The organism is Phocaeicola vulgatus ATCC 8482, from assembly GCF_000012825.1.
Classification (GTDB): Bacteria; Bacteroidota; Bacteroidia; order Bacteroidales; family Bacteroidaceae; genus Phocaeicola; species Phocaeicola vulgatus.
Genome location: NC_009614.1, coordinates 1,441,782 through 1,499,452 on the forward strand (window position 1 = coordinate 1,441,782; position 57,671 = coordinate 1,499,452).

Annotated in this window: 40 protein-coding genes and 1 pseudogene (2 of these 41 cut by a window edge); 17 read left to right on the top strand and 24 right to left on the bottom strand. The window is 43.3% G+C overall.

All coding sequences use genetic code 11. The features are described from left to right. On the top strand, positions 1–1,375 hold the 3' portion of the coding sequence (locus BVU_RS05480; protein ID WP_011965032.1) for a RagB/SusD family nutrient uptake outer membrane protein. Its footprint begins 176 nt before the window's first position; the window shows 1,375 of its 1,551 coding nt (coding positions 177–1,551); its start codon lies off the left edge, out of view; the stop codon is at positions 1,373–1,375. 288 nt (positions 1,376–1,663) lie between these two features. On the opposite strand, the gene BVU_RS05485 is transcribed toward BVU_RS05480, so the two are convergent. Then, positions 1,664–2,926, bottom strand: coding sequence for a peptidase U32 family protein (locus BVU_RS05485; RefSeq protein WP_005844184.1), 1,263 nt, complete (start codon positions 2,924–2,926; stop codon positions 1,664–1,666). A 150-nt stretch (positions 2,927–3,076) separates the two neighbouring features. Between BVU_RS05485 and dusB the strand changes: the two genes are divergently transcribed. Continuing rightward, positions 3,077–4,066 (top strand): tRNA dihydrouridine synthase DusB, encoded by a 990-nt coding sequence (gene dusB / locus BVU_RS05490; RefSeq protein ID WP_011965033.1) that lies wholly within the window; start codon positions 3,077–3,079, stop codon positions 4,064–4,066. A gap of 95 nt (positions 4,067–4,161) precedes the next feature. Here the strand turns inward: dusB and BVU_RS05495 are convergent, their stop codons facing one another. The 4 genes and pseudogenes from BVU_RS05495 to BVU_RS05510 all read right to left on the bottom strand — a co-directional run bounded on the left by BVU_RS05495 (position 4,162) and on the right by BVU_RS05510 (position 8,155). Further along, entirely contained in the window at positions 4,162–5,013 is an 852-nt protein-coding gene (locus BVU_RS05495) for a head GIN domain-containing protein (protein ID WP_011965034.1), read from the bottom strand. 176 nt (positions 5,014–5,189) lie between these two features. Beyond that, positions 5,190–6,166, bottom strand: a pseudogene (locus BVU_RS05500) (phosphatase PAP2 family protein). Beyond that, positions 6,157–7,203 carry an NAD-dependent epimerase/dehydratase family protein gene (locus tag BVU_RS05505; RefSeq protein WP_011965037.1) on the bottom strand — a complete coding sequence of 349 codons (1,047 nt, stop codon included), beginning with the start codon at positions 7,201–7,203 and terminating at the stop codon, positions 6,157–6,159. Before BVU_RS05505 ends, BVU_RS05500 begins: the two are co-directional and overlap by 10 nt. 10 nt (positions 7,204–7,213) lie before the next feature. Then, positions 7,214–8,155 (bottom strand): cation diffusion facilitator family transporter, encoded by a 942-nt coding sequence (locus BVU_RS05510; protein ID WP_005850066.1) that lies wholly within the window; start codon positions 8,153–8,155, stop codon positions 7,214–7,216. 91 nt (positions 8,156–8,246) lie between these two features. Between BVU_RS05510 and rnr the strand changes: the two genes are divergently transcribed. Further along, positions 8,247–10,394, top strand: a complete 2,148-nt coding sequence (gene rnr, locus BVU_RS05515) for a ribonuclease R (protein WP_005844173.1) — start codon at positions 8,247–8,249, stop codon at positions 10,392–10,394. Between the two features lie 62 nt (positions 10,395–10,456). Here the strand turns inward: rnr and BVU_RS22675 are convergent, their stop codons facing one another. Then, positions 10,457–10,585 carry a hypothetical protein gene (locus BVU_RS22675; protein WP_005844171.1) on the bottom strand — a complete coding sequence of 43 codons (129 nt, stop codon included), beginning with the start codon at positions 10,583–10,585 and terminating at the stop codon, positions 10,457–10,459. Between the two features lie 109 nt (positions 10,586–10,694). Here BVU_RS22675 and BVU_RS05520 point away from each other — a divergent pair, with 109 nt between their 5' ends. Continuing rightward, complete coding sequence (locus tag BVU_RS05520; RefSeq protein ID WP_005844169.1) at positions 10,695–11,603, top strand: serine O-acetyltransferase; 909 nt, start codon at positions 10,695–10,697, stop codon at positions 11,601–11,603. A gap of 150 nt (positions 11,604–11,753) precedes the next feature. Next, positions 11,754–11,945: a hypothetical protein gene (locus BVU_RS05525; RefSeq protein WP_005850060.1), complete on the top strand. Its 192-nt coding sequence runs from the start codon at positions 11,754–11,756 to the stop codon at positions 11,943–11,945. 79 nt (positions 11,946–12,024) lie between these two features. Here BVU_RS05525 and BVU_RS22680 read toward each other — a convergent pair whose 3' ends face one another. Beyond that, positions 12,025–12,147 carry a hypothetical protein gene (locus BVU_RS22680; RefSeq protein WP_005850059.1) on the bottom strand — a complete coding sequence of 41 codons (123 nt, stop codon included), beginning with the start codon at positions 12,145–12,147 and terminating at the stop codon, positions 12,025–12,027. Between the two features lie 309 nt (positions 12,148–12,456). On the opposite strand from BVU_RS22680, the gene BVU_RS05530 reads away from it, so the two are divergent. The 6 genes from BVU_RS05530 to mnmD are packed head-to-tail and all read left to right on the top strand — an operon-like array spanning position 12,457 to position 19,494. Beyond that, a complete protein-coding gene (locus BVU_RS05530) occupies positions 12,457–13,905 on the top strand; it encodes a THUMP domain-containing protein (RefSeq protein WP_005844163.1) in 1,449 nt (482 codons plus the stop codon). Between the two features lie 6 nt (positions 13,906–13,911). After that, complete coding sequence (locus tag BVU_RS05535) at positions 13,912–16,125, top strand: S9 family peptidase (RefSeq protein ID WP_011965039.1); 2,214 nt, start codon at positions 13,912–13,914, stop codon at positions 16,123–16,125. 15 nt (positions 16,126–16,140) lie between these two features. Continuing rightward, positions 16,141–17,409 (top strand): phosphoribosylamine--glycine ligase, encoded by a 1,269-nt coding sequence (gene purD / locus BVU_RS05540; RefSeq protein WP_005850053.1) that lies wholly within the window; start codon positions 16,141–16,143, stop codon positions 17,407–17,409. An 18-nt stretch (positions 17,410–17,427) separates the two neighbouring features. Then, complete coding sequence (locus BVU_RS05545; RefSeq protein ID WP_041174416.1) at positions 17,428–18,363, top strand: hypothetical protein; 936 nt, start codon at positions 17,428–17,430, stop codon at positions 18,361–18,363. Next, positions 18,339–18,806, top strand: coding sequence for a YqaA family protein (locus tag BVU_RS05550; protein ID WP_005844155.1), 468 nt, complete (start codon positions 18,339–18,341; stop codon positions 18,804–18,806). The genes BVU_RS05545 and BVU_RS05550 overlap by 25 nt, the downstream gene beginning before the upstream one ends. 4 nt (positions 18,807–18,810) lie before the next feature. Beyond that, complete coding sequence (gene mnmD, locus BVU_RS05555; protein WP_011965041.1) at positions 18,811–19,494, top strand: tRNA (5-methylaminomethyl-2-thiouridine)(34)-methyltransferase MnmD; 684 nt, start codon at positions 18,811–18,813, stop codon at positions 19,492–19,494. A gap of 352 nt (positions 19,495–19,846) precedes the next feature. Here mnmD and BVU_RS05560 read toward each other — a convergent pair whose 3' ends face one another. Beyond that, entirely contained in the window at positions 19,847–22,855 is a 3,009-nt protein-coding gene (locus BVU_RS05560; RefSeq protein ID WP_008666559.1) for a PL29 family lyase N-terminal domain-containing protein, read from the bottom strand. Between the two features lie 57 nt (positions 22,856–22,912). Continuing rightward, complete coding sequence (locus BVU_RS05565; protein ID WP_005844149.1) at positions 22,913–23,410, bottom strand: helix-turn-helix domain-containing protein; 498 nt, start codon at positions 23,408–23,410, stop codon at positions 22,913–22,915. 674 nt (positions 23,411–24,084) lie between these two features. Here BVU_RS05565 and BVU_RS05570 point away from each other — a divergent pair. From BVU_RS05570 to BVU_RS05585, 4 genes are all read left to right on the top strand, one after another. Further along, positions 24,085–24,990, top strand: a complete 906-nt coding sequence (locus tag BVU_RS05570; protein ID WP_005850042.1) for a metal ABC transporter solute-binding protein, Zn/Mn family — start codon at positions 24,085–24,087, stop codon at positions 24,988–24,990. 9 nt (positions 24,991–24,999) lie between these two features. After that, positions 25,000–25,767 (top strand): metal ABC transporter ATP-binding protein, encoded by a 768-nt coding sequence (locus BVU_RS05575; protein WP_005844145.1) that lies wholly within the window; start codon positions 25,000–25,002, stop codon positions 25,765–25,767. 460 nt (positions 25,768–26,227) lie between these two features. Beyond that, positions 26,228–29,632, top strand: coding sequence for a glycosyltransferase family 117 protein (locus BVU_RS05580; protein ID WP_005844143.1), 3,405 nt, complete (start codon positions 26,228–26,230; stop codon positions 29,630–29,632). 70 nt (positions 29,633–29,702) lie between these two features. Beyond that, complete coding sequence (locus BVU_RS05585) at positions 29,703–30,314, top strand: polysaccharide deacetylase family protein (RefSeq protein ID WP_005844141.1); 612 nt, start codon at positions 29,703–29,705, stop codon at positions 30,312–30,314. A gap of 57 nt (positions 30,315–30,371) precedes the next feature. Here BVU_RS05585 and BVU_RS05590 read toward each other — a convergent pair whose 3' ends face one another. The 8 genes from BVU_RS05590 to BVU_RS05625 all read right to left on the bottom strand — a co-directional run bounded on the left by BVU_RS05590 (position 30,372) and on the right by BVU_RS05625 (position 37,713). Beyond that, on the bottom strand, positions 30,372–31,544 hold the full coding sequence (locus BVU_RS05590; RefSeq protein ID WP_011965042.1) for a DUF4861 domain-containing protein: 1,173 nt from the start codon (positions 31,542–31,544) through the stop codon (positions 30,372–30,374). Between the two features lie 96 nt (positions 31,545–31,640). After that, positions 31,641–32,444 carry a gluconate 5-dehydrogenase gene (locus BVU_RS05595; RefSeq protein WP_011965043.1) on the bottom strand — a complete coding sequence of 268 codons (804 nt, stop codon included), beginning with the start codon at positions 32,442–32,444 and terminating at the stop codon, positions 31,641–31,643. Between the two features lie 36 nt (positions 32,445–32,480). Then, a complete protein-coding gene (kduI, locus tag BVU_RS05600) occupies positions 32,481–33,323 on the bottom strand; it encodes a 5-dehydro-4-deoxy-D-glucuronate isomerase (protein WP_008666551.1) in 843 nt (280 codons plus the stop codon). A gap of 170 nt (positions 33,324–33,493) precedes the next feature. Then, a complete protein-coding gene (dacB, locus tag BVU_RS05605; RefSeq protein WP_011965044.1) occupies positions 33,494–34,894 on the bottom strand; it encodes a D-alanyl-D-alanine carboxypeptidase/D-alanyl-D-alanine endopeptidase in 1,401 nt (466 codons plus the stop codon). Continuing rightward, entirely contained in the window at positions 34,894–36,234 is a 1,341-nt protein-coding gene (gene lpdA, locus BVU_RS05610; RefSeq protein ID WP_005844130.1) for a dihydrolipoyl dehydrogenase, read from the bottom strand. The genes dacB and lpdA overlap by 1 nt, the downstream gene beginning before the upstream one ends. Positions 36,235–36,249: 15 nt before the next feature. Then, a complete protein-coding gene (locus BVU_RS05615; protein ID WP_008666544.1) occupies positions 36,250–36,663 on the bottom strand; it encodes a PH domain-containing protein in 414 nt (137 codons plus the stop codon). 3 nt (positions 36,664–36,666) lie between these two features. Next, positions 36,667–37,077 carry a PH domain-containing protein gene (locus tag BVU_RS05620; RefSeq protein WP_005844126.1) on the bottom strand — a complete coding sequence of 137 codons (411 nt, stop codon included), beginning with the start codon at positions 37,075–37,077 and terminating at the stop codon, positions 36,667–36,669. Between the two features lie 75 nt (positions 37,078–37,152). Continuing rightward, positions 37,153–37,713, bottom strand: a complete 561-nt coding sequence (locus BVU_RS05625; protein WP_005844124.1) for an ORF6N domain-containing protein — start codon at positions 37,711–37,713, stop codon at positions 37,153–37,155. 155 nt (positions 37,714–37,868) lie between these two features. Here BVU_RS05625 and nadB point away from each other — a divergent pair, with 155 nt between their 5' ends. Both nadB and BVU_RS05635 read left to right on the top strand, forming a co-directional pair. Beyond that, the gene (nadB, locus tag BVU_RS05630) at positions 37,869–39,449 is read left to right on the top strand and encodes an L-aspartate oxidase (RefSeq protein ID WP_005844122.1); all 1,581 of its coding nucleotides are present in this window, start codon (positions 37,869–37,871) and stop codon (positions 39,447–39,449) included. 249 nt (positions 39,450–39,698) lie between these two features. Further along, positions 39,699–41,426: an ATP-binding protein gene (locus tag BVU_RS05635; protein ID WP_085938703.1), complete on the top strand. Its 1,728-nt coding sequence runs from the start codon at positions 39,699–39,701 to the stop codon at positions 41,424–41,426. 48 nt (positions 41,427–41,474) lie between these two features. Here the strand turns inward: BVU_RS05635 and BVU_RS05640 are convergent, their stop codons facing one another. From BVU_RS05640 to BVU_RS05670, 7 genes are all read right to left on the bottom strand, one after another. After that, the gene (locus BVU_RS05640) at positions 41,475–42,830 is read right to left on the bottom strand and encodes a DUF1593 domain-containing protein (RefSeq protein WP_011965047.1); all 1,356 of its coding nucleotides are present in this window, start codon (positions 42,828–42,830) and stop codon (positions 41,475–41,477) included. 16 nt (positions 42,831–42,846) lie between these two features. Next, positions 42,847–44,988, bottom strand: a complete 2,142-nt coding sequence (gene pelA, locus BVU_RS05645; RefSeq protein WP_011965048.1) for a pectate lyase — start codon at positions 44,986–44,988, stop codon at positions 42,847–42,849. A gap of 268 nt (positions 44,989–45,256) precedes the next feature. Then, the gene (locus BVU_RS05650) at positions 45,257–47,569 is read right to left on the bottom strand and encodes a hypothetical protein (RefSeq protein WP_011965049.1); all 2,313 of its coding nucleotides are present in this window, start codon (positions 47,567–47,569) and stop codon (positions 45,257–45,259) included. Between the two features lie 19 nt (positions 47,570–47,588). Next, positions 47,589–49,628: a RagB/SusD family nutrient uptake outer membrane protein gene (locus BVU_RS05655; protein WP_005850019.1), complete on the bottom strand. Its 2,040-nt coding sequence runs from the start codon at positions 49,626–49,628 to the stop codon at positions 47,589–47,591. A 12-nt stretch (positions 49,629–49,640) separates the two neighbouring features. Further along, the gene (locus BVU_RS05660) at positions 49,641–52,976 is read right to left on the bottom strand and encodes a SusC/RagA family TonB-linked outer membrane protein (protein ID WP_005844109.1); all 3,336 of its coding nucleotides are present in this window, start codon (positions 52,974–52,976) and stop codon (positions 49,641–49,643) included. A gap of 529 nt (positions 52,977–53,505) precedes the next feature. Beyond that, positions 53,506–55,749, bottom strand: coding sequence for a S9 family peptidase (locus BVU_RS05665; protein ID WP_011965050.1), 2,244 nt, complete (start codon positions 55,747–55,749; stop codon positions 53,506–53,508). An 11-nt stretch (positions 55,750–55,760) separates the two neighbouring features. Beyond that, positions 55,761–57,671, bottom strand: partial view of a glycoside hydrolase family 127 protein gene (locus tag BVU_RS05670; RefSeq protein WP_011965051.1) — the 3' portion only. Its footprint extends 495 nt past the window's final position; only the last 1,911 of its 2,406 coding nucleotides appear in the window; its start codon lies beyond the right edge, outside the window; its stop codon occupies positions 55,761–55,763.

Genomic DNA, 57,671 nt, shown 5'->3' on the forward strand with positions numbered 1-57,671 from the left:
TTCTTACGCCAACCCCGGCTATGGAGCAATGCTACGTGCAAATGACGCAATGGGTTCTGATGTAGTGTTAAATAGCAAATATGGCTTTAGGACACATAATGAGTTTTCTGCAATTTATGGAAAAGGAGGCACAAACACCTTGAGCTGGCTTTTAGCATACCGTGTAATCAACGACTGCAATGGCGTATTAGACAATATTGATGCTGCCGAAGGCACGCAAGCCGACAGAAACCGAATTAAAGGACAAGCATTGGCTTTACGCGGTTTCTTATACCTGCACCTGGCCTCTTGTTATTCCTTTGCTATTGATAAAGACCCGGACGCTGTATGTGCACCTATCTATACACAATCAACAGATGAAACAATTGCAGCTGAAGGAAAACCTGCATCAAGTGTCAGTGAAGTATATGCGCAATCTATCAATGACTTGGAAGAAGCATTAGAACTTATTCCCGAAACTTATGTACGTGACGCCAAACACAAAATTGATAATGAAGTTGTCCTAGGTATTCTCTCACGTGCCTGTCTTTACGCTCGTCAATGGGAAAAAGCTAAAACTTACTCAGATAAATTGTTAGCTAAAGACAATTATCTAATGACTGAGAGTGAATATAAAGCCGGATTCAATTCTGTAGACAATAAAGAATGGATTTGGGGACATGCTCAAACCAACGATCAAAGTAATGCCAGTTATCAGTTTCATTATTTAGATACTACAACTAAAGGTTCATACTATTATAGCTTCAATGTAGACCCTTACTTCCGTGATTTATTCGAAGATGGTGATTATCGTAAAGAAATGCTGTTTTGGGCTACAGATCCGGGAGCTGACGTTGAATCAGCAGCTTATGTATGGATGCGCAACTCTAAATTCAGATTCCGCGATATCGAAAACCAACTTGGTGATATCGTATTGATGCGCGTTGCCGAAATTTATTTGATAAATGCAGAAGCAAAAGCACATCTGAATGATCCAGATGCAATTAACAAATTAAATGATTTAAAAACAGCCAGAGGGGCAAAAACCATTCATACAAATCTTTCACAACAGGATCTATTGGAAACTATTTGGCTAGAACGCCGCAAAGAATTATGGGGGGAAGGATTCAGTTTGATAGACATTATCCGTAACCAACAGACCGTAGTCCGCAACGCATATCCCGAAGGGCCCATTGACTATATTTACACTGATGAAAACGGACAAACTCACACCCTGAAGAAAAAGACTCAAGGACATCGTTTCTTCAATTTCCCCGATAAAAGTGCATTCTGTCCAAACAGTAAATATTATTTATACCGAATTACGGATTCGGAAGAGCTGGCGAACAAAAACCTTTACAAGGATCATCCTAAACTCTCAATTTATACCAAATAACAGCAAACTCTAACAAAGTAAAAACCCGTAGCAAAATGAACTGTTACGGGTTTTTTATTGTTCTCAAACAAATCAAAAGAGAGTATTCATTAATAAATTTATAGTTCCAAAGGATAACTCAAAATAGATTAATGAAACAGCTTTATAATAAATCTGTATCATCATGATATCCTACCCTTTCTTACTTTATTCATTGCTACATAAAATAAGAAAAGGGAGCTTCTCTTCGGATTTTAATCATAAGAGATTTAAATTTCAATATCTCTTTAGAAACACATTCTTTCTGTTTTATTTCTTCTTCAAATCCTCAGGAGAAACCAACTTATAAAGCTTGTCACTAGGACGTACCTTATCGGGTACTTTAAAGGATACATGTTGACCTTTTCTTACCACATCCACCGGTTTCAAATCCACACGCGCCTCATCCAACGTCAGAAATACCGCTCCTGTAGTAGGTCCTGTGATCAGAAGCTTATCCCCTACTTTCATCTCAGCAGCTTCCACCAGAAACTCTGCAACGCCAATATTAGAAAAGTACTTGATTCCCTTACCCACATACACTTTACGCTCAGTAGCCTCCGAACCATAGTTCTTACTCCATTCACCCAAACGCTGTCCTAAATAATACCCATTCCAGAATCCCCGATTGAATACGGTCTTCAGCCGTTCATCCCAAGCCTGCTTCTTCTCCTCGGTAAAAGTGCCCTCCAGATAAGAACAAATAGCTTCTTTGTAACATTCCACCACGGTACGTACATACTCAGGTCCTCGGGCACGCCCTTCGATCTTGAAGACACGCACGCCAGCCTCTATCATCTCATCCATAAAATGAATAGTTTTCAAATCTTTAGGAGACATGATGTATTTATTGTCCACCTCCAGTTCAATATCACTCTCTTTATCCTTCACATCGTATGCACGGCGACATATCTGCATACAAGCCCCCCGGTTAGCAGAAGCATTCATCTCATGCAAACTGAGATAACACTTGCCCGACACTGCCATACAGAGTGCCCCGTGGCAGAACATCTCAATACGGACCAATTCTCCATTCGGACCTTTAATTTGTTCCTTCTGGATAGTATCATAAATCACCCGCACCTGCTTCAAATTCAATTCACGTGCCAATACCACTACATCGGCAAAGCGAGCATAAAATTTCAACGCTCCGGCATTACTGATATTTAATTGGGTGGAAAGGTGTACTTCCTGCCCCACCTCGCAACAATAAGCCATTACCGCCACATCCGCAGCAATCACGGCACTGATGCCTGCCTCCTTAGCCGCATCCACAATGGTACGCATCAAAGCAATATCTTCATCATAAATAATGGTATTGATCGTAAGATAGCTCTTGATGCCATGTTTATCACAGATCTGTGCTATCTCGCGTAAATCATTGACAGTAAATGTACTGGCAGAACGTGCACGCATATTCAGACTCTCAATTCCGAAGTAAATAGAATCCGCACCTGCCTGTATGGCTGCCGCCAGCGACTCACGTGAACCTACAGGAGCCATTATTTCAAAGTCTTTTATAGAAGCTTTCATTATTCTTTTGATTAATATATGTGCAAAGGTAGGCTTTTTTCCGTATTTTTGCAGCCTGATTTCACCACAGATTACACAGATTCACACAGATTATAAATTAATACTCAAATGAATCTGACTTTTCTGTAACCCAAAGATAAACATACAACAATGAAGATTAGAAATATAGACCTGGGCAGATACCCTATTTTCCTGGCTCCGATGGAAGATGTAACAGACCCCGCTTTTCGCCTGATGTGCAAGAAGTTCGGTGCTGATATGGTATATACCGAATTTGTATCGGCAGATGCATTGATACGCTCGGTAGGTAAAACGATGCAGAAGCTGAATATCAACGATGAGGAACGCCCCGTAGCCATCCAGATTTACGGCAGAGACACGGAAACAATGGTAGCAGCGGCGAAAATAGTGGAAGAGGCGCATCCTGACATCCTGGATATTAATTTTGGCTGTCCTGTAAAACGCGTTGCCGGTAAAGGAGCCGGTGCAGGTATGCTGCAAAATATCCCGCTGATGTTGGAAATTACCCGTGCTGTTGTGGACACTGTAAAAATTCCCGTTACTGTAAAAACACGTCTAGGCTGGGACAATGAGCATAAAATTATAGTAGATTTGGCAGAACAATTACAAGATTGCGGCATTGAAGCACTGACCATTCATGGACGCACCCGTGCACAAATGTACACTGGTGAAGCGGACTGGAGTTTAATAGGTGAAGTAAAAAAGAATCCCCGTATGCATATACCTATCATTGGAAACGGGGATATAACTACGCCACAACGTGCCAAAGAGTGTTTTGACCAGTATGGAGTGGACGCTATTATGATTGGCCGAGCCAGCTTTGGACGCCCGTGGATATTCAAGGAAGTAAAACATTATATAGAAACCGGTAAGGAACTCCCGGCCCTTTCTTTTGAGTGGCGGCTGAATGTACTCCGTCAGGAAGTGTTGGACAGTGTGAATCTGCTTGACGAACGCCGCGGTATTCTTCATGTACGCCGCCATCTGGCTGCTTCTCCCTTATTTAAAGGCATCCCCAACTTTAAAGAGACACGTATCGCCATGCTCCGTGCCGAAACCGTGAAAGAACTTTTCAGTATCTTGGATTATATCAGGGGGAATTACGGAATGAATTCTTAATGCTACAATGTGCTAATATGCTAATGTGCCAATTGCCATGCGGAATACAGCACAGCCAATTGGCACATTAATATATTGTAGCATTAACACATTATCTATTCCATTTTACGCAAACCTCTTTTGGGAGAGAAATCAATATCTTTAGGATTGCCTTTATAAGCCACCTCACCACTACTGGATGCTTTCGCAGTCAGCGAACCGGTCACATAACATTCCACATCACCAGAGGAACTGGCACTGGCAGTTACATTGACCGCCTTCATACCTTTTGCCTTTACATCCCCACTACTACTGGCTCTGTAAGAAGCGTTCTCACAAATACCTGCCAAAATCACATCTCCGGAAGAGCTGGCATCAGCAGATACATCAGCAGCGTTCAGATTCTTGACAGATACATCACCCGAGCTACTGGCATCAGCAGAGAAATTCGTACAAGATACCTTTTCCAGAATCACATCACCCGAACTATTAGCGGTAGCCGCAAAATCATCACAAGAAATAGTGCTTCCTGTTACATCACCGCTACTGCTAGCCTTAACAGTAACTTTCCCACTCGTTTTCAGTCCATTCTTTATAATAATATCACCGGAACTGGAAGCTTTCAAGCTGTTCACAGCCGGAGCAGAAACTCTTACTTCCTTTTTATGTTTTCCATTTATTGAAAAATTGTTTCTTGGTGATTTAAAACCAACCTCAAGTACTCCACCCTCTACACGGACATCAATATAGTCCACCAAATTGTCCGGAGCATATATTTCCACATTCTGCCCACCGGAACTTTGAGTATAGATTACATCCACCGAAGAACTGGTAGAGATAGCATTAAAACTACCCACATTCACTTTTTTGGTAACATAGTTCTTACTAGGAGTTATTCTCTCTGCACATACTGTGGCAGACACTAACATAAGGGTCACCGCCATTAAAGTTGATACTAATTTTCTCATACTATTTTTGTTTTATTCATTAGACGTTATTTCTATGCCAAACGTTGCAACGTTTAGCCATTATTTTTAAAGCAATATTCATGCCAGCAACATTTATCACTGAAAATCAACAAGGTATAAACAAAACAGGGTGTCCGAAAATGGACACCCTGTACGCTTTTATATACTTTTTAAAACTATTTCAGCACAAGTTGGAAGACTACAGAAGCAAACCAACGCTTATACATATAAGTAGCCACAATATAAATACATACCGCCGAAATCCAGCCGGCAATAACATCCACCAAATAATGCGCCTGAATATAGACCGTAGCACAGCATAGAAGTACGTAGAACGGTGCCAAGAAATAACATAGTTTCTTATTAACGCGATAGGCCATAATCATCACAATGGTAGATATACCGACATGCGAACTAGGAAAAGCAGCAGTAGGGCGTTCCCCCACTTCCTGTGAGGCCTCTACCAAATTAAAGAAGAAACCATGATCAAAACCGGGACCGGGCAGCAGAATATCATTATTATTGAAATAATCACCGATAGCAGGGAAATGCTGCGCCATCACATTGTCCATTCCGATAGCAGGGAAATAGAATTGCGGACCGGCAACCGGAACCAATATATAAATAAGATAATAGATAAAAAACGAAGTGACCAGCACAAAAGAAACCTTTTCAAACCACTCAAAACGAAACAAGAAATAATAAATAGTCACAACCCAATCATTGGATAATAAGCGAAATACCCCATATTAAATGGTTCACTGAACCACATGGAAGGAAAATGTTCACTAAATTCTACCGAAGGCTGGCAACGGAACAAAAACTGCTCCGCCGAAGCGAAGAAGTTATCCAAATTGGGAAAAAGACGATTAAATTCAAAGGTATCGGGATACCAATACGCTAAAAATGCCATCTGCACAGCCATTCGTATAAATGCCGTAAGTTTACACGGATACTTGCGATACAAATATATTAATGCAAACGTAATGGCCACAATGCCTGCACGCTCCAAAAGCATAATTACAGGGTGGTCCATACGAGGAAATAATATTAAAACCATTATGGTCGTGAGGGCATTATATATCAGACTAATGCTCTCAACGGCAAACAATCCTTTCACACTGTCTACCCGTTTGAATAAATTTAAAGCCATCCTTCTTTCTTATACCATGCAATGATTTCCTTTACTCCCTTGTCTAAAGGGTACTCAGGACGATATCCCAGTTCTTCCACCAAGGGTGAAATATCGCATTGCCAATTACGTTGTTTCATTATTTTATATTTGTCAGCATTCAGCGTACTTACCTTTCCCAGGCAACGCGCTGAAAATTCAGCGAGCAAAGATACAACTTTTAAAATAAATAATGGGCATTTAATGTGTATAACCCACGGATTACCAAGTTCTTTTTGTATCAAATCAGAAAAAGTACGACTGGAATAGACATTTCCGTCACTAACAAAATAGGCGCGCTGCCGCACTCCATGTTCTATTGCCAAATAAACAGCTTGTACCAAATCCCTCACATAAATAAAAGTAAGATCCTGTCTTTTAAAACCAGGAGCAAAGTCTATATGCTGCTTGATAGACTTCGCCATCAGAAAATAATCGCGTTCACGAGGACCATAAACTCCAGTAGGACGGAAAATCACTGTCGGAAAATCATTCAATGATTGCAGGTAATGTTCCGACTTTAGCTTACTGACCCCATATGCAGTATTGGGCATTGCCGTATCACGCTCACTGATGGGTACATAATTATCTTCATGAATAGGACCGAAAATACTAAGTGAACTGATATAGACAAATTGCCGGGGAACCATGTCCAAGGTTCTCAAAGCTTCTACAAAATTACGAGTATAGACATAATTGCCTTTGTCAAATTCGTCCTTATGGCGGCATTTAGTTACACCGGCACAATGAATGATATAATCCCATCCCCCATGCAATTGTTTATGAACAGCCAATTGCTCCGTCAATCTTCCGGGATGAGCAAAATCCAATTCGGCAAATTGAATGCGAGGATCTTTCAAATAGGTACGACTACTGCTTTTACGTACACCAGCCCATACCTGCATCTCTCTCTCCAATCCTCCTTCCACCAGGAAACTGCCAATAAATCCGCTTGCTCCGGTTACCAATACTTTCTTTAAGCAGCAAGTGTTCTTTTGTGCAAATTCTTCGTTATTCATTCTTCGTATGTTATTTCACCGGTTCCACATGAATACCCACATGAGTATCCTCTCCAAACTTTTCTTTCAATCTATGTTCAATACCAGTTGCCGTCTCGTGCGCTTTATGCAGAGAAATGTTCCCATCCATGCGTATATGAATCTCTATAGCATAATTGTTTCCGATGCGCCGCGTGCGTAAATGATGCGGTTCGCTGACTCCATCAAAAGATAACACAATTCCTTCTATCTCACGTTCCACACTATCCGGCAAAGACTTTTCCAGCAATTCATCCAGGCAAGGAACCAGCAGCCTGATGGAAACCCGCATAATAAAGAAACTGACTGTCACAGCGGCAATAGGATCGAGTACCGCCCAATGAGGACCAAGTAAAATCGCTCCGCCAATACCGGCAGCCGTACCAATGGATGATAATGCATCACTCCTATGATGCCACGCATTCGCCACAACAGCCTGTGAGTGGCATCTTTTCCCCACTCTGACTGTATATTGATAAAGTATTTCCTTCAACAGAATAGAAATAATGGCAGCAACCAATGCCAACATTCCCGGTTGACGAAGTTCCCCACCTCGTAGGAAAACCAATATATCTGTTGCTCCATTCCACAATATTCCAAATCCTACCCCCAATAATGCCATACCAATGAAAGCAGTAGCCAATGTTTCATATTTCCCATGACCATAATCATGGCTCTTGTCCACTGGTTTATTGGATATACGTACAAAAAGAATCACTACTACGTCCGTAATGAAGTCAGATAGAGAATGAACTGCATCTGCCAACATAGCAGCACTATGCCCTGCAATTCCGGCAAGGAATTTAAAAATAACCAGCAAGAAATTAACGAAACTCCCCACTAATGTAACTCTATAAATTTCTTTTTCCCTGATTTTCTTATCAAGTTCAGTCATAACAATTGTTTTAGAACGGACAAAGATAGCACGTTTCATTTAGATTCAACCAAATTTAATGTATCTATTGAACCGCTATTCCAATTATTTTGTTTACTTTGTAGCACATAATACATAAATATATCCCCTTATGGCTAAAAAGAAAGAAAAAAAAGCAGGGAAACGCATGAAAAAAAGCGAAATGTCTGAACGACTGATAAGCTTATTCCACACAAAACCGAACGAAACATTCAGTCTGAAACAATTATCAAGCAGTCTGAACCTTACTACACATCCTCTTAAAATGCTTTGTGCCGACATCATTACTGAAATGATTGAGGATGATTTTCTGCAAGAAGTAGAAAAAGGACACTACAAACTGAACGACCACGGTCTGATTATGACTGGCGTCTTTCAGCGTAAAAGCAACGGCAAGAACTCCTTCATCCCCGATGATGGTGGAGAAACTATTTTCATAGCCGAACGTAATTCGGCACATGCCATGAATAATGACAAAGTAAAAATAGCCCTCTTTGCCAAACGTAAGAACCGGAACCCGGAAGGTGAAGTGATAGAGATTCTGGAACGTGCCAACGATACTTTTGTCGGCACACTGAAAGTAGAGAAATTCTACGCCTTTCTGCTGACCGAGAACCGCACTCTGGCAAATGATATTTTTATCCCGAAAGATAAGCTGAAAGGTGGAAAGAATGGGGACAAAGCAGTCGTGAAAATTGTAGAATGGCCCGAAGAGGCAAAAAACCCGATAGGACAAGTCATTGATATTTTGGGAAAAGCAGGAGAAAACACAACTGAAATGCATGCCATTCTGGCCGAATTCGGCTTACCTTACGTATATCCCAAGAATGTAGAAACCGCTGCCGAAAAGATTCCGGCAGAGATTTCCGAGGCGGACTATGCAGAACGTGAAGATTTCCGCAATGTAACAACTTTCACCATTGACCCTAAAGATGCAAAGGACTTTGATGACGCGCTCTCCATCCGTCTCATCAAACCGGGACTATGGGAAGTAGGCGTACACATTGCCGATGTTACTCATTATGTAAAAGAAGGAGGCGTTATCGACAAAGAAGCTGAAAAACGCGCTACTTCCGTTTATCTGGTAGACCGTACCATCCCCATGTTGCCCGAACGGCTGTGTAACTTCATCTGTTCCCTCCGCCCCGACGAAGAGAAACTGGCATTCTCCGTCATTTTCAATATGAATGAAAAGGGAGAGGTGAAAGACTCGCGCATCGTGCACACCATTATAAAGAGCGACCGCCGTTTCACCTATGAGGAGGCGCAAAAAGTGATTGAAACGGGTGAAGGCGACTACAAAGAAGAAATTCTGGAACTGAACAAACTGGCACAAATCCTGCGTAAACAAAGATTGGCTGCCGGTGCTATTGACTTTGACCGCGTAGAAGTGAAATTTGAGATAGACGAAACCGGCAAACCGCTCAGTGTCTACTTCAAAGAATCCAAAGAGGCCAATAAGTTGATAGAGGAATTTATGTTGTTGGCCAACCGCACGGTTGCCGAAAAAATCGGTAAAGTACCTAAAAACAAGAAAGCCAAAGTATTCCCTTATCGTATCCACGACCTTCCGGACCCCGATAAACTGGAGAACTTGAATTGGTTTATCAATCGCTTCGGATATAAGATACGTACATCGGGTAGCAAAACTGAGATATCCAAATCCATCAATCGTTTACTGGACGACATAAAGAACAAGAAAGAACAAAATCTGGTGGAAACCGTATCCTTGCGTGCCATGCAAAAGGCCCGTTATTCCACACATAATATTGGCCACTATGGTCTGGCATTTGACTATTATACTCACTTTACCTCACCTATCCGCCGTTTTCCGGATATGATGGTTCATCGTCTGCTCACCCGCTATCTGGCAGGAGGACGTACGGTACAGGAAGCGAAATACGAAGAATTGTGTGACCATAGCTCTGAAATGGAACAAATCGCCGCCAATGCGGAACGTGCCTCTGTAAAATACAAACAAGTAGAGTTTATGGGTGAACGTTTGGGCATGGAGTTCGATGGAGTCATTTCCGGAGTTACCGAATGGGGACTTTATGTGGAACTGAACGAAAACAAGTGCGAAGGTATGATTCCCATGCGTGACCTTGGTGATGACTATTATGATTTCGATGAAAAGAACTATTGTCTGACGGGACGCCGGCATCACAAAAAATTCAGTTTGGGAGATCCGGTTACCATTAAAGTGGCCCGCGCCAATCTGGAGAAAAAGCAACTTGATTTCGCTTTGGTCGAGAAATAAAGATTAACATCCTGTTGTAGGGGCAGACTGGTTCTTCCCCTACAACAAGACAATAGTTTCATTTACTTCACTCTTCTATTCAACTGATTATTCGCTTTATCCGGCTTCGATTTGCCGATCCGTTTACCACCGGACTTCTTTTTAGTTTCCTGTTTTGCCTTAAAAGCAAATGGATTTTTCTTATTTACCATAAATATTCCCTTTTTTCTGCAAAAATAAAGGATTAACATCAATATTCATTCTATTTATTGGCAATAATATAGAATTTACTTACTTTTGTCCTTCTAAAGCATTCAGTTCATGACTACATTCAATTACACGAACATATTAACGCAGGCAGTAGATGAATTATCTGAAAGCCAGTCCTATAAAGGATTATTCCACCAACACAAAGATGGAGATCCTTTACCATCTGCCAAATCCCTATACAAGATAGTAGAATTGGCACGCGCCATTATCTTCCCCGGCTACTTTGGTAATTCCACCGTTAACAGCCATACCATCAACTACCATATCGGTGTAAATGTAGAAACCCTGTTCGGTCTGCTGACTGAACAAATTCTGGCAGGACTTTGCTTCGGACAGGAAAACAGTAAAAATGCAACCGATGACAATGAACCGTGCAGAGAAACAGCCTCTTTGCTGGCAGCTCGTTTCATCAGTAAACTGCCCGAACTCCGCCGCATTCTGGCTACCGATGTAGAAGCCGCATATTATGGTGATCCCGCCGCCACATGCTTTGGTGAAATCATCAGTTGCTATCCGGCTATCCGCGCTATCAGCAATTACCGCATCGCACATGAGCTGTTAATACTGGGTGTACCTTTAATCCCCCGCTTCATTACAGAAATGGCACATTCGGAAACCGGTATCGATATTCATCCGGGGGCACAAATAGGACACCATTTCACTATCGACCACGGTACAGGTGTAGTAATCGGAGCGACCAGCATCATCGGAAATAATGTGAAACTCTATCAAGGGGTAACATTAGGAGCTAAAAGCTTTCCGCTAGACAATAATGGAAATCCCATTAAAGGCATTCCACGCCATCCTATTTTAGAAGACGATGTCATTGTATATTCCAATGCAACCATTTTAGGGCGTGTTACTATTGGCAAGGGTGCTACCGTAGGAGGTAATATTTGGGTAACAGAAAATGTACCTGCCGGATCACGTATCGTACAGCGAAAAAACAAAGACGAATAAAACCCCTTTGCCATCATAGAAATGCTGACATCACAAAATGGTCTAAAAAGTAGTATGGCAGCAAACTTTTTAATAAAACAGTAACTTCCTGTACACCTTCTTGTAACAGATAAACAAGATATTTGCAGTACGATAAAAAAGGAGGTATATATGGAACTTAAAAGCAATGAATATCAGATAGAATGTACACCCTACGGGGAATATTACGCCTTTTTAACAGACTACCACCAATGCTGCACTTACGGCGAAACTGCCGAAGAAGCATTGGAAACCCTGTCAGATATCGCCGATGAGTTTTTCTGCGAAATAAACGAAGTCTATCTGGCAGAAGAATTCGCATAAAAGTCACTCAACCTATTAATCATAGAATTTCTCTTACAGAAACCATACCTGTGTGATACAGATATGGTTTCATTTTGTCCTAAGCATGCCCCATACGGTAGAGACTGTACCCCAAATAAACCAAATACAAACAAGAGACCAGTATCATTAAAGCACAAACCACATATCCCTTACGTTTCTCATCCGTCAATTCCATTTTCATTCTGATTTCTATTTAAGTTTCTTGATTCAGCAAAAATGGCAAATTCCTGTGTAGAATTTATTTCTATAGGATAACAATTACATTGCCGGATACATATTTTGTCAATTTATTCCACAGATATACCCAATTCCGTTTTTAAATAATTTTTATAATCAAAGGTAAATAAAGACCCCGGCAAGGAGCGTGGACGCCCCGATTTCATCCTCTTTTTTGCTTCATCAAACAGATTAATTCTCTAAATAATTGATTAGCAAACAGAAAATCATTAAATTTGTCCCATCAATTGAAATTACGTAATTATCATTTAAGATGAAGGAAGAATTCGAGCTAATCGCCAAGACTTTCCAGGGACTGGAAGAAGTACTGGCAAAAGAACTCACCGAGCTGGGAGCCAGCAATATAGAAGTAGGAAGACGCATGGTAGCCTTTACGGGCGATAAAGAAATGATGTATAGGGCAAACTTCTGCCTGCGTACTGCCATCCGCATCCTGAAACCCATCAAACATTTTGAGGCGAAGAATGCCGATGAAGTTTACGAAGCTATCAAGGCCATTGCGTGGGAAGACTTCTTGGATAAAGATAAAAGTTTTGCCGTAGACGCTGTGGTTTTCTCGAACGAGTTCCGTCACTCCAAGTTCGTAGCCTACAAAGTAAAAGACGCCATTGTGGACTATTTCCGTGAAAAGACAGGAGAGCGCCCCTCGGTACGCATCAACCATCCCGATGTGGCACTGAACATCCATATAGCCGAAAATAAATGCACTCTGTCACTGGATAGTTCGGGCGAGTCACTCCACCGCCGGGGTTATCGCCAGGAAGCCGTAGAAGCTCCTTTGAATGAGGTACTGGCAGCCGGTATGATCCTGATGACCGGATGGAAAGGCGAATGTGATTTGATAGACCCGATGTGCGGTTCAGGAACAATACCTATCGAAGCCGCCCTGATAGCACGTAACATCGCTCCCGGCGTATTCCGCAAGGAGTTCGCTTTTGAAAAGTGGAACGATTTTGATCAGGAACTATTTGACCGCATCTACAATGACGACTCACAGGAACGTGAGTTCACACATAAGATTTTTGGATATGACAATAATCCGAAAGCAAATGAAATTGCCACTCACAATGTGAAAGCAGCCGGACTGAGCAAGGAGATTATCTTAAAAATCCAACCGTTCCAGCAATTTGAGCAACCCAAAGAAAAAAGCATCATCATCACCAACCCTCCTTATGGAGAACGTATCTCAACCAATGATTTGCTGGGCCTGTATCAAATGATAGGCGAACGTCTGAAACACTCTTTCACCGGCAATGATGCATGGGTACTAAGTTACCGTGAAGAATGTTTCGACCAGATTGGTTTAAAGCCTTCTATAAAAATCCCCCTGTTCAACGGTTCGTTGGAATGTGAATTCCGCAAATACCAATTATTCAACGGCAAATTCAAAGAATTCCGTAGTGAGAACGCCGATCAGGAATTCAAGCCCCGCCGGGAAGAAATCCGCCCGCGCCGTAACACGGAAAAGGTAGAATATGGAGAACGCAGAGAACGTCGTAGTTTTGACAACAGACGTGAAGGACACGGAGAGTACAAAGGAGGAGAGCGCAGAGAAAGACGCTCTTTTGATGACAAACGTGAGGGACGTGGCGATTTCAAAAGAGGAGAACACCGCAACTTTGGTGACAGACGTGAAGGCCGCGACAATTTCAAAAGCAGTCCCCGTAAATTTGACGACAATAAGGAAAAGACAGAAGAATAAACAGTTATGAGAAAATTAATCAATCTGATTGCCTTATTAATCATGGCTTCATCTGTAACATGGGCACAAGACAAGAAAAGTTTCACACTGGAAGACTTGATGCCGGGAGGAAACAATTATTATAACCTGCTTCCACAAAACCTGTATGGTTTGCAATGGTGGGGAGATGTATGCATCAACGCCGACATAGAAGAGGTAAAAACCATCCAGCCGGCAAATGGGAAGGAAAACGTACTTATCACTTTGCAGGAAGTGAATGAACTGTTGGCAAACAAGGAATTAGGGAAAATCAACCACTTCAGGAATGCATCTTTCCCATACGCTGAAAAGATGATGCTGGTAAATACCACATCCAATAAAGTGCTGATCGATTTAACTAAAAAGGAAATAATATGGAGTCAGCCTCTCTCTCCTAAAGCCGCCAACCAGGACTGGAACAAGGAAAGCCGTTCATTGGCTTATACCCTTGACAACAATCTGTTTGTAACGACTGCCGACGGGAAAACGCAACAAGTCACCGACGAACCGAAAGGCATCGTATGCGGACAAAGTGTACACCGTCAGGAATTTGGTATCTCGAAAGGTACTTTCTGGAGTCCGAAAGGAAATCTGCTTGCTTTCTACCACATGGACGAAAGCATGGTAACCGATTATCCACAAGTAAATACCTCCACCCGCATAGCGACACTGGAGCCGGACAAGTATCCGATGGCAGGAATGACCAGCCACAAAGTGACTGTCGGCATCTACAATCCGGAGACCCAAAAAACAGTTTATCTGAAAGCCGGAGACCCTACCGACCGTTATTTTACCAATATCAGCTGGAGTCCTGACGAAAAAAGCGTTTATGTCATTGAACTGAACCGTGACCAGAACCATGCCCTGCTATGCTGCTATGACGCGGAAACAGGAGAGCCACTGAAAAGCAATCCCCTTTACGAAGAGAAGCATACTAAATATGTAGAACCCCAACATCCCATCGTCTTTCTGCCTTGGGACCACACGAAGTTCATCTATCAGAGCCAGCGCGACGGCTACAACCATCTTTACCTGATGGACACCAAGACTTCCGTATATCCGGAATCACATGGAGCCGCGGCCGGAGGTTCTTACCGGGAAAGCTACAAGACCAGACAGCTTACCCAAGGCAACTGGGTAGTACAAAACATCCTCGGATTCAATGAAAAGACCAAGGAAGTCATCATCATGAGCACAGAGGTTTCCCCTTTGCAGAGCAACGCATACGCTGTGAATGTAAAGACAGGCAAACGCCGCCTCATCGGCAATAAAGACGGTATGCATCATGTACAACTGTCCGGTAGCGGCAACTATGTGATAGACAATTATACTTCTTTCACCATTCCCCGGAATATCGAGATCGTTCCCACTTCCGGAAAGGGAAAGACTATCAGCCTGTTGACCGCCACCAATCCGTTGGAAGCATACAATATGCCCGAAATCACTGTCGGTACCCTCAAGGCAGCCGACGGCAAGACCGACTTATACTACCGCCTGATAAAGCCGGTGAATTTTGACCCCAACAAAAAATACCCGGCCGTAGTCTACGTGTATGGCGGACCACATGCCCAACTAATCCACAACAACCGCAACTATGACGCCCGCGGATGGGATATTTACATGGCACAACTGGGTTACGTCATGCTGACCGTTGACAACCGGGGCAGTGACAACCGGGGACTGGAATTTGAGAACTGTACGTTCCGCCAATTGGGAACCGAAGAGATGAAAGACCAGGTAAAAGGAGTGGATTTCTTAAAATCATTGGGTTATGTGGACAATAACCGCATTGGCGTACATGGTTGGAGCTTCGGTGGTTTCATGACCACCAACTTGATGCTGACTTACCCCGAACTATTCAAAGTAGGAGTAGCCGGCGGTCCTGTCATCGACTGGGCTTACTACGAAGTAATGTACGGCGAACGCTACATGGATACTCCGCAAACCAACCCCGAAGGCTACAAGAACGCCAACCTGAAGCTGAGAGCCGGAAACCTGAAAGGACGTCTGGAAGTGATCATTGGCGCCAATGACCCCACTTGTGTTCCCCAGCACAGCATCAGTTTCCTCCGTGCCTGCATTGATGCCGGAACCCAACCCGATTTCTTTATGTATCCGGGCGACGGTCATAATATGTTCGGACGCGACCGTGTGCACTTGTATGAACGCATTACACGCTATTTTGAAGACCACTTAAAATAAACAAAAGATAAGATTATGAAACTGTTGCTATTAGGCTCAGGCGGACGTGAACACGCCCTGGCATGGAAGATTGCTCAAAGTCCCAAAATCGAGAAACTCTATATCGCTCCGGGAAATGCCGGCACAAGTAATGTAGGCGAGAATGTAGCGATTAAAGCAGATGACTTTACAGCAATCAGAGAGTTTGTAGTAAAGAATAATATAGATATGGTAGTGGTAGGTCCCGAAGACCCGTTAGTCAAAGGAATCTATGACTATTTCAAAAAAGATGAAGCGCTGAAAAACATTCCTGTTATCGGGCCTTCAAAAGCGGGTGCGGTACTGGAAGGCAGCAAGGAGTTCGCCAAAGGCTTCATGCAACGCCATAATATCCCGACAGCCGGTTACAAAAGTATCACTGCCGCAAATCTGGAAGAAGGATTAGCCTTTCTGGAAACATTGGAAGCTCCATACGTACTGAAAGCCGACGGTCTTTGCGCCGGAAAAGGCGTACTGATTCTGCCCACCCTGGAAGAAGCCAAGAAAGAATTGAAAGAAATGCTGAGCGGAATGTTCGGTGACGCTTCCGCCACCGTAGTGATTGAAGAATTCCTGAGCGGTATAGAATGTTCCGTATTCGTTCTGACCGATGGAAAGAACTACAAGATTCTGCCCGAAGCAAAAGACTACAAACGCATCGGCGAAGGCGACAAAGGGCTGAACACCGGTGGTATGGGTAGTGTATCTCCTGTTCCGTTTGCCGACAAAGCATGGATGGAAAAAGTGGAAGAACGTATCATCCGCCCCACAGTAGAAGGACTGGCAGCAGAAGGCATCGACTATAAAGGCTTTATCTTCTTCGGTCTGATTAATGTAAAAGGCGAACCGATGGTCATTGAATACAATGTACGCATGGGCGACCCGGAAACGGAAAGTGTCATGCTGCGCATCAAGAGTGACTTGGTGGAACTGCTTGAAGGAGTGGCAACAGGCAATCTGAATGAAAAAGTCCTGGAGATAGACCCCCGTTCGGCAGTATGCGTCATGCTGGTATCCGGCGGATATCCGGAACATTATGACAAGGGATTTGCCATCAGCGGAGTAGAAGAAATTGAAAACAGCATTGTATTCCATGCAGGAACAGCACTGAAAGACGGACAGGTAGTCACTAGCGGCGGACGTGTCATTGCAGTCAGCTCCTACGGTGCCAATAAAGAAGAAGCCTTGGCACAATCATTCGCCAATGCGAAGAAAATCAATTTCGACAAGAAATATTTCCGTTCAGATATTGGATTCGACCTGTAATCAGCGGACTATCACCCCATGGCAGGCTATGACAAATTCCAAATAGATATGGCAAAGGGAAGATTCACCTTCCCTGTTGCCATCCTTATATGCCTGCTTCTCCGGATCATCACGGGCAATGAATGGCAGGATGTAATCAATTTGCTGGTCTGTGCTTTGACTGCCTATCTGCTGATCGAGATAAACACCGCCTTCACGCTGATACGGACACGCAGTACCTTGCATGTCAGCTTTTACGTATTCCTGTCCACGGCCTGCCTGTTTCTGCATTCCTTCCAGTATGCCGTTTTTGCGCCACTCACTTTTCTGATCGCTATTTCCCAATTATTCAGCAGCTACGAATCTCCCTATCCGGCGGGAAGTATATTCCACGCTTTCTTTTTCATCGGACTGGGAAGCCTGTTGTTTCCACAGTTGCTTTACTTTGTACCTCTGTTCTATTTGGGGATGATCAGTTTCAGATCCCTGTCACTCAAAAGTTTCTTTGCCGGACTTACAGGACTCTGTGTGCCCTACTGGCTCTTTTTCGGCTATGCGTTCTATTACGACAAAATGAATCTCTTCTATCACCCTTTACAGGAGCTTATTCATTTTCAACCCATCAGTTATGGGACATTAGGGATGGACAGAATCATATCCTGTGGAATCATCACCTTGATATCACTGGTCAGCAGCGTGCATTATTTCCATGTTTCTTATTTAGACAAGGTACGCACGCGTATATTCCTTTTTTTCCTGATCGCCGTTGAAGCCTGGATTTATTTACTGGGTATCTTACAGCCACAGCATTTCGACATCCTGTTGCAGATGCAGGTCATTGTAGGAGCCATTTTAACAGGACATTTATTTACTTTAACCCACAACCGCTTTACCGGCATCTTTTTCATCATTACATTTGTTCTATTAATAGTTCTAACTATATACAATTTATGGATGCAATTCTTCAATTCCTGATCGACTGGGGATATTGGGGTCTTTTTCTAGGCTCTTTTATAGCCGGAAGTGTTCTCCCCTTCAGTTCGGAGGCCGTATTGGCAGCCTGTGTAGGTCCGTTGGGCTTAGACCCGGTGATCAGTATAACCGCCGCCACCGCCGGCAATGTTGCCGGAGGCATGACCTGCTACTGGATGGGACATCTGGGCAATATGGAATGGATCGAGAAATATTTTCATGTAAAAAAAGAGAAGATGGACCGTGCGGAGCGGTTTGTACACGGACGGGGTGCCTGGATGGCTTTCTTCGCCTTTATCCCTATTTTGGGAAGTGCCATATCCATTGTATTGGGCATGATGCGTGCCAATATATGGATTGTCATTCTCGCTATGACCATCGGAAAGATACTCCGCTACGCCTTATTGGTATGGGGAGTATTGGAAGCCTCCGCTTTAATGCATTAAAATTATGAAACTGGAACAAACAGCAGATGGAAGTTATACCCTCTATGTACCCGAACTGGACGAACATTATCATTCGGTGAAAGGGGCACTGACGGAGTCACAACATATTTTTATCGAAATGGGATTAAAGCATTCTACCGTTTCCGAGCCCCACATTCTGGAGATAGGACTAGGAACAGGGCTGAATGCCTTTCTGACACTGCTTTCAGCAGAAGAGACCCGACGGAAAGTACATTATACCGGTATCGAACGCTATCCGTTAGCCGAAGAAACCTTGAAGCAACTGGACTACCCCCGCCTGATCGGCAAACAGCATGAGGAGGATTATTACGCCATTCACCGGGCGCCCTGGAACACAGAAACAGAGGTATCCCCTTGGTTCACATTACATAAAATTGAAGATGATTTTACCCGGCTTTTCAACCCGGAGGAAGGCAGCCGTCCCGCCGTTCCCTTATACGATATCATCTACTTTGATGCCTTCGCTCCCGAAAAACAACCCGAAATGTGGGAGCAATCTCTTTTCGATACTTTATACAAGGTATTGAATGAAGGAGGTATCCTGACAACTTACTGTGCCAAAGGGGTGGTAAGAAGGATGCTGCAAACAGCCGGATTCACAGTAGAACGCCTTCCCGGCCCTCCGGGGGGAAAACGCGAGATACTGCGGGCAACCAAGTCTGATTAAACTTCTAGGACCGAAACTGATGAATGGTCAAGTTTCACCTAAAACAGTAAAACCGTTGTAAAATCCTTCAAATCCGTCATATACGCATAACTGCATATTTATCAGCAAATTACCATGAAACATTCATCGCTGAATCCGTCATAGATTCTTCATATTCTTTCTCCACGCTGAGATGATTGCCGTTATATACATAAAAAATCTCCGGCTTGTCACAAGCCAGAGATTCTGTTTTATAAATCTAAAGTTTTTATTATATAAGATTCTCCTGTCGGAGAAAGTCTTATCTTGGAATTGTTAGTGAGAGTGCCCCGAAAGTCACTCTCACTTTTTAAGACTCTATTATTAGATCCAATTAGTTCAAAGTCTGTACATAGAATGTCAAGTCTTTAGTCATACCAAATACATCTGTGATATGATATGTGATTTCAATAACCTTACCATTACCTACTTCTTTGGCAATATCAAACTTCATCTTGTTGGTATTGGCAGTTTGAGCAGCACCGTCTAAGATATAAGTCACCACATTTGTAGCCTGTTGATCCATCTTGGCAGAAGGATACAAGCCATAGAATGAAGGATCAGCCTTATCTACAACAATACTTTGTCTGTTATTTACCAATGAAGAGTTCAATTCGGCACGTAATGCAGCAGTTACACCTTGTGCGGCAGCACGGTCAAACAGATAGTACGGTTTGTCGAATGCATCAGCCAAAGTGAAATCAGTATTGCTTACTTCGAATGCATACTTCAAAATGGTCTGCAAACCATCTGTTGAATAAACAGCTTTTGCAATGAACGGATTCTCTTTTGTACCCTTAGATGCTACTTTTGCAACCTTAGAGTCAGCAATACGGCTGGCAAACTGTAATATAATATCATCCTTAGCTTCTGTATAAACATTGAAGTGATGATATTTAACATCGGTCAAAGTATATGCATCCATGTTGCCGGCTGTGCCATAGAAACCGATTGTATTCCATTCAGTATATAATGAGCTATTTGAGATACCGGCAAGAGTTGCATAGCTTTCATTAGTCTTACCAATAATTTGGAACGAATTAGTTGGAACCAATACTTCATACCAGTTAGCTTCAACATTTGCTTGTGCATTGTAAGCACCATTCTGGTAGTTATAAACTCCCTTGAATGCATCACGCATATCAGCTGCAACAGCATCATAACGGTCCAACAGTTTTTCACCATATACTTTCAATACATCATTTCCGTCTTTGTCTTTAGACCAAGCAGATGTACGGTTAGCTACAGATTCACGTTTGATCGGACAGTTAGTAGGCATCTGCAATTCGAATGAGAAGTTCATTCTTGCCACTTCGTATTGATCATAACGAGTTGCGATTTCTACACGGAATGCGTTGTCCAAAGGCAATGCAATCTTCGTGTTGTCACCACTATACTGACGACCGTCTGTTGTGTAATAAGGAGCAGTTACATGTCCTCCTAATTCGCTGTCAACCTTGAATGTTACCTTCAATGCGGTAATCTTATCCAAATCACGGATGTTTCCGGTCAGACAAGACTTGCCGGTTGCGTCTACATAATCAAATTCAATGTATTTGTCCAGCAATGCACCATTGTATATAACACGGTCCCAAGTACCTTGGTTGTTGATAGGATCACCACCAGTCAGTTCTACATTGAAATCAAGGTCATTGCTACCATATCTCTTATCGAATACACTTCTGTTGATTTCTTGTGGATCAGTTGAATTACCCATGCTGCGTGCAATCGCATCAATCCACTTCATCTTGCCTGCATCTCCCAATGTGTTGAAGAATTCTGTCAAGTCAAGTGCCTTGCTCCATCCATACCATCTGGTTTGATCGGCAATAACCGTAGCATTGAACGGTGCAACGATATCTTCCAGGAACTTGTCAGGAACAGTCACAGCCTCATCATTAAAGTTGACAGAGAAGTAAGTCTTACCTTTCTGACCGTTTATCAAGATGTAGTTGTAAATGAACGGAATAGTATTGTTCACTACAGCTTCTTTCTTAGCGATGAAACGATAACCGTCTGCAGTAATCTCCACACCATATTTTCTGATGGATTCATCTGTAATCTTGCTCTTGTCTATTTCCAGATAGTAGTCATATACCAATACAGAATCTTCTGCCCATTGATCATAGCCGTCAGAACTAAATCCTAGCATATCGAAGGAAGGAGTATATTCCTTTCCATACAAGAATGAGCTTCCTGAAGGAGCAAATGTCAAACCATTAATGTGAATGTTTTCAGTTGCGTTTACATTGCTGGCTTTGAATGTATATACAAACGGGGATTTTACTACTTCTCCATTATTTTTTGATGTAGCTTTCAGTGCAAACAGGTACTTGTCACCATCATTAGCCTTGAACTGGCCTGCATAGTCAGGACGTCCCTGGCTTCCGGCTGCATCCAAATCCCATTTCTGCACGTCACGAGGCAGTAACCACATACCGTTGGCCGATGTGGCACGGGTAGCTGTAGTAGCTTTGCCGGTCCATGCTTGGGGAGCACCAAAATTCAATCCCCAAGGAGTGGTGTTGTCTGTAGAAACAAACGCCCAGTCATAAGCGTCAGCATCAGCACCTGCAGGATTCACTTGCATCTTGATGTCGCGGTCGGCAGTAGGATACATACCTTTCAACATTTTGCCGTTTACAGCTTTATGTCCTGCCCAATCCACGTCATTATTCAATATACCATAATAGATATCGAAATCTTGAGCATAGTTTTGTCCGTTCAGTTCAGGAATAATGCTTAACAATGCAGCTCCACCCGGAATAAAGATAGTCTTCGGCTCACCGTTTGCTTCTGTTACAGTGAAGTTGTAACCACCGGCAACTTCAACCACTCTCAGACCACCGGCAATGTATTTGGTATCCACGTATGCACCTTTTTCAGCATCCCATACCTGCCAATAACCGGTTTCCTCGTTCACTTTGGCATCATGTCCGGCAGCGGCAGCATCACCCGGTTCGCCCTGGTCACCCTTGTCACCCTTATCTCCTTTTGCAGGATATTCAGATTTCACACCGTCAAATGCCCAGTAACCGTCAATGATGGTCACAACTGTACCATTCTTACCGTCTTCACCCTTGTCACCTTTGATAGTTTCAATGGTACTTGTAGAATTGTCACTCCAGGTTACAGTGATACCGTCACCGTTCTTCACTACGTTGGTAACATACTTACCAGCATCAACTTTTGCCTGTAAAGCTGAAAGAGCCGACTTGATATCGACCAGTTCCTTGTCGATGCGGTCAATGTCCTCATCATAGTCTTTACAAGACACAAATGTTCCTGTTGACGAAACCATCAAGGCTCCGAACAGAACTGCACTTAAAAACTTTTTGTTCATAAATAAAGATTTAAATTTATAAATTTAAAAAACTAAAAATTGGTTATACATATACTGTTATAAAAGGACTTCATTCTCTATTTCCAAGTTCACCAGGTTCCTCTCGCGCGCCGCATACCGTTTCGGAGTCATACCCGTCTGACGGACGAAAGCCAGATAGAAAGGACTCTTCGAACCGAAACCGCTCCGTGACGGAACCTCGCCCAGCGGACAACCGCCGTTGCGAAGCAGCTCCTTAGCGTATTCCACCCGGTAGCGGTTAAGCAACTCCTTCAGATGACAACCGAAGTAGCGGTTCACCGCATTGCTCAGGTAAGTCTGGTTTGTTTCGAGCATCATACTCAGTTTCTTTAACGAAAGAGAGGAATCGAGGAACGCCCGGCGTATCTCCAACTGATACAATATACCTTTATATATAAGGCTGTCTGCCGGACGGACATCCGACAGTGACGAGAACCGCGCCGTCCATTCGCGGCCGGCGGCACGATAGAGCAATGTCTTCTGTCTTACAGAAGTGCTGCTCGTCTTTTTACGTCTCAGAAACAGGTATTCCATCTAAACTCGTTATTCGTTCTTATTGGCCTTTTATGCAGATCTCTTAGTAAGAGATCTACAAACAGACGATAACAGGCTTTAAATCAAAATATTAACTATACAGATACAAGATTAAATCAGAGCCGGTAGAACCAGAAGAAATACTTTTTTTCACAATATTCCATATTTTTTCCGCGAAAAGTGTACTAGTTATCAAAACTTTCCTTATTTTTGCACGTGAAATGTCGATCTCTTACTAAGAGATTTATACTTCTTTCATCTTCCATACATACAATAACCCATTGATTTTCAATCATCCACAATCAGTACCTATTCCTTCTCTTAACATATAGTAAGATAAATACATGAACAAAGATTGAAAGGATTTTTTTACAAATCTTATTCTTCACGAATACAAGAGCCTTATATGGCATCTTAAAAAGATTGACAAACGACAAGACACTTCCCACCAAATATAAAGCGCATATTTATAGAGAACGATAAAGAGTACATAGAATGCCATATAGAATCTTTTACCTGAAACCAAGGCTTCTCATACAGCCACAGAATAGCCGTATGAAAAGCCCTAACCAGACTGAAATTGCTTATCAATTGAGCAATTTGGGGAGTATTTGTACTCGATTAATGAGCAATTTGCGTATATTTGTTGTTGTTAAACAGAAAAGATAACATTCATGAGAACCAGACATCACATATTTTCCCCATTGCATCCCGGCAAAAGTATCCTTTGTTCGTGCTGCATGGTACTGATAGTGTGCCTGTTTACCGCCTGTGACAGTAAACAGTCCACTTCCACAAAACCGACCCTGACTGTCACCCTGGAACCTTTGCGCTATTTCACAGAAACCATTGCAGGCGATAAATTCAAGATAGTCAGCATGGTTCCGAAAGGAAGCAGCCCCGAAACCTACGACCCTACCCCCCAACAACTGGTCAATCTGGATAAAAGCACCGCCTACCTGCGCATTGGCTATATCGGTTTCGAACAAGCCTGGATGGATAAACTGACCACGAATGCCCCTCATCTGAAAGTATTCGATACCTCAAAAGGAATAGACGTCATACACGAAACAGGACACAACCACGGTGACCATCATCACGAAGGGGGTATAGAGCCTCATATATGGAACTCCGCACGCAATGCCTCAGTAATCGCCCGTAATATCTACTCCGCCCTGAGTGAACTGGACAGTGCAAACGAACCTTATTTCAAGCATCGGCTGGACAGTCTGCAACAAATTATCGCACAGACAGATACGGACGTTCGTGACCGGCTACAGAATGCCGATACCACTTTCCTTATCTATCATCCGGCACTCAGTTATTTTGCTAGGGACTACGGATTAAAGCAAATCAGCATAGAAGAAGGAGGAAAGGAACCCTCACCCGCCCATCTGAAAGAACTGATAGAAACCTGCCGCCGGGACAATGCCCGGGTTATTTTTGTCCAACAGGAATTCGATACCCGCAATGCCCGGCTGATAGCAGATGAACTGGGAGTCACCGTTGTTCCCATTAATCCGCTAAGTTATGAATGGCGGGAAGAGATGATCAATGTAGCAAATGCACTTGCCAAATAACAGAGCCTTATGACGAATCCCATTATACAACTTACAGATATTTCCGCTTCTTACGATGAGAAGACAGTACTGAGTCACGTCAATCTCACGGTATATGAACGTGACTTCCTTGGTGTAATCGGCCCCAATGGTGGCGGAAAAACCACACTGATCAAGATTATACTAGGGTTACTGAAGCCCGCTTCGGGCAGTGTCCGTTTCTATAAGAACGAAAAAGAAGTACCCGAAATAGCCATGGGATACTTACCACAATACAACAGTATTGACAAGAAATTCCCCATCTCCGTATATGAGGTGGTATTATCGGGGCTCAACAAACAGAAGTCCCTGTTCCACCGCTACACCCCCGAACAGCACGAACTGGTGAGCCGGATTATTGCCCGCATGGGACTGGAAGGTTTGGAAAGCCGTGCCATCGGCGAACTGAGCGGAGGACAACTGCAACGCGCGCTCTTGGGACGCGCCTTGGTTTCAAACCCTGAGGTTGTCATTCTGGACGAACCCAATACCTACATTGACAAACGGTTTGAGGCCAAACTCTACTCCCTGCTGGAAGAAATCAACAAGGAACGGGCCATCATCCTGGTAAGCCATGACATAGGCACTGTGCTGCAAAATGTAAAAACCATAGCGTGCGTCAACGAAACGCTGGATTATCATCCCGATACGGAAGTACCCACCGAATGGCTGGAAGAGCATTTCGGATGCCCCATCGAACTGTTAGGACATGGAAACTTCCCTCACCGCATCTTGAAATGCCATCATCACGACGAATAAATCCGATTATCGTGACCTAAGCCTTTTCATGCGGCAGGTTAAGCCCTATCCACCTTATCATTAAGCATTTTCTTACGGCAGACTTCTACAGTCGCCGGCAGTGCTCCGTACAGTCCACTGCAACAGACCGTACGGACTACCATAGCAGACTGTACAGTCCACTGTAGCGGTCTATACTGGTTTACCGTATAAAAGACCTTAACCTAACCATCAATCAAGCTTAACCATAGAGTAGAAAAAGATTAGGAATCCAAAGGTTTCCTTCATCTGTACAAACTGAAATTTCAGAACACAGTATACAAACCAGCAATAAAACATAGAAATTCCGTTAAGGACTGAAAGAAACATTTTCTGCCGCATTCCCTAAGGATAACACTAAATAACAGACCATTGCCTCCCTATTCCAACTTTCTTTCGTATCTTTGCGCCCATTGAACGTTAACGAAACAATAATATATTCATGAAACAGTACAAATTAGTCAACAACCTGGTAGGTTGGTTAGCTTTTGTCATCGCAGCTTATACTTACTGCATGACTATAGAACCGACAGCCAGTTTCTGGGATTGTCCGGAGTTCATCACCACCGGCTATAAATTAGAGGTAGGCCACCCGCCCGGTGCACCCTTCTTTATGCTTACCGCCAACTTATTCAGCCAATTTACAAGCGACCCCAGTCAAGTAGCCAGAATGGTCAATACCATGAGCGCTCTGATGAGTGCGGCTTGTATCCTGTTCCTTTTCTGGAGTATAACCCATCTGGTGAAAAAACTGATATGCCCCGATGACAAGGAGATGACCTTGGGCAAACTCATTACCATTATGGGGTCAGGACTGGTGGGAGCCTTGGCTTATACATGGAGCGACACCTTCTGGTTCAGTGCCGTAGAAGGCGAAGTATACGCTTACTCCAGTCTCTTCACCGCAGTCGTATTCTGGTTGATTCTAAAATGGGAATCCGTTGCCAACGAGCCTCACAGCGACCGCTGGCTGGTTCTGATTGCTTACCTGACCGGACTTTCCATCGGTGTGCACTTGCTGAACTTATTGTGTATTCCGGCCATTGTACTGGTGTACTATTATAAAAAGAATCCCGATGCCAACCTCAAAGGCAGTCTGCTGGCACTTACAGGCTCCATGGTGTTGGTTGCAGCAGTGCTGTACGGTATCGTGCCGGGCGTAGTAAAAGTGGGAGGATGGTTCGAACTGCTGTTCGTCAACAGTTTCGGTATGCCTTTCAACAGCGGTCTGATAGTCTACATCATTCTACTCGCCGCATCCATTATCTGGGGTGTTTACGAAAGCTATACGGAAAAGAGCCGCAAACGCATGAATATCTCCTTCATGGTAACTATCGCCATGCTGGGCATCCCTTTCTATGGCTACGGATGGAGCAGCGCCTTGATAGGCATTATCATACTAGGAATCTTGGGCGTTTATCTGTTTGCTGATTTGAACAAGAAATATCAGATTAGCGCACGTACTTTAAACACCTCTTTGCTGTGCATCATGATGATTATGGTAGGATACTCCTCATACGCCTTGATTGTGATCCGCTCTACCGCCAATACTCCGATGGACCAGAACTCTCCGGAAGACATCTTCACTTTAGGAGAATACCTGGGCCGCGAGCAATATGGAACCCGTCCTTTGTTCTACGGACAGACATACGCCTCCAAACCGGCACTGAAAGAAGTGGACGGAGGATGTGTATATGACGTGACGGAAGGCGCTCCCGTGTATCAACGGAAGGAGAAAGCGACTCCCGATGAAAAGGACAGCTACGAAGTAGTGCGTCATAAGACCGATTACAAGTATGCACAAAATATGCTCTTCCCGCGCATGTACAGCGATGCACACGCACAGGCCTACGAAGACTGGCTGGGCGGCATCAAAGGCGTGCAGGTTCCTTACGACCAGTGCGGACAGATGGTGATGGTGAAAGTCCCGACCCAATGGGATAACATCAAGTTCTTCTTTATCTACCAGTTGAACTACATGTACTGGAGATATTTCATGTGGAACTTTGCCGGACGCCAGAATGACATACAGGGACAGGGTGAAATAGAACATGGCAACTGGATTACCGGAATACCGTTTGTGGACAAGTTCCTGGTGGGCGACCAAAGCCTGCTCCCCTCCGACCTGAAAAACAACAAAGGGCACAATGTATTCTATTGCCTGCCGTTGATTCTGGGACTTATCGGTCTGTTCTGGCAGGCTTACAAGACAAAACGTATCACGACTCCGAATGGGGAAGAGATAGAAGAACCGATAGGTATCCAGCAATTCTGGATCGTATTCTTCCTGTTCTTCATGACCGGTCTGGCCATCGTGCTTTATTTGAACCAGACCCCGATGCAGCCCCGCGAACGTGACTATGCATACGCAGGTTCGTTCTATGCATTTGCCATCTGGATAGGCATGGGTGTGGCGGGTATTGCCCAATGGCTGCAAGGCAAACTGGGTGAGAAACCGGCTTCCGTCATTGCAACTGTAGTTTGTCTGTTCGTACCCATCCAAATGGTGAGCCAGACGTGGGACGACCACGACCGCAGCAACCGTTATGTGGCACGCGACTTCGGACAAAACTACCTGAGCACCGTACAGGAAGAAGGTAACCCGATTATCTTTACCAATGGTGACAACGATACTTTCCCCTTGTGGTACAACCAGGAAACGGAAGGTTTCCGTACCGATGTACGTGTATGTAACCTGAGTTACCTGCAAACGGACTGGTACATCGACCAAATGAAGCGTCAGGCATACGACTCCCCGGCAGTGCCTATCGAATGGAGCCGTCTGGAATATGTACAGGGGCATAATGAAGGAGTGGCTGTACGTCCGGAAGTGATGGAAAGCATCAATAACTTCTACAAGCAGAACCCGGAAGAAGCCGCCAAGGAATTCGGAGACAACCCGTATGAATTGAAAAATATTCTGAAATACTGGGTACGCTCACCCAAAGAAGGTTTACAGCTGATACCGACGGACAGCATCGTCATCAAGCTGGACAAGGAGGCAGTGAAACGCTCGGGCATGATGATTCCCGACTCCCTGCATGGTGAAATCCCCGATTACATGAGTATCTCCCTGAAAGGCAAACGTATGCTGTACAAGAGCGAGCTGATGATGCTTGAGATGCTGGCAAATACCAACTGGGAACGTCCGTTGTACATGGCTATTACGGTGGGTAGCGACAATCATCTGAATTTGGGCAACAACTTCATGCAGGAAGGTCTTGCCTACCGCATCACCCCGTTCAACACCACCCGGCTGAACGCACGCATCGACAGCGAGAAAATGTACGATAACCTGATGAACAAGTTCAAGTTCGGAGGAATCAACAACCCGGATATCTATATCGACGAGACTGTGATGCGTATGTGCCAGACCCACCGCCGTATGTTTATACAGCTGGCTACCCAGTTGATAAAAGAAGGCAAGAAAGACAAGGCGTTGAAAGCCCTTGACTACTGTTCGGAAGTAATCCCAAGCACCACCGTGCCCCACGATTACATCATGAGCAGTTCAAAAGAAATGGCCGACGATTATCTGGCGTTAGGTGAAAAAGAAAAAGGAGAAGCCATTCTGAATGATCTGGCAAACAAATCGGTGGAATACATCACCTGGTACCTGAGTCTGGATGACCAACGCCTGCAAGGTTCATACGAGGACTGTCTGCGCAATTTCTATATTCTGGATGAGATCAACAAGAGCCTTGCCCGCGCAAATGCTGCCGGCGGTGTACAAGGTGAAGGTGAACAACAGAAAAAATCAGATATGGCAAGCCACTATGCCAAGAAGTTTGAAGACCTCTATGAGGTGTTCAACAAACGTGTAGGCGGCGGAGCAGGCAGAAAGTAAATAAAAGGTGTGGATTCTGCGGTGAATCCACACCTTTATATTTGTATAACCAACAAAAGCACACACATTCATGTTTATAGAACAACCCCCGCTGATACTCCGCTGGCTTTATCCACGCGCCTTCTGGCGAATGGACAAGAATGAAAAAGCGGTCTATCTGACTTTCGATGACGGGCCGATTCCCGAAATCACACCGTGGGTACTCGATTTATTAGACAAGTACAATATCAAGGCTACCTTCTTTTTGGTGGGCGACAATGTGCGCAAGCATCCCAAGGAATTCCAGATGATTGTAGAACGGGGACATCGTTTGGGAAATCATACTTTTAACCATATCCGGGGATTCGAATACCGAAGCAAGAACTATCTGGCCAATACGGACAAAGCAAACGAGCTGATCCATACCAACCTGTTCCGTCCGCCACATGGCCACATGCGCTGGATGCAGTACATGGTGCTGCGGCATAAATACCAGATCGTAATGTGGGACTTGGTTACCCGTGACTATAGCAACAAGCTGAATGGAAGACAGGTACTGAGGAAGGTAAAACATTATGTGAGGAATGGCTCCATCATTACTTTCCATGACTCCATCAAGGCAGAGAAAAACATGAAATACGCCTTGCCCCGGGCCATAGAATGGCTGTTGGAACAAGGCTATGAATTCAAGGTATTTGACTGATAAAGCCAAATACCTTGTTTTTTTCGTGGCGTATACGCATACCCTCTTGTATATGTATCATTTTATGGCAACTGCCAATGGATTACGTATCTTCCGGGCATATTCTTCCAAATATTTATTCCAATCGGTATCGGCTTCGAAACCATATTTGCTCCAGCCTGATCCCCAATAATAAATATACTCGGCTCCCGGTTCATAATCATTAACCGCCAACACATGGCCCAAAGCATCCCCACGTTCCTTCCGTTCCTTTTCGGAGAACACTTGGGCAAACGCTCCTTTGACGGTAGCCGGGAATACGGCTCCTATGTAAATCACTCCATTGTTATTGGCAGCATTCTCCGTAGAGTCTGCATAAGCTATATAGCCTGCGTCTGCATCAAAACTATATCCCATAGGATTCTGTTTGTGCAATACAATGCCGGTCACCACCGGAGTGATTTCCTGCAAATTGTCAAAAGAAACCACAGTCTTGTTCAACTGCGACCCCTTGTCCAAAGAAATGATACGCGTTTCTATCACACTTGAATCCCCTTTTACAACCAACGGATTATAGACCAACTTAGCTGTGAATCGGAGCGGACCGTTATCCAAGATTTCACAATCCTTGTAACAATAGGGATAAACAATGGTACTATCAGGGAATAAAGCAGCTGTTCCTCCACCCAGAGTCGGGCCCACTGCATAGCAGTCCATTCCGTTTCCATGATCTACATGATAAGAAATACCCCGGTTCAAGTCACCGTCATAACGATCCTCCACTACCGGTTCGGACACACTTTTAGTCCAGATATCATAACCAAAGGCACGCTCGCCCTTCTCCTGCAAAGCAGGACCGTATGCACGATAAGCGGCACGGTCATTCTCCCATGCCACATCATCCAGACGTTCGGGATATTGACGCCCGCAAGCAACCACATCCACCGGCTGCGGAGTTCCTTCTGCAATTGTATAAACAGCCGAGGCATCCCCTTTCACCGAAGCAGGAAAGATAAGCATATCATCGTATGTTATCTGATAAGGTACTTCAAGCCCGTTCTCGTCCAATACGATAACCTGTGCCGTATCGGGTAATTGTAGTTTGCCTGTTATTTCAGCCATAGAGATTTCCACCATTTCCCCATTTCTGTCAATGGGAAGCGGATTGGTTATAGTGACAGTCACCGGCTCCTTTTGCGAACAGGAAAACATAGCTAACGCCGTTGCGACTGCTAAAAAGATTTTTTTCATACTATTTATTGTTTGTCGAACTGAAAGACAAAAATACAAAGAATCTGCAAGTATCAACAAAGACACAAGCAGATTCTTTCTATTTATATCTACTAATTATTTAGGCTGCTTACCAATGTAGGCCAGAATACCGCCATCTACATAGAGAATATGGCCATTGACGGCATTAGATGCTTCGGATGCAAGGAATACGGCAGGACCGGTCAATTCCTGCGGATCCAACCAACGGCCGGCCGGAGTCTTGGCACAGATGAATGTATCAAACGGATGACGGCTTCCATCGGGCTGGATTTCACGTAACGGAGCTGTTTGCGGAGTAGCGATATAGCCCGGACCGATACCATTACACTGAATGTTGTATTCTCCGTATTCAGAACAGATGTTACGGGTCAACATCTTCAAACCACCTTTAGCGGCAGCGTATGCAGAAACGGTTTCACGACCCAACTCAGACATCATAGAGCAGATATTGATGATTTTTCCGTGTCCTTTTTCCATCATCGCAGGCAAAACCGCTTTAGAAACAATGAACGGAGCATTCAAATCAATATCAATAACACGGCGGAAATCGGCAGCTTCCATCTCGTGCATCGGAACGCGACGGATAATACCGGCATTGTTTACAAGAATATCGATGGTACCTACTTTTTTGGCAATAGTGGCAACCATAGCCTGTACGGCAGGTTCGTCAGTAACATCGCATACATATCCGTGTGCCTTGATTCCTTTTTCAGCGTAAGAAGCCAGACCTTTATCCACCAATTCCTGATTGATGTCGTTGAAACAGATGGTTGCGCCCTGTTCTGCAAAAGCAGATGCAATAGCAAAACCGATACCATAAGAAGCGCCTGTTACAAGAGCTACTTTACCTTCCAAAGAAAAATTCAAATACTGATTCATGATACTTATATTATTAAATTAATGAAGTTATATGATTTATTTCAAGTCTGTAATCAATGAGAAGTCCTGATCACCGTAATCCAGATTCTCTCCACCCATACCCCAGATAAAGGTATAGTTGTGTGTTGCCGCCGCACTATGGATAGACCATTCGGGAGACAAGACTGCCTGATCGCCTTTCATCCATATATGACGGGTTTCATCCACTTCTCCCATAAAATGGCAAACAGCGTGTTCATCGGGCACTTCGAAATAGAAGTAGGCTTCCATACGGCGGCTGTGCACGTGCGCCGGCATGGTGTTCCACACACTTCCCGGTTTCAGTTCGGTCATTCCCATCTGCAACTGGCAGGTAGGCAATACCTGACTGACCAGCATCTTGTTGATGCAACGATGGTTGGACCCTTCCAATGAACCCATTTCAGCAACGATGGCATCTGCCTTGGTCACTTTTTTATCGGGATAGTTACGATGAGCGGTAACAGAGTTAAAATAGAATTTGGCAGGGTTCTTGACATCTTTACTTTCAAAAGTCACTTCCCGGTCTCCCGAACCCAGATAAAGCGCTTCTTTATAATCCAGTTCGAACACGGCATCTCCGGCTTTGACCACACCGGGACCGCCCACATTGAAGATCCCCATTTCACGGCGGGTAAGGAAATAAGGCGCTTTCAACGGATCGATAGCCTCCAGCTTCAATACCTCCCCTACGGGTCTGGCTCCTCCTACAATCATGCGGTCATACATGGAATAAACCATGTTCACCTCATTGTCCGAAAATACTTTTTCCATTAAGAAATCCCGTCGTATCCTTTGGGTGTCATAGCCTTTGGCATCTTCGGGATGCGCGGCATAACGGATTTCATAATTTGTCTTCATAAGCAGCTATTTTATGTTTTTATAGTATTCCGAATTATTTCGACTTGGGCAAAGTTACGAAACAATCTTGTTCCGATGCTGCAAAAATCGTTCAGAATAGGTATAAATTTTGTCCTATTATATGCAAAATCTGCTACTTAATACGTTTCAGAACATTCAAAAACTCAAATTCAACGAGATAAAATATCACAAAACTTATCTTGAAATGCACGCGCCCGGCTTAATTTCAGTACATTCTGATTGATGATAACAAAGGCCAGTTGATGTCCGTCAGCAGCTTTTACATAGCCTGCCAGCGAGCTGACTCCGGTTACAGAACCTGTTTTTGCATGCACATTTCCACGGGCCTTGGTCTGCTTCATCCGGTTTTGTAAAGTACCGTCCACTCCGGCTATGGGCAGGGACTCATAGAAAGGAAGAAAAATTTCCCGATGATAGTAGGCATATTTCAAATACTCCAATAGTAAACGTGGAGAGATATAATTATAAACGGAAACACCGCTGCCGTCCGCTATCTTATAGTTCTCCGGGTTAAACCCTAAAGCTGTTTTCATAAAGGCGTGAATGGCATCGGTTCCATCTTCTCCCGTCACCCGTTTATGCAGGGAACGCTTGGCAGCCAAATGATAAAACATCGATTCGGCGCACAAGTTATCACTTTTCTTCAAAGCTCTTTCCAACACTTCCTTGAGTGGTCTTCGGACGGTATAAAGCGTAACTATACTGTCGGCCGTTACAGGACAATCGGCATACGTGCAAGTTCGCGCTTCAATTCCTTTGCTGCGCAAACGGCTGACAAAGGTATGGAAAAAGAAATCTTTGGAAGTATATACATTCAATTTCTCAGTATAGGGATAAGAAACATTTCCGGAAACGGTAATGATATTGCCATTGCTGAGCCAGTTGCGGGTGATTTTCAGCTTCCCGGCTTGCGGATTACGGCTCACCCCATGATTATGAACCTGATAATAATCGGAAACCGGCGTACAAACGACTTTAGGCAACGAGTCCTTCTGAGCAGGAGAGACCGATACATCCACGCAGCCCCTATTCAGCATGAGAGGGGAAAGATAGGGCTGGAAGGAGTAAGGAGTATCGTCCCAACACCAGCCGGAACCCCAATAAACCGAGTCCGTCATGGAAACATCCGCCGCAAGGGTGTCTGTCACATAACGGATGCCTTGACTTGCCAACGCATCTACCAGACGGTCCAGATCCTCGTCCATAAATTCCGGATCAAAACCGCCTATCAGATACAGACTGCCTTTCAACGTGTCATTTTCTATTTTTCCACGATAACGAAGACCGGTATCCATGGTATAATCCGCTCCCAGTTGCGCCAAGGCGGTAACCGAAGTGATTATCTTCTCAACAGAAGCAGGACGGTATAGTTTCTCGTCCTGATAACGGTAAACGGATTTCCCGGTGGTCAGATCGAATACGGCAATACCCACTTCGGATGTTTTCAGAACTTCCTCATGCAGTAAAGCGTCCAGCCGCTGAGATAGCGGCTGGGCGTTTATGAAGTGAATAGATAAAATCAGTAAAAAGAAAAATAAAACTCGTTTCATTATAGTTCCCTGAATATCTCACCCACAGTAGGATGAGGAAATACATATCGTTTCCAATCCTCTATGGTCTTACCATCCTCAATAGCCATACCTGCCAATACAATCAGCTCGGAAGCAGGATTACCCAACATATGCGCTCCCAATACAGTACCGTCTTCGGCTGTCAAAACTTTGCAGACACCGTTCACTCCCTCGTTCTCGGCTACAAAACGCCCGGAGTAAGCCATCGGCAACTTAACGGCTCGATAAGGAATACCTGCGGCCTGCAAAGCTTCCTCGCTCATACCTACCCCGGCAATCTCAGGATTTGTATAGACCACACCCGGTATGGCACGATAGCTCATCACATCTTCCTTACCTGTAATATGATGGACAGCCACTTCCGCTTCACGCACGGCGGTATGTGCCAACAAAGAGACTCCGTTCAAATCACCGCATACATAGACACCGGGAACGGAAGATTGCAAATGTTCATCTACTTTGATGCATCTGCGCTCCGTCCATTCCAAATTCAGATTTTCCAGTCCGAAACCTTTTGTCACCGGACGACGGCCTACACTCATCAATAACTTATCAGCTGTAACAGTTCCTGTTCCATCTGCATTTTCGTATGACACAGTAATACCGGTCTCCCCTTTGGATACCCCTACTACTTTCGTACTGAGCAGGAACTTGATTCCTTTTTTGGCATATTCAGCCCGGAGCATGGCCGACAGCTCTTTATCCATGCCACCCAGGATTTCATCCAACATTTCGACCACAGTCACCTGCACTCCCAAACTGGTGAAGAAAGAAGCAAATTCCATACCGATCACTCCACCGCCGACAATAGTCAATGAAGCAGGTACTTCTTTATTATCCAGTGCATCACGGTGCGTCCAGTAATCCACGTTTTCCACTCCCGGAATAGGAGGAATAAATGTTTCACTGCCGGTACACAGCAGCAAATTCTCACATTCGTAGGTTTCCCCACCGCATTGGATGGTATTCTTATCTACAATCGTGGCTTCTCCCGTCACTATATGTACCTGATGCGCAGTCAGTTTTGCCTTGATTCCCAATACCAGCTTACGAACCACCTTTGATTTACGCGCCACAATCTTTCCTAAATCAAAAGAAGCTTCAGGCACATTCACGGCATACTTTGAAGCATGTTTCGCATAATCATATACTTTAGCCGAATAAAGCAAGGTCTTGGTAGGAATACATCCCTCATTCAGGCAGACACCGCCCAGACTTCTTTTTTCGAACAATACAACACTCAGTCCTGCCTTTCCGGCAGCTTCGGCAGCAGTATACCCTGCGGGACCTCCACCGATGATTGCAATTTGATATTTCATGGTATTTATTTTGGGTTAATTAGTTTTTATCTGTTCAAAACCTTCAACAGACAGATTTGGATCTATTTCTCTCAATGCTTCTACAAATTCCAAAGGCTTATCAGGGTTAATCATTACAAAACCTTGGGCGTGCTCTATTTTCACCTTTTGCATTCCTATTGCATTCGGATTATAAGACACTTTACGGATTCCGTCTACACATATTCTGTTCCCCCATCCCGGTTTAATTTCCAGAACACCATTGTCTTTTACAATATAAATGGTTTTCGATTGCGAATAAAACATTAATACAGAAATAATAATTCCCCCAAGCGCCGAAAAAGCCCAACTTTGCTCCAAATACACATTCAGAAAAATAATCAGAACAACCAGACTGACTATAATAATCCACCACCTACGAGCTCTTTTTGTTTTAAATACTTGCTCCATAATTTATTCCTCCTCTATCCTATGCTCCAGCCGCTTCACCAACGCATTGATAAATTCTTCCGGCTTTACAGGAACCAATGACAATAAATTTTTCTTCTCATAATGTATCAATACATATTTCGAAGGCATAATTCCACCGAATCCGGAACTTCGTTTCAGCTCCACATCCGTAATGTCAGTCAAGGGAATGGTCTTCCCTTTATAAAAACGACCATAATACACCACCAGCTTTCCATCCGCAGTCAGCGTATAAGTAGAATGGATAATACGTTCAATGGTAATGATCAGCCCCAATGCCACCACCAATCCTATCATTGCCTTCATACACCAGAAAGCAAATACCATGACGGCTGTCAGCAGTATCAGAAACAGATAAGTGCCTCCTGCTATCTTCACATGAAAAATTCGATTCATCATCTTATTGTAATTTGCCCGAAAGATAATAAATTTATCGTTTATCGACCTCATTACGGCGCAGAATGAGAGAATTTATCCTTTTTTTGTCCTCTTTACTGTACGTTTCATCTTCAAAGCATACAAATTTAATTCGATAGAAGATTCCGTTTCTGTTATATCACCCTCATCAGTCAGCAGTTCATTCAGCAGTTCTCCACTACGTTGTACCAGACTCTTCCTCTTTTCCTCATCATACTCGGTAGCCATGATATTTACATTCCGTACTAATGTCCTTAACTTAAAGAATGATTCGATAATGGCAAAAGTAGTTGCGGTAGCTCTCGGACTTCTTAAAATTGTAGCCAGCATATAAAGCCCTTTTTCGGTAAATGCTTTAGGTTCTACGGGAGAATGTTTCAAACTACTGAACCGGTCGAAATTTTCGACCAGTTGCTGTTTTTCAGATACTTGCAACGAAAACATATAACCATTTGGGAATTTGTCCCGATTGTTTTTTACTGCTTCATTAATTCGTTTGGTTTCTACGCCATAAAGCTTAGCTACATCCCGGTCTATCAGTACTTTCTCACCCCTCAACTCAATTATAAGTTCTTTTACCTCACTTTCGTGAATGATTTCTTTATTGTTTTCCATCCTATTCTATTTAAAAATGCAGAAAGTTACACTTTTAATTTCATACTTGCATTATCTATTTCGTTTATTCTTCACGAAAAAAATAGTAAAAACAAGAGTAAAAGGTACAATGAATAAAGGTTTTTCGTAGCTTTGCACCCATAAAGCATATTATCATGGTTAAAAAATTCGATTTCCTTGTTATCGGCTCAGGACTTGCCGGAATGAGCTTCGCACTGAAAGTAGCTCACAAAGGTAAAGTCGCCCTGATTTGTAAAGCAGGACTGGAAGAAGCCAATACCTATTTTGCTCAGGGAGGTATAGCATCTGTTACCAACTTGAAAGTAGACAATTTCGAGAAACACATTGAAGACACGATGATTGCCGGCGATTGGATCAGTGACCGCGCGGCTGTAGAAAAAGTAGTGCGAGAAGCACCTGCACAAATCCAGGAACTGATAAAATGGGGAGTGGATTTTGATAAAAAAGAGGATGGAGAATTCGACCTCCACAAAGAAGGAGGCCATTCCGAGTTCCGTATCCTGCACCACAAAGACAATACAGGAGCTGAAATACAAACCAGCCTGATAGAAGCGGTAAAAGCTCATCCCAATATTACCATATTTACAGATCACTATGCGGTAGAAATCATTACCCAGCATCATTTGGGAATTATCGTCACCCGCCATACACCAGGCATCAAATGTTTCGGTGCTTACGTATTGAATGAGAAAACAGGAGAAGTGGATACGTTCCTGTCCAAAGTAACTGTAATGGCAACAGGCGGATGCGAAGCGGTATACCGCAATACAACCAATCCACTGGTAGCTACGGGAGACGGCATTGCTATGGTATACCGTGCCAAAGGAGCAGTAAAGGACATGGAATTTATACAATTCCATCCCACCGCCCTCTTTCATCCGGGAGACCGTCCCAGTTTCCTCATCACCGAAGCCATGCGCGGTTACGGTGCTGTCTTAAAGAATCAAAGTGGCGAAGAATTCATGCAAAAATATGATCCACGCCTGTCATTGGCCCCACGTGATATCGTAGCACGTGCCATTGATAACGAAATGAAGCAGCGCGGTGAAGATCATGTATATCTGGATGTGACGCATAAAGATCCGGAAGAAACAAAAAAACATTTCCCCAATATTTATAAAAAATGCCTCAGCCTAGGCATTGATATTACTAAGGACTATATTCCTGTGGCTCCGGCTGCTCATTATCTGTGCGGAGGTATCAAAGTCGATCTGGACGGACAGAGCAGCATCAACCGTTTGTATGCCATCGGCGAATGTTCATGTACCGGTCTGCACGGAGGTAACCGTCTGGCTTCCAATTCGCTGATAGAAGCAGTGGTTTATGCGGACGCGGCAGCCAAACATGCACTAAATGTACTCGACCGGTATGACTTCAATGAGGATATCCCCGAATGGAACGATGAAGGAACCATGAACAATGAAGAACGGGTACTGATAACCCAAAGCATGAAAGAGGTGAACCAGATTATGGAAGCTTATGTAGGTATTGTGCGCAGTAATACGCGATTAATCCGTGCTTGGAACCGATTGGATATTTTATATGAAGAAACCGAGCGTCTTTTCAAACGCTGTAAGGCTTCACGCGAACTTTGCGAACTGCGTAACATGATTAACATCGGGTATTTGATCACCCGTCAGGCAATGGAACGGAAAGAGAGTCGCGGACTGCATTATACGATTGACTATCCACATGCCGCGGCAGAGAAGAAATAAGAAACTGATTTCAGAATCCACCAAGAGGGTGTGCCAAAAGGTCTAAATAATAAACATGGCTTTTGGCACGCCCTTTTTTTCGACCCAGTAGAAATCTAGCGGGGAGTAATAAAGAATTTTCTTTCAAGCGCATAACTTACCTTGAACATCTTCTTTCTATTAAAAACTTTATTTCCTTTGTTCCTTCAGGAAGAATAGACTATCTTTGTTGTATTGGCATCCGGATACGAACTAAAGACAACAGAAGCAATGATGGAAAATATAAAAGAAATCCCCTATGGCATTGCCAACTTCGTGGAAGTGGCAGAGCAGAACATGTACTATGTAGATAAAACCATGTATCTGCCTTTGCTGGAAAAACAGCCCCGGAACCTGTTCTTTATCCGTCCCCGCCGCTTCGGCAAGAGTATCTTTTTGAGTATGCTGCGTGCGTATTATGACATAGCACAAAAAGAAAAGTTCCAGAAACGCTTCGGCAATCTATGGATAGGCAGCCGCCCCACCCCCCTGCAAGGAAAATTTCAGGTGGTGTATCTTGATTTCTCGCGCGCCAGTGGCGGAAGCGGTTCACTGGAAGAAAATTTCAATAACTATTGCGGCATGGTGATGGACCTGTTCGGCAAAGTGTATGAGCCTTATTATTTTCCCGGATTTGCACAAAAGATGGAAGAACAGCCCGACTTTGTCAGCAAGTTGAACTACCTGAACCTGCATGCGGCTGAATCCGGAATGAAACTTTACCTCATCATCGACGAATACGATAACTTTACCAACATCGTTCTGAACGAGCAGGGAAAAGACATTTATCATGCCCTGACCCATGCCAGCGGATTCTACCGTGAAATATTCAAGAAATTCAAAGGCATGTTCGAGCGCATCTTCATGACCGGCGTCAGCCCCGTCACCTTGGACGACCTGACCAGCGGATTCAACATCGGCTGGAATATCAGTACCGACTACCAGTTCAACATGATGCTGGGATTCAGCGAAACGGACGTGCGCACCATGTTCCAATATTATAAGGATGCCGGACAGCTCCCGATCGACGCGGACATCGAAGCAATGATCCGGGAGATGAAACCGTGGTATAATAATTACTGTTTCGCAGAAGAAAGCCTGGAACGCGACCCGAAAATGTTCAATTGCGACATGGTACTTTACTACCTGCGCAATTACATCACGCTGGGCAAATCTCCTAAAGAGATGATAGATCCCAACACCCGTACGGACTACAACAAAATGAAGAAACTAATCCAGCTGGACAAGCTGGACGGCAACCGCAAGGGCGTATTACGTAAAATCACCGAAGAAGGGCAAATTATCACCAACCTGATCACCACCTTCCCGGCCAAGGAAATCGCCAAACCCGAAATCTTCCCCAGCCTGCTCTTCTATTATGGCATGTTGACCATCACTGCCACACGCGGCAGCCGCTTGGTATTGAGTATCCCCAACTATAATGTGCGCAAACAGTATTACGAATTCATGCTGGAGGAGTACCAGGACAAACGCCATATCAACCTGAACAATTTGATGGACCTGTTCGATGAAATGGCTTACGAAGGCCATTGGCGCGAAACACTGGAATTCATTGCCCATGCCTACAAGGAAAATTCATCTGTACGCAGTGCCATGGAAGGCGAGCGAAATATACAGGGTTTCTTCACCGCCTACCTCAGCGTAAACGCTTATTACCTGATGGCTCCGGAAATGGAACTGAGCCACGGTTACTGCGACCTCTTCCTCATGCCGGACCTGATGCGCTACGAGGTGAAGCATAGCTATATTCTTGAACTGAAATATCTGTCGGTGAAGGACACGGAAGAGAAAGCCCGGACGCAATGGCAGGAAGCGGTGAAACAGATTAACGAATATGCTGCCGCACCCCGGGTACGGCAGTTGGTGCAGAACACGAAGCTGCACTGTATTATCATACAGTTCCGGGGATGGGAGCTGGAGCGGATGGAAGAAGTGTAGGCCTGTTCAAAACAACATGACAGTACGGATGAAAATTCATACAGGAAGTCAATTCACATTCAGAATCACTCTTTTATAAGACTTTAGATTAGGCGTTCCATTATCTGTAAGTTCAAGTATCAAATGTAACTGTTTGCCCGGATTATCCGGTACAATTATCTCCGCCCTCTTCTCATCGGCGTGCTTTATAGCCACCTTTGTTTGCACACTGCCTGCTTCCCGATATTGCCACCATTGGTAAGACAATGAATTTTTATCAGGGTCAAATGAAGGAGAGGCATCCTGTATTATTTTTTCTCCCGGCCGGACTGTGCGTACACTTTCTCCCAATATCCGGGCAACAGGTTGATGATTTGCCTTTGAATATTCATCAGCCACGCACCAGTCGGCACGAGCCGCCCAGTCATTTTGTATAGCAGGCAACCAACGCTGGAAAGTATAATGTGAATCCGGCACACCGTTTTTCAAATCATTCCCATCTTGCATGTGATTGCCATTTTTATACTCCGGGCGTCCTCCCCATCCTCCTAATGTATAGTCTGTATGCTGTTCAAGTCCATTACGTATAAGAGGCATAAAAGAAGGAGTATCCCCCTCACTGGTATATTCCTGAGGATAGGCGGCACACAGTGGTCCGTGCCCGTTCTTAATATGGTCAGCCAACCAAGGTTTATCCATGATCTGTTGCAACTCTTTTGAATTTTTACTAAGTCTGTTCTTAAAATAATAATCCACACTCATGTAATCCCATACATATCTCCATCCTCCATCATGATCCGGTGCGCCCGATTCATAAATAATGATTTCAGGAAGATTCTGTTCTATCCATTTTCCACCGCCGTCCTGATACCAAATACAATATAATCTGGCTTTTGATACCGCTTTTGCCCATTCTGCAGCAGAATATTTCTGCTTGATCTGCCATAAGGCATTGGCCTGGGTGTTGGCTCCACCCCATGCTAAAATATGAACAGGCCTCGGATCAGAATCAAGCAATGTCCTTATGATGAGCTGTGCCCCCTCGCTATCAGACAGTAAAGGAGGCAATTTATGCAAGTCCTCTCTGTTCTCATTACCAACCGCCAAGACACTTAGCAGATATTCAGCATCGGGATAATCGGGATTATGTTTCCTCAAATTAGGCAGACATTCCGCATATTTGGCAATTTGTGATTCGATCCATTTATCTTTACTATGTCCGTCTTTCTGTACCCCATTGACTTGAACAATGCCTGCGACATCATAATCAGAAGAATACATAAGAAAACGAATCATAGAACTTTGATCGTCAATCTCACCATCCGTAGTGACAATAACCCGGGGCTTCTCCTGCTGTCGGGCAACAGCAGATAACATTGACACAAACAAAAAAACAATACAGCATAAAACAGGGGTCATTTTCATATTACAAACTGTTAAATTAGTAGGCCAACACATTCCAAAGATCTCTGATACGTTGTTCGGGGTCCCATTTGCCATTGAATGTCCACTTGGCGGTAACGCCATAAAACTCCGGAGCATTCTCCGCCTCCTTTAAATTATCGTTTAACCAGCCACTATGCCCTCCTTCACGGGTACAACCATAATAATAGGTACGTAGCCCCCACGGACAGGGATCAAGCACTTTATCCGAATAAGCATAATGAATATTCCCGTCAAGCACATTCTTCGACATTTTACATTTGATGAGATAAAACTGGGAATCATGATGATAGCGTCCTAAAAGTGTCGGTGTCTTAGCATCAAATGAAGAATTGGTAATAACCAGTTTCTTGTTCTTGTCACCTCGTCCGTCATGCCAAATCATGGCACGGCTATCACCATAAAAATGGCAGCGTGTGGCATAGCACCATCCGCGAGGACAAAGAAAATCCACACCCGGACAACGAAGATAGAGATCGGCATGATAATACATACCATTGCTTCCGGGTGCCCACAAGGAAAGGGCATCGTTTCCATCGGCCCATACATTACTGTTGATGATAATGGTACGAGTGGCACGTCCAAAAATCGCCATCTGATGGATGGTCGTATTTTCAACGGCAGTTCCGTAATTGTTGTAAACAGTCAGTCCGCTAATAACACAATCATCCGCACCTTCCTGCAACACAATGACACCATTGCCTACCGGACGTCCATGATATTCCGTGATGGCACGTGTCTGGGCTGTTTCAGCCAAGACAATCCGCGTACTGTCACGGTTTTCCCCCACCAAAACAATATTAGGCCTGTCAATAATCACTTTTTGATGATACGTTCCGTTCAACAATAAGATTTTAAAAGGTACTGTCGGAATTTCCGGAGCCTTTTCAATAGCTGCCTGAATACTCTCTCCCGGCTTTACCACCACATCAAAAGCCGTACGCTCTGCCATGGGACGACGATACATTTCAATAAGCCCGTTTTCATTCGCTCCTTTGGTTGCCAGACTGATTGCCACTTTATGCTTCGGATCATATTTGTCCGCCCATGCATTGTATATGGCAAAAAGCTCAGCCGGTCTGCTATTGTACCAACTATATCCGTTACGACGTTCTGTTCCTATTTCTTCCAAATGGCGACGTGGCAGCCCATCACGGTCACATACATACGGTTCACAATATTTCAAATCATAATAACGCGCCCAAATAGGCTTGGCTTGAGGATCTTCCACAAGACGAGTATCCCGCTCACCATTTGCCAGCACGATACGCTCGCATTTCAAACCGGTAAGTTTATACCTGTCAAACCATTTCATGGCTCCGTGAACCGCCCGCTTCACACGTGCGTCGGGTGCAGGTAATTCCATGAGCAGACGCACAATTCCGGCACTCTCCGCCGAACAATAAGACGGCAACTCATATGCACGTGCCGGTGCAGGCTTCAATGTTTCCCTATCATTCTGCTGACACCACACTGAAGGTTCTCCATCCTTTATAATTTGTGTAGCCAGTATACACTCTATTCCTTTATTAAAGGCTTTTCCCAAACGTACACACAAAGCCTTGTCTATCAAATCATCCTCATAAGGCGCTTTGTGATTCATCATATCACGCATCATATTCAATGTATTGACAATGGCATCGTCATTAAAAGTAATATGTACCTGATAACCACGCGGACCGGGCCAGAATTGCGGCCATCCTCCGTTTTCGTATTGACCACTCAGCAAATATTCCACTCCCTGAAGGAAAGCATCCCGATAACGTATATCCTTAGTCTGCCTATAAAGACGGGCTAAAAAAATCATCTGGGCAGTTGTGGCATTATTATCTATCGTAGAATCATCACGACGTGATTTATCCTTTATCACTTTAGCCAGCTCTTTATCATTCATGCGGCGGGCCATATCTATATTCTTCGGCCAACCGCCCGTACAGCGTTGAAAAGCCAATACATTTTCAGCAATCCGCCGAGCTTCATCTGTCAGAAAGAAAGAATCCTGCTCCATACGTGCTATTTGTTTCCATTCCTTAGGATACGACTCATTATCCTTTTTATGAGCTCTTTGCTGCGCAAAGGAGCCGGTTACCATGGCAAAAGCCATAAAGCCAATAAACACTTTTTTGAATGTATTTTTCATTATTCCTATATGTTTTGATAAAAACCAGCAAACAAAATTATGCGTTTTCCAATCTGAATACAGAGAATATTTGGTCTTTTTCAGGCAGATTTTGCACAGACATCATCAAACCTATACAATTTTTGATACTCTGCCCCTTTACCTATACATAAAAAAGCCTATCTATCACAGATCGGCTTTTCTATCAAATATCTGTCTTTCAAAATCCAAAGATTCTCAGAAGACATTCACATTATAATAACTATAAAACTTATCAAACCCCATTCTGCTATCTAACAGAACCATTACGCCATTTAGCCGCACCAATGTTCAACTGATAAATTTTTGACTCCATAACTTTACCTGTCTGATTGTAATACAAGTTTACACCATGCTCTCCAGCCGTACCATCAAGTGCATCTGCACGATGCATATATTGATCGTTATCAGCAGTAGCCTTATGTGGTGGATTTGGACTTACCATCAGTTCTAATGGAGAAATATCATCTACAAGAACTTCCAATGTTCCATTTAAAGTAGCAGAACCATTGTTGACCAAGGTGCCAAAATTATTTTTAGTCGCAGTCCATGGATTATTGCTAAAAATTTGTCCGTTGGATAAAAAAGTATTTGTAGAATAATTATTGTCAAAATTCAATGTCACATGTCCGGCTGTACCGTCTGCCATAGTCATTGTCTTACGGATATCAGCTCCTGCCATAGTCATCTTTCGGACATCACCGTCCTGCTTGGTCAAAACAATCAGGTTATTTTTCACCGTATAAGTACTTCCATCTGGAATATTACGCATATTGAAAATATTTCCTGCTGCACGAGTGTTCCAGTTAACCAAAGTATTGTTTTCAAACGTTATATTCCATGCCCCTCCCTTCCATGCACTCTGCTTGGTTTCACTGAAAAATGAAGGGAACGGACAATCATAGAAAGTGTTTCCACGAACCACAAAGTCCTTATATAAATTAGAATTCGCATTATTCCCGGAACCGGCAATCCATGGATAACCTCCGGCACCATTACTATAATAGCCACAGTCAAAGAACTGGTTATCCTCTATCAAGACATGATCCCAAATTTTGTAATTAGGCCCCTGCTCACGAATGAACCCACGTACCAGACGCTTGAAAGTACAATTTTTCACCACAAAACTTTCCAAATGTACAGCCATACCATTAGAAAACATATTAATGAAATAATTACCTGTAGCCGAACCCAAACCGGCAACATTATCACCATAAGTAAGAGCCATTGGACAATCGAAATCAATATCATAAAATTCGAGCATCTTCATATAAATTTCTCCTCCTTCTCCAGCTTGTGGCTGGCGCCCGAACATCAAATTCATAGAATTAACATTAGTACCTGTCATATGCATACCACCTAACAATACTTTAGCACGTTTACCTGCTGCTACATCCTCAGGACGAGTACGAAGAACAAAACCTTTGCAGGTAGTTAAATTATCAAACATACAATAAGTCTTTCCACCTTCCAAATAATAAGTCTGTCCTTCGGCTAAATTTACATCGGAAATGAAGTCTGTTAAAAGGAAATCAATACGCATTGCATTGTATTTCAGAGCAGCCTCGTGCTGTATCAAAGCATTTTGATAAGCTTCATCTGAATCAAACCGGTCACGACTTGGAGCACTTAAGTCATGAGTTACTAAAATAGGCTCTCCCGGTTCTCCGTCTGAGCGGGCAGAACAAGTATTGTAATATGCGTCCCATTTTACCTTCACATTCTCGTTGCGAACATTAATCACATAAACAGAGTTTTTCTGAAGTCCGTCAATATCTACATATCCCTTTTCAAAATCCTCATCGGTTAATTTATATTTTCTCCATTTTTCATTCACTGTTGATTCAGGATTATTAGGAGACGGATCTACTTCCAACCACTGATAAACAAAATTATCGTTAGCATCAAGCTGAAATTTTTCACGATAAATAGCCTTATCATCGTCTGATACCCCTTCTGTTACAGTTTTGAAAGCACGATTCAACATCACACGCATAGTAGTCTGTGTAGTCTTAGAAGCATCTACATAGACACAGAATGGAGTTGCATATCGATCAGAAGTGGTAATGCCCATCCATTCTGCCCACTGTCTGCCATCACCATGTCCATACCATTTGGATGCATGTGAAAAATCAGTCACATTATCATCTTTTGTTGATAACACGCGAATAGCAAAACGATAATCAGTGGAATACTGTTGATCTTTAATAACTAAATCAAGGACCTCCGGTCCTACAATGGTATCTAGTAACAAAAGACCGTTTTCGGCAGATGTACCCCAAGCATCTGCACCACCCGAAACATTTGGCTGTAGTGCCTGACGAATCTGGTAGCCCGCACAGTTATTCACTCCATACCAATAAAGATGAATATCATTGCCATTCGGTCCCTCTGCTTTACAATTATAAGCATAGTCATCCCCTTTTCCTCTATTATTATCACAAATGAACATAGTCATCCATTCTCTATCTATATTTGCCATTCCTTTCTCATCATCATCAGAACACGAAATACATGAGAAACCTGAAAATAACATTAATGCATATAAAAATATTTTTTTCATCATTCTGTCCTTTTATAAATTATTTATAGCCATAATAGTTCTTGTATACACCTGCTGAGCGTTGGATAGCCGCATTAGGATAAGGTAAAATATAACGTACAGGAGGTAAATCATTCACCTCAGGAACAGAATTACCATCCAGTGGTGATTCTGTTCCATCTTTGACCAACACAATCATTCCTTGTTCTGTATGACGAATATATCCATAGAATGAATATTTACATTGGTTAGTAGGCTCCGAATCATTGCTCCACTGATAAAATTCCGCCATCTTCCAAGTTGCTCCATCAACAGCTACCAAAGCTGTCGCTGGTTGATTAGCTGATTTGTAAGGATTATAAATATAGAGCATATCCAATATCTTATTGGGATAAGGATAGCCATAAACTTGATTTACATCCACACGCCATTCAACCGTTTGTGGAAGAACATGGTAATACATAGATTCGGGAAGATCATCCAAATAAGCACTACCATCATGTTCAGCTATATCATCTTCGAAGCCAGTAGAAGAACCGGCATTAGACATTCCTACAGAAAGATAGCGCAAAAAACTATAAACAATTTCCTGTCCATAAAGATTATTACGGACAAGATCTCTCCAGCGCATATTCTCACCCGCAAACTCCCATTTACGTTCATCAAGCACGGCTTTCAAAAAAGTTTCTTTAGAAGAAGCCACCTGAGCAATATAGGCAGAAACAACACTTTGGTCATCGAATGCCCGTGCATGGACTTGACGAAGTGACTCCTGAGCAGTGGCAGTAGGTCCTTCCAACTCATTAACAGCTTCGGCATTCATCAACAAAACATCCGTATAACGCATATAAGGGAAGTTAATACCTGTATTACTGGCACTCAAATTGGTAAACTGTCCCGCATTCGCCCATAATTTAGACCATTTATTATTATGGACAGTATAATCCGCACGAATCATACAAGAATCCTGAGTAGCATTATTAGCACTGTTACCATAATACCAAAGTCCATTAATAAAATCTCGACGCTTATCATTCTCATCGAATGAATAACGGTAAAAAGCACTCAAACGTATATCACCTTTAGATTCTCCCCATACATTCTTACCCAATGTCTTTCCTTCATTAACGGTTGATGTAGGTCCTTGAGAATACCCTGTATTACCTGTAGACTCCTTAGCAAAAGGAATCTCAAAAATAGGATCACCTTTAGCAATAATTTCAAAATTGCTTTCCTTGGTAAAAATATCTTGATAAGAAGTGCCTACAGAGTGTGTCCCCGAAGCAATAACCAGGCTAGTATATTCTTTTACGATTTGATAATACTTCTGATAATCTTCCGGACGTTTCATCACACCATAACTATTTGCATTATTTTTATCCGGATGAAGTGAATAACCTCCGGCAGTCAATGCAATACGTGCAATTAATGCCCAAGCAAACTCCTTAGACGCACGTTCTACTGTTGTTGTTGTAGTAGAAGACATCTTAGGAGCAATATCCTGCAAATCTTCAATAAGTTTATTTTGGATTTCTTCGCGATTCATTACAGGAATCACATAATTATCACCTAATTGTGAGGCTGGCAGGAAAGTGAAAGGAACATCCCCGAACATCACTACCAGATCATGATAAACCATAGCACGAAGACACTTGGCTTCGCCCAACATCTGCATAACAGCGGTATTCTCTTCATTATAAAGCGGACCAGTTTCTACACCCCGGATAAAACGGTTAGCATCTTCAATAGCTTTATAAGAAGCTCTCCAATATTTATCAATTTCGCCACCTTGATCGTCACAATCAAAACGTGCATAGCTATTATGGGTTGCTACATTACCTGTATACATCTGCATATCAACATCACTGTTCAAATTAAAAGTTTTCTGATAGGCACTGCCATAAAGATCACCTACCAAGATAGAAGCATAAACACCGTTCAACGCACGGCTAATTTCTGTTTCTTGGCTGAACACAAAGTCCTCATTGTAACTTGATGGAGAATCCACGTCAAGGAAATCATTGCATGATATTAGAGTCAAAGTTGCTAATCCTATTATTAAAGTATTTTTAAATTTCATGTGCTTTCAAATTTAGAATGTAATATTAGTACCTAGTACAAAACTGCGACTACGTGGGTAACGGTTATAGTCCATACCACAAGTTAATCCTGTCTGAATATCCACTTCAGGATCATAACCCGAATACCCAGTAATAATAAACAAATTAGAGGCTGACACATAAAAACGAGCTTTCGAAATCCCCCATTTAGAAGTCAGATTTCCAGGTAACGTATAGCCAACAGTCAAATCCTGACAACGCAGAAACGATCCATCCTCGATAAAATAGGAATGAGTTATTTTTTTTGTCACATCCGTCGGATTCCAAAGTGTCCTACCTTCGTTTAATTCACGGTACATATCCAACGAACCATCAATATAGTAACATTTGTACAAGCATTCGCCATCACCATCACGGGTATAACGCCAACCTTTGTCGGCAAATGTGGAAAGCACATTGTAGAACTTATTCTTATTGCTTTCGGATGAGGAAAGCTGGTAAGCTGTCGCATTATTCACATCAAAATCAAGCATAAAGTTGAAGTTCATGGCAAAATCAAAACCCTTCCATTGTCCGCTCAATCCAAAACCTCCCTGCACTTTTGGATTGGTATTACCTATAACAGTACGGTCATCTTCTGTGATATATCCGTCACCATTCAAATCCTTGAACTTGACTTTGCCCGGCAGAGTAGCTATGCCTGAATTAGAATCTCCTGAAATCTGATTGATTATTGTTTTTGGATGTTCCACACCGTCTGCATCCATAATAGGTGCATCTTTCGAAGTTCCGTTTTCAGCGGCCGTTGATCCCCAAGGTACTGCTTGCAAGTTATTAGTGGGATCAAAATAGAATTCATCCATTGAATATAAACCATCATATACAAAACCATAAATAAGTCCTACTTGGTCACCCACCTTCAAACAATAATCATTGTAACTTGATTTCCAACGGTTATTCTGATCCCAAATCACATTGTCTGTACCATTTAATTTATCAACTTTCATTTTATTCATACCTAAAGAAAGATTTGCGGAAAGCACATAATCCCTGCCACTGAGAATATCTCCTGATATAGTTAATTCAACCCCTTTATTAGTTACTTGTCCAATATTTTGCATCTGACTTACATAACCAGTTGCTGAAGGAATGTCCGATTTATAAAGTAAATCTTTCGTCGTATTCCAATAAATCTCCGGAGTAACAGTGAGACGACCATTAAAAAGCGTGATATCAGCAGCAAGATTACGAGTTAATGTAGTTTCCCATTTAATATTTTTATTGGCAAAAGTAGTACCCCCTTGATTACCATACCATTGCTCTCCAAACTGAGTTGCTTCTCCAAATCCAGGTCCGCCGGTAGAATTAACAGTATATAAATAACGCCACATATCATCACTGATACGATTATTTCCTGCCAACCCTATAGCTGCACGAAGTTTTAACTGATCAATCCATTTTATATCTTCCATAAACTTTTCTTCTGAAAGCACCCAAGCACCTGATACTGAAGGGAAATATCCCCATTGATTACCTGGAGCAAATTTAGTGGAACCATCAGCACGCATAGTTACAGAGAGTAAGTATTTGTGGTTATAGTTATAACTTGCCTGCCCAAAGAAAGAAGCAGTGCGATCTGGAGTCGAAAGTGATGAAGTTGACTCCTGCGGTGTACCGAATCCCATATTATCCCAAGCCTGTCCAGCCTCAAATGCACGTGGGAAATAACGATTCTTTTGGAAGTTCTTCTTATTTTGGCTATGATAAATTTCTTGCCCCAATAACATGGAAAAATTATGCTTATCTTTAATAGAAAAGCCATAAGATGCCGTGTTAGTCCAAATATATTTAAAAGACTGATCTTTCTGAATACTTGCTACAGGCAACGAATTATTTTTTGTACCTTCACCTGTCAAGGCACCCCAAAAACGATATTGATCTTTCCAGTTTAAACTAAGAGTGGCTTCTGTACGAAGCACCAATCCTTTAACAGGCTTCCATTCCAATGAAATAGCATTAGTATAGTTATAAGCATACTTATTCTGTTGATTAATGGCAATATCACTTTTCGGATTAGTATAAGTAAACAATGCTTCTTCATCAGGGTCAGCATAAGAAGGATCTATATATCCGAATTCACGTAATCCGTTAGTGGGTCTATAACGGAGTACATCAATAATACCGCCTGTACCAATATTATCACCTCCAGCTCCTTGATCACGGCGAAACGTAAATTTAGGATTGATATGCAATGTCAAATTTTTAGTTATATCAATAGCTGTCTTGATATTCAAATTGGTACGGCGCACACCCGACCCCATAATAATACCTTTATCTTCGCTTTGAGTAAGAGAAGCAGTGAAGCGCATCTTATCTGTACCTCCACCAATAGTTACATTAGTAGAATAATTGATAGGATTCTCTCCCATTACCTCATCCTGCCAGTCATGAGTAGGCAAAGAATAATACATATCCAAATCTTGCGGATTGCCAAAATTAGCACGGAAAAATTTGGCATTGCTAGAACGGCTACCATTACACGCCGACCATTCATATTGATAACGTGCAAACTCTGCTGAATTCATTAAATCTAATTTTTTAGACAAATGACTAGTAGACAAATGGGCATTGAAACTTACCTGTATTTTTCCAGCTTTGGCCGATTTAGTAGTAACAACCACTACACCATTACCGCCCTTAGCTCCATAGATTGCCGTGATAGAAGCATCTTTCAATACATCAATAGAAGCAATGTCTGTAGGAGGAATATCATTGATGTTATCCACCTGAAAACCATCGACAATGTAAAGAGGATCATTGCTCTGGGTCACAGACGTACCTCCACGAACACGAATGTTAATATCTGCCCCTGGAGCACCATCGACCGTAGTTACTTGCACACCAGCTATTTTTCCCTGCAAAGCCACAGCGGCTGAAGTAACTGGTACAGCAGCAATCTTCACACCAGACACGGAACCTACTGAGCCAGTCAGATCTTTACGAGCCCTGCTACTGTAACCCAGCACTACTACCTCTTCAAGCGCTTGTGAATCATCTTGCAGCGTAATTGTCAGTTCTTTTCCGGTAACCGCATCCACTTCTTGCGTTTCGTAACCTACAAAAGAAATAACAATTCTTTTTCCTTTAGACACGGCCAAAGTAAACTTTCCGTCAAAATCAGTTATGGTTCCGTTGGAAGGATTTCCCTTCTCCACAACGGAAGCTCCAATAACGGCTTCACCTGCCGAATCAAGTACAGTACCTTTTACGGTAATGCTCTGAGCAAACATCATCACCGGTATCAGTAACAGCACTGAAAACAGAAGAAGTCTGCTTTTCACTCCTCTTAATTCATTTGTAAATTTCATAATAAAATATTAAGTTAAACAAAAATTTAAAGTCCATTTTTTCCGTGAATGTGAAATAATATAAATCACTATTGTTATTTATATTCTATTCTAAAAGGAAACAATTATAATTTTTATGAGAATAATAGATACTTATTAAAATAGCACACGCATTCTTATAATTTCCGTGTACGCACACAAAACGAGTGAAAAATATTAGATATACAAATTCCCATGCTAAATAAAGCACATCATCAAATACATTAACAGTAATGTTTTCCATTATAATTTAATGTTAGTATTAGAAAATTGGTTTATTTTTATACTATATACGCCACAAATAAAAATAATATTGTTGACTGAACCTAATTTTTGTATTGAAAAAAATTAGTTCAACCAATAATTACAACATAATGAACAAAAAAGACACATTCATCAATGAAAACACGGAATTACATAAAAAAGCAGTGCTATGGACTTGTCCTCCATAACACTGCCACCTCTATTTATCATAACTGACAAACTCCTACAGCTACAAACCTCACTCCTCCTATTTTATCTCATCCCACTTCGGTGGATTCACCTGCATCAAATGACGGACAAAGAAATCATACCGCTTATGTTCGCCAAAATCTTCCCCCATTGTATGATGCGCTCCGGGAATCACGACCAATTCAAAATCTTTATTCGCCTTTATCAATGCATTGACCACCTGCATGGTAGAGGCAGGATCTACATTATCATCCAGTTCTCCCACCACTAACATCAAAGGACGACTCAACAGATGTGCATTTTCCACATTAGACCCTTCCTTATATTGATCTCCTACCGGATAGCCCAACCAAAGTTCATTCCACCAAATCTTATCCATACGGTTATCATGACAACCACAAGCCGAATAAGCCGCTTTATAGAAATCAGGATAAAGCAAAACTGCATTTGTAGATTCCTGACCACCGGCAGAACAACCGTAAATACCTACCCTGTCCACATCCATATAAGGATATTTCCGTGCAGCCGCCTTAATCCAGGCAATATGGTCCGGCAGACCGGCATCTTTCAAATTCTTATAACATACATTCTCAAAAGCACGCGAACGGAAAGAAGTTCCCATTCCATCGACCATTACGACGATAAAACCAAGTTCGGCCAAGGAAGTCATATTCCAGTCATAAGGACGGAAAGTCTTCGGAACATACTGGTCTCCGGGACCCTGATAAATGTATTCGATAACCGGATATTTCTTGTTCGGGTCAAAGTTGGTGGGGCGGGCAATCAATCCCCACATATCCGTCTTGCCGTCCCGCCCTTTGGCAACAAACACCTCCGGAGCTTTCCAGCCTTCGGCCTCCAAAAGAGTTATATCGGCTGTTTCCAACGGCATCGCCACTTTGCCATCCCTGGCACTACGTAACACAGCGACGGGAACCTTGTCCACCATAGAATAAACATCTACCAAATACTTCATATCTCCCGAAAACCAGGCACGGTGCATCCCTTCTTCGGGAGTAAGACAGGTAAGACCTTTGCCATCAAAACCGATGCGGTAATAACGGATGAGATAGGGGTCTTCACCGGCTTCCATACCATTTGCCGAGAAATAGATCTGACGGTTATCCTCATCTACCCGAAGCACTTCGCGTACATACCATTCTCCTTTAGTAATTTGATAATCGGGCTGTGCGGTAATACGGTTGTACATATAAAGATGATTCCAATTGTCACGCTCACTCATCCATATCATCTGCTTGCCGTCTTTTAAGTCATGACGGAAATGACGGGTATAATTCACATATGTATCGCTGGTTTCTTCTACCAACGGGCGCACTTTTCCCGTTTCGGCAGAAAATTCAAGTACTCTGTACACCTGATGTCCGCGCTGGTTATATTCAAAAGTCACGGCACGGCTGTCGGGATTCCATTCGGGACCATATACTTCATATTGCCGGTCGAACAATTCGGTAGAAGGAATAATGCTTCGTCCGCTTTCCACTTCATAGATGCAGGGCACTTTAAAAGGAAGTTCGTCTCCCGGCTTCGCATACTCCTGTTTGTGAAGCTTGGGCTGAAGCTGATCAGCCGGAGAAGATTCCACATAATAAACATAACGCTTTTCCACCGGACGGATCTTGCAGGAAGCCACCTTCTTACTGTCCGGTGACCAGCGGATGTAGGCTGAATAATAATTACCCAGTGTCCCGTCCAAGCTCAGTTGCTTTTCTTTTCCGGTAGCCACCTCCTTTACATAGATATTCTGATTTTTAATAAATGCGATCCATTTACCATCAGGAGACGGAACCGGTGATGCCGTCTTCTCATCATCCACCTCCATCCAATGCTTTTGCTTGGGAGGGAGAGGAACCGCACCTTCATTGACCAGTTGATTTTTCCGGGACGCATACATCCAACGTTGATTATTAAACACAAAGCGCAGCGTATCCAATCCCTTACTGACCGACAAACGCCCCAATGCAAGAGCTTCCGGCTTGACCTCTTTTCCGGATGCAGCACCCAACGCCTTTGCCAGACGATGAGAATCAAACAATTCTTTTCTAGCTTTCTTATCCGCATCTACAGATACATACAGGCAGCCGTCCGGAGTATTCCGCACATACCAGAATTGATGAGTACCCTCTATCCATTGCGGATTGACATTGGAATAGAAAACTTTATCCGCACTGAACTTCTCTTTCAATGCATAAGCACGCCGATAATCATCGACCGTACCTTGAGCGACAGCCATGCCCCCACTAAGGAACATGGCTACCAGCCAACCTAACTTACCAACCTTCATTTTGAATTATTCTATTTTACTTCCCATTCAAACAAACCCGATGAATTATCGGCCGGCTGAACAATCTCCAGTTTTACCGCTTTTGTCTTTACCGGGTCAAAATTGACTGTATTCCCCGTACCTTTTTCCACTCCATACTTATCCGCTCCACTCACCGGTTGCCACTGGCCTTGTGCATCTTTATAGTACATCTTCCAACTTTGCGGTATGCGGCATCCTCCCCAAGGAGCATCATCATACCAATATACGGTAGCACTGGAAACAGTCGCTTCGGATGGGAACTCGTAGGATATCCATTCAGTAGTTCCCTGTTTGGGCCACCAATGGTAATAGGGTACGGAACGGTCATTCTCATCTTTCGGCACCAGACGGTCATTAATGGCGGAGATGGATTTCACCTTATGCGAAGCATCCACTTTGCTTTCCGATGCCAGCGTAGCAGGCATAGTCGGACGGGAAGCACTTAATTCCTGCGGCAACCACACTGCCATAGCACCTGCACCGCGGTGTGCCCAAGCATAGTAAGGGATCAACGTCAGCTTCACATCAGTAGCCGTCAGACGACCTCTGTCGTCATAGCCCAGAATCTGCGCATCCGTCTTCAACTGGTTAATGCCATAGAGTAAATCCGGTTTTTCAACCACCTCGAATTGAGGAGTGCGGTTCATAAACACGCTCAGCACATCAAAATCATTATCCGGCCATTCCGCACAATAAACGATCGGGCCACGCTCCACGGCTATACGTCCACGATCTGCCTCCACTTTATTATTGGCTTTCACTGTACGAGGTTCCATATCGAAATGGACAGCTACTTTATCCCCTTTCTTCCAACGGCGGTCTATGCAGAAATAACCGTCCTTCAGTTCACTCTGTACCGGTTCTCCATTTACTTTCACTGTATAGCTCAAACGCTTTCCATCCGAATAAGTGTACAGGTCACAGGGAACTACCTGATTACGCACCCATCCCGGAATACGGATTTTCATTGTAAACTGTCCGGCATTGTTCTTGTTGACACCGATAGTGACATCACCGTTCCAAGGATAATGAGTAGCCTGCTCCAAAGAAACAGCCTTGCCCTCTACCTTCAAGTTCGAAGTATTGGACATGAACAGATTAACATACACGTCCTTACCTTTCACCGCATACACATATCCCGGCAAAGAAGGAATGAAACGACAGATATTGGACGGACAACAGGCACAGCCGAACCAAGGCTGGCGCTGGTGCTGCCCGATGCTTTCCAACGGATTAGGATAGAAGAACCCGCCACCATCCAGGGACACGCCCGAAATAAGACCATTATATAAAGTACGTTCCAGCACATCATAATATTTTGCCTCACCATGAAGCAGGAACAAGCGGTAGTTGACATACACATTACCGATAGCCGCGCAAGTCTCACAATAAGCTGACATATTGGGCAGTTCATAGTTCTTGCCAAAAGCCTCCCCATTGCTGGTGGCGCCGATGCCACCGGTAATATAATATTTCTTGCCCACAATGTTGTCCCAAATACGGTCTATGGCATGGATATAAGCCGTATCCCCTGTCAGTGCGGCCACATCTGCCATGCCTGCATACATATAGGCTGCACGGACAGCATGTCCCACGGCCTCATCCTGCTCCACTACTGGCTTGTGCGCCTGACTGTATTCATCCGTACGAGTAGTATATCCGCGCTGGTCCAAAAAGAATTTGGCTTGATCCAAATATTTCTGTTGCCCCGTTACCAAATATAGTTTAGCAAGGGCCATTTCGGCAATCTGATGTCCCGGCACACGGATTTGCTGTCCTTCGCCCGTACCTATCTCCCGGCATACACAGTCGGCATAACGGATGGCGATATCAAGGAAGTTACGTTTTCCGGTAGCCTGATAGTGCGCAATAGCACCTTCCACCATGTGTCCCAAGTTATA

Excerpts from the sequence above, each read along its gene's own strand:
- BVU_RS05615 (WP_008666544.1), bottom strand. The coding sequence starts at position 36,663 with ATGGAGCAAGTATTTAAAACAAAAAGAGCTCGTAGGTGGTGGATTATT.
- lpdA (WP_005844130.1), bottom strand. The coding sequence starts at position 36,234 with ATGAAATATCAAATTGCAATCATCGGTGGAGGTCCCGCAGGGTATACT.
- BVU_RS05545 (WP_041174416.1), top strand. The coding sequence starts at position 17,428 with ATGGCAGGCTATGACAAATTCCAAATAGATATGGCAAAGGGAAGATTC.
- BVU_RS05575 (WP_005844145.1), top strand. The coding sequence starts at position 25,000 with ATGACGAATCCCATTATACAACTTACAGATATTTCCGCTTCTTACGAT.
- rnr (WP_005844173.1), top strand. The coding sequence starts at position 8,247 with ATGGCTAAAAAGAAAGAAAAAAAAGCAGGGAAACGCATGAAAAAAAGC.
- BVU_RS22675 (WP_005844171.1), bottom strand. The coding sequence starts at position 10,585 with ATGGTAAATAAGAAAAATCCATTTGCTTTTAAGGCAAAACAGGAAACT.
- BVU_RS05560 (WP_008666559.1), bottom strand. The coding sequence starts at position 22,855 with ATGAACAAAAAGTTTTTAAGTGCAGTTCTGTTCGGAGCCTTGATGGTT.
- BVU_RS05620 (WP_005844126.1), bottom strand. The coding sequence starts at position 37,077 with ATGAATCGAATTTTTCATGTGAAGATAGCAGGAGGCACTTATCTGTTT.
- pelA (WP_011965048.1), bottom strand. The coding sequence starts at position 44,988 with ATGAAAAATACATTCAAAAAAGTGTTTATTGGCTTTATGGCTTTTGCC.
- BVU_RS05565 (WP_005844149.1), bottom strand. The coding sequence starts at position 23,410 with ATGGAATACCTGTTTCTGAGACGTAAAAAGACGAGCAGCACTTCTGTA.
- BVU_RS22680 (WP_005850059.1), bottom strand. The coding sequence starts at position 12,147 with ATGAAAATGGAATTGACGGATGAGAAACGTAAGGGATATGTGGTTTGT.
- mnmD (WP_011965041.1), top strand. The coding sequence starts at position 18,811 with ATGAAACTGGAACAAACAGCAGATGGAAGTTATACCCTCTATGTACCC.
- BVU_RS05485 (WP_005844184.1), bottom strand. The coding sequence starts at position 2,926 with ATGAAAGCTTCTATAAAAGACTTTGAAATAATGGCTCCTGTAGGTTCA.
- BVU_RS05640 (WP_011965047.1), bottom strand. The coding sequence starts at position 42,830 with ATGAAAATGACCCCTGTTTTATGCTGTATTGTTTTTTTGTTTGTGTCA.
- purD (WP_005850053.1), top strand. The coding sequence starts at position 16,141 with ATGAAACTGTTGCTATTAGGCTCAGGCGGACGTGAACACGCCCTGGCA.
- BVU_RS05550 (WP_005844155.1), top strand. The coding sequence starts at position 18,339 with ATGGATGCAATTCTTCAATTCCTGATCGACTGGGGATATTGGGGTCTT.
- dusB (WP_011965033.1), top strand. The coding sequence starts at position 3,077 with ATGAAGATTAGAAATATAGACCTGGGCAGATACCCTATTTTCCTGGCT.
- BVU_RS05495 (WP_011965034.1), bottom strand. The coding sequence starts at position 5,013 with ATGAGAAAATTAGTATCAACTTTAATGGCGGTGACCCTTATGTTAGTG.
- BVU_RS05525 (WP_005850060.1), top strand. The coding sequence starts at position 11,754 with ATGGAACTTAAAAGCAATGAATATCAGATAGAATGTACACCCTACGGG.
- BVU_RS05665 (WP_011965050.1), bottom strand. The coding sequence starts at position 55,749 with ATGAAGGTTGGTAAGTTAGGTTGGCTGGTAGCCATGTTCCTTAGTGGG.
- BVU_RS05595 (WP_011965043.1), bottom strand. The coding sequence starts at position 32,444 with ATGAATCAGTATTTGAATTTTTCTTTGGAAGGTAAAGTAGCTCTTGTA.
- dacB (WP_011965044.1), bottom strand. The coding sequence starts at position 34,894 with ATGAAACGAGTTTTATTTTTCTTTTTACTGATTTTATCTATTCACTTC.
- BVU_RS05530 (WP_005844163.1), top strand. The coding sequence starts at position 12,457 with ATGAAGGAAGAATTCGAGCTAATCGCCAAGACTTTCCAGGGACTGGAA.
- BVU_RS05535 (WP_011965039.1), top strand. The coding sequence starts at position 13,912 with ATGAGAAAATTAATCAATCTGATTGCCTTATTAATCATGGCTTCATCT.
- BVU_RS05590 (WP_011965042.1), bottom strand. The coding sequence starts at position 31,544 with ATGAAAAAAATCTTTTTAGCAGTCGCAACGGCGTTAGCTATGTTTTCC.
- BVU_RS05655 (WP_005850019.1), bottom strand. The coding sequence starts at position 49,628 with ATGAAATTTAAAAATACTTTAATAATAGGATTAGCAACTTTGACTCTA.
- BVU_RS05510 (WP_005850066.1), bottom strand. The coding sequence starts at position 8,155 with ATGAAACGTGCTATCTTTGTCCGTTCTAAAACAATTGTTATGACTGAA.
- BVU_RS05580 (WP_005844143.1), top strand. The coding sequence starts at position 26,228 with ATGAAACAGTACAAATTAGTCAACAACCTGGTAGGTTGGTTAGCTTTT.
- BVU_RS05660 (WP_005844109.1), bottom strand. The coding sequence starts at position 52,976 with ATGAAATTTACAAATGAATTAAGAGGAGTGAAAAGCAGACTTCTTCTG.
- BVU_RS05650 (WP_011965049.1), bottom strand. The coding sequence starts at position 47,569 with ATGAAAAAAATATTTTTATATGCATTAATGTTATTTTCAGGTTTCTCA.
- BVU_RS05625 (WP_005844124.1), bottom strand. The coding sequence starts at position 37,713 with ATGGAAAACAATAAAGAAATCATTCACGAAAGTGAGGTAAAAGAACTT.
- BVU_RS05520 (WP_005844169.1), top strand. The coding sequence starts at position 10,695 with ATGACTACATTCAATTACACGAACATATTAACGCAGGCAGTAGATGAA.
- BVU_RS05585 (WP_005844141.1), top strand. The coding sequence starts at position 29,703 with ATGTTTATAGAACAACCCCCGCTGATACTCCGCTGGCTTTATCCACGC.
- BVU_RS05635 (WP_085938703.1), top strand. The coding sequence starts at position 39,699 with ATGATGGAAAATATAAAAGAAATCCCCTATGGCATTGCCAACTTCGTG.
- kduI (WP_008666551.1), bottom strand. The coding sequence starts at position 33,323 with ATGAAGACAAATTATGAAATCCGTTATGCCGCGCATCCCGAAGATGCC.
- BVU_RS05570 (WP_005850042.1), top strand. The coding sequence starts at position 24,085 with ATGAGAACCAGACATCACATATTTTCCCCATTGCATCCCGGCAAAAGT.
- nadB (WP_005844122.1), top strand. The coding sequence starts at position 37,869 with ATGGTTAAAAAATTCGATTTCCTTGTTATCGGCTCAGGACTTGCCGGA.
- BVU_RS05505 (WP_011965037.1), bottom strand. The coding sequence starts at position 7,203 with ATGAATAACGAAGAATTTGCACAAAAGAACACTTGCTGCTTAAAGAAA.